The sequence below is a fragment of the Oceanimonas marisflavi genome (assembly GCF_003049725.1).
Lineage (GTDB): Bacteria > Pseudomonadota > Gammaproteobacteria > Enterobacterales > Aeromonadaceae > Oceanimonas > Oceanimonas marisflavi.
In genome coordinates, this window is the sequence record NZ_QAGM01000021.1 from 1 (window position 1) to 57671 (window position 57671).

The 57671-nt window shown below is 60.2% G+C and carries 53 protein-coding genes and 1 pseudogene (1 of these 54 running past the window's edge); 44 read left to right on the forward strand and 10 right to left on the reverse strand.

Features of this window, described 5'->3' with window-relative positions; genetic code table 11:
- The first annotated feature begins 198 nt into the window (after positions 1-198).
- The 7 genes from ybaK (at position 199) to DA373_RS12710 (ending at position 6764) form a co-directional block, all read left to right on the forward strand.
- Positions 199-660: a Cys-tRNA(Pro) deacylase gene (gene ybaK / locus DA373_RS12680; protein ID WP_107852677.1), complete on the forward strand. Its 462-nt coding sequence runs from the start codon at positions 199-201 to the stop codon at positions 658-660.
- A gap of 137 nt (positions 661-797) precedes the next feature.
- Positions 798-2057: an imelysin family protein gene (locus DA373_RS12685; protein WP_107852678.1), complete on the forward strand. Its 1260-nt coding sequence runs from the start codon at positions 798-800 to the stop codon at positions 2055-2057.
- Between the two features lie 325 nt (positions 2058-2382).
- The gene (locus DA373_RS12690) at positions 2383-3768 is read left to right on the forward strand and encodes a di-heme oxidoreductase family protein (protein WP_107852679.1); all 1386 of its coding nucleotides are present in this window, start codon (positions 2383-2385) and stop codon (positions 3766-3768) included.
- Complete coding sequence (locus DA373_RS12695) at positions 3768-4766, forward strand: imelysin family protein (protein ID WP_107852680.1); 999 nt, start codon at positions 3768-3770, stop codon at positions 4764-4766. The genes DA373_RS12690 and DA373_RS12695 overlap by 1 nt, the downstream gene beginning before the upstream one ends.
- Positions 4766-5842: a DUF1513 domain-containing protein gene (locus DA373_RS12700; RefSeq protein ID WP_107852681.1), complete on the forward strand. Its 1077-nt coding sequence runs from the start codon at positions 4766-4768 to the stop codon at positions 5840-5842. The genes DA373_RS12695 and DA373_RS12700 overlap by 1 nt, the downstream gene beginning before the upstream one ends.
- A gap of 191 nt (positions 5843-6033) precedes the next feature.
- Positions 6034-6285: a GlsB/YeaQ/YmgE family stress response membrane protein gene (locus tag DA373_RS12705; RefSeq protein ID WP_107852682.1), complete on the forward strand. Its 252-nt coding sequence runs from the start codon at positions 6034-6036 to the stop codon at positions 6283-6285.
- 77 nt (positions 6286-6362) lie between these two features.
- A complete protein-coding gene (locus DA373_RS12710) occupies positions 6363-6764 on the forward strand; it encodes an NUDIX hydrolase (protein ID WP_107852683.1) in 402 nt (133 codons plus the stop codon).
- A gap of 48 nt (positions 6765-6812) precedes the next feature.
- On the opposite strand, the gene metL is transcribed toward DA373_RS12710, so the two are convergent.
- Entirely contained in the window at positions 6813-9245 is a 2433-nt protein-coding gene (gene metL / locus DA373_RS12715; RefSeq protein WP_107852684.1) for a bifunctional aspartate kinase/homoserine dehydrogenase II, read from the reverse strand.
- A complete protein-coding gene (gene metB / locus DA373_RS12720) occupies positions 9246-10406 on the reverse strand; it encodes a cystathionine gamma-synthase (RefSeq protein ID WP_107852685.1) in 1161 nt (386 codons plus the stop codon).
- Positions 10407-10582: 176 nt separating this feature from the next.
- On the opposite strand from metB, the gene metJ reads away from it, so the two are divergent.
- The gene (metJ, locus tag DA373_RS12725; protein WP_014290702.1) at positions 10583-10909 is read left to right on the forward strand and encodes a met regulon transcriptional regulator MetJ; all 327 of its coding nucleotides are present in this window, start codon (positions 10583-10585) and stop codon (positions 10907-10909) included.
- 224 nt (positions 10910-11133) lie between these two features.
- Here the strand turns inward: metJ and cysQ are convergent, their stop codons facing one another.
- Together cysQ and nudE are read right to left on the reverse strand one after the other, a co-directional pair.
- Positions 11134-11952 carry a 3'(2'),5'-bisphosphate nucleotidase CysQ gene (cysQ, locus tag DA373_RS12730; RefSeq protein ID WP_107852686.1) on the reverse strand — a complete coding sequence of 273 codons (819 nt, stop codon included), beginning with the start codon at positions 11950-11952 and terminating at the stop codon, positions 11134-11136.
- Between the two features lie 2 nt (positions 11953-11954).
- Positions 11955-12512, reverse strand: coding sequence for an ADP compounds hydrolase NudE (gene nudE / locus DA373_RS12735; RefSeq protein WP_107852687.1), 558 nt, complete (start codon positions 12510-12512; stop codon positions 11955-11957).
- Positions 12513-12672: 160 nt separating this feature from the next.
- On the opposite strand from nudE, the gene hslR reads away from it, so the two are divergent.
- The 3 genes from hslR (at position 12673) to pckA (ending at position 15845) form a co-directional block, all read left to right on the forward strand.
- The gene (hslR, locus tag DA373_RS12740; RefSeq protein WP_107852688.1) at positions 12673-13065 is read left to right on the forward strand and encodes a ribosome-associated heat shock protein Hsp15; all 393 of its coding nucleotides are present in this window, start codon (positions 12673-12675) and stop codon (positions 13063-13065) included.
- A gap of 18 nt (positions 13066-13083) precedes the next feature.
- The gene (hslO, locus tag DA373_RS12745) at positions 13084-13947 is read left to right on the forward strand and encodes an Hsp33 family molecular chaperone HslO (RefSeq protein WP_107852689.1); all 864 of its coding nucleotides are present in this window, start codon (positions 13084-13086) and stop codon (positions 13945-13947) included.
- 284 nt (positions 13948-14231) lie between these two features.
- Positions 14232-15845 (forward strand): phosphoenolpyruvate carboxykinase (ATP), encoded by a 1614-nt coding sequence (pckA, locus tag DA373_RS12750; RefSeq protein ID WP_107852690.1) that lies wholly within the window; start codon positions 14232-14234, stop codon positions 15843-15845.
- A 58-nt stretch (positions 15846-15903) separates the two neighbouring features.
- Here pckA and DA373_RS12755 read toward each other — a convergent pair whose 3' ends face one another.
- Both DA373_RS12755 and DA373_RS12760 read right to left on the reverse strand, forming a co-directional pair.
- Entirely contained in the window at positions 15904-18405 is a 2502-nt protein-coding gene (locus tag DA373_RS12755; RefSeq protein WP_107852691.1) for a putative bifunctional diguanylate cyclase/phosphodiesterase, read from the reverse strand.
- Between the two features lie 146 nt (positions 18406-18551).
- Positions 18552-19439, reverse strand: coding sequence for a LysR family transcriptional regulator (locus DA373_RS12760; protein WP_107852692.1), 888 nt, complete (start codon positions 19437-19439; stop codon positions 18552-18554).
- A 141-nt stretch (positions 19440-19580) separates the two neighbouring features.
- Here DA373_RS12760 and fdhD point away from each other — a divergent pair, with 141 nt between their 5' ends.
- From fdhD to DA373_RS12790, 6 genes are all read left to right on the forward strand, one after another.
- Entirely contained in the window at positions 19581-20396 is an 816-nt protein-coding gene (gene fdhD / locus DA373_RS12765) for a formate dehydrogenase accessory sulfurtransferase FdhD (RefSeq protein ID WP_107852693.1), read from the forward strand.
- On the forward strand, positions 20371-22662 hold the full coding sequence (locus DA373_RS12770) for an FdhF/YdeP family oxidoreductase (RefSeq protein ID WP_107852694.1): 2292 nt from the start codon (positions 20371-20373) through the stop codon (positions 22660-22662). The genes fdhD and DA373_RS12770 overlap by 26 nt, the downstream gene beginning before the upstream one ends.
- Before the next feature lie 315 nt (positions 22663-22977).
- On the forward strand, positions 22978-23454 hold the full coding sequence (locus tag DA373_RS12775) for an Lrp/AsnC family transcriptional regulator (RefSeq protein ID WP_107852731.1): 477 nt from the start codon (positions 22978-22980) through the stop codon (positions 23452-23454).
- A 91-nt stretch (positions 23455-23545) separates the two neighbouring features.
- Positions 23546-23791: a Rho-binding antiterminator gene (locus DA373_RS12780; RefSeq protein WP_107852695.1), complete on the forward strand. Its 246-nt coding sequence runs from the start codon at positions 23546-23548 to the stop codon at positions 23789-23791.
- A 38-nt stretch (positions 23792-23829) separates the two neighbouring features.
- Positions 23830-24096: a hypothetical protein gene (locus tag DA373_RS12785; RefSeq protein WP_107852696.1), complete on the forward strand. Its 267-nt coding sequence runs from the start codon at positions 23830-23832 to the stop codon at positions 24094-24096.
- A 159-nt stretch (positions 24097-24255) separates the two neighbouring features.
- Complete coding sequence (locus DA373_RS12790; protein WP_107852697.1) at positions 24256-24768, forward strand: DUF2199 domain-containing protein; 513 nt, start codon at positions 24256-24258, stop codon at positions 24766-24768.
- Between the two features lie 6 nt (positions 24769-24774).
- Here DA373_RS12790 and DA373_RS12795 read toward each other — a convergent pair whose 3' ends face one another.
- From DA373_RS12795 to DA373_RS12805, 3 genes are all read right to left on the reverse strand, one after another.
- On the reverse strand, positions 24775-25572 hold the full coding sequence (locus DA373_RS12795; protein WP_107852698.1) for a hypothetical protein: 798 nt from the start codon (positions 25570-25572) through the stop codon (positions 24775-24777).
- A gap of 186 nt (positions 25573-25758) precedes the next feature.
- A complete protein-coding gene (locus DA373_RS12800; protein ID WP_107852699.1) occupies positions 25759-27567 on the reverse strand; it encodes an Lnb N-terminal periplasmic domain-containing protein in 1809 nt (602 codons plus the stop codon).
- On the reverse strand, positions 27567-27932 hold the full coding sequence (locus tag DA373_RS12805; protein WP_107852700.1) for an adenosine deaminase: 366 nt from the start codon (positions 27930-27932) through the stop codon (positions 27567-27569). Before DA373_RS12805 ends, DA373_RS12800 begins: the two co-directional genes overlap by 1 nt.
- Before the next feature lie 475 nt (positions 27933-28407).
- Between DA373_RS12805 and DA373_RS12810 the strand changes: the two genes are divergently transcribed.
- Complete coding sequence (locus DA373_RS12810; protein ID WP_107852701.1) at positions 28408-29415, forward strand: catalase family peroxidase; 1008 nt, start codon at positions 28408-28410, stop codon at positions 29413-29415.
- Positions 29416-29523: 108 nt separating this feature from the next.
- Here DA373_RS12810 and DA373_RS12815 read toward each other — a convergent pair whose 3' ends face one another.
- A complete protein-coding gene (locus DA373_RS12815) occupies positions 29524-30141 on the reverse strand; it encodes a DUF1826 domain-containing protein (protein WP_107852702.1) in 618 nt (205 codons plus the stop codon).
- A 98-nt stretch (positions 30142-30239) separates the two neighbouring features.
- Between DA373_RS12815 and zigA the strand changes: the two genes are divergently transcribed.
- The 26 genes and pseudogenes from zigA to DA373_RS12940 form a co-directional block, all read left to right on the forward strand.
- The gene (gene zigA, locus DA373_RS12820) at positions 30240-31439 is read left to right on the forward strand and encodes a zinc metallochaperone GTPase ZigA (RefSeq protein ID WP_107852703.1); all 1200 of its coding nucleotides are present in this window, start codon (positions 30240-30242) and stop codon (positions 31437-31439) included.
- A gap of 59 nt (positions 31440-31498) precedes the next feature.
- On the forward strand, positions 31499-31981 hold the full coding sequence (gene greB, locus DA373_RS12825; RefSeq protein ID WP_107852704.1) for a transcription elongation factor GreB: 483 nt from the start codon (positions 31499-31501) through the stop codon (positions 31979-31981).
- Positions 31982-31984: 3 nt separating this feature from the next.
- Positions 31985-34309, forward strand: coding sequence for a Tex family protein (locus DA373_RS12830; RefSeq protein WP_107852705.1), 2325 nt, complete (start codon positions 31985-31987; stop codon positions 34307-34309).
- A gap of 369 nt (positions 34310-34678) precedes the next feature.
- Positions 34679-36544: a sensor histidine kinase gene (locus tag DA373_RS12835; RefSeq protein WP_107852706.1), complete on the forward strand. Its 1866-nt coding sequence runs from the start codon at positions 34679-34681 to the stop codon at positions 36542-36544.
- Positions 36541-36924 (forward strand): response regulator, encoded by a 384-nt coding sequence (locus DA373_RS12840; RefSeq protein ID WP_107852707.1) that lies wholly within the window; start codon positions 36541-36543, stop codon positions 36922-36924. The genes DA373_RS12835 and DA373_RS12840 overlap by 4 nt, the downstream gene beginning before the upstream one ends.
- Before the next feature lie 3 nt (positions 36925-36927).
- Positions 36928-39054, forward strand: a complete 2127-nt coding sequence (locus tag DA373_RS12845) for a putative bifunctional diguanylate cyclase/phosphodiesterase (RefSeq protein WP_107852708.1) — start codon at positions 36928-36930, stop codon at positions 39052-39054.
- 105 nt (positions 39055-39159) lie between these two features.
- Positions 39160-41193 carry an ATPase, T2SS/T4P/T4SS family gene (locus DA373_RS12850; RefSeq protein ID WP_198650313.1) on the forward strand — a complete coding sequence of 678 codons (2034 nt, stop codon included), beginning with the start codon at positions 39160-39162 and terminating at the stop codon, positions 41191-41193.
- A 12-nt stretch (positions 41194-41205) separates the two neighbouring features.
- The gene (locus DA373_RS12855; protein ID WP_107852710.1) at positions 41206-42318 is read left to right on the forward strand and encodes a type II secretion system F family protein; all 1113 of its coding nucleotides are present in this window, start codon (positions 41206-41208) and stop codon (positions 42316-42318) included.
- Positions 42319-42463: 145 nt separating this feature from the next.
- Positions 42464-43009 carry a type IV pilin protein gene (locus DA373_RS12860; protein ID WP_107852711.1) on the forward strand — a complete coding sequence of 182 codons (546 nt, stop codon included), beginning with the start codon at positions 42464-42466 and terminating at the stop codon, positions 43007-43009.
- Between the two features lie 12 nt (positions 43010-43021).
- On the forward strand, positions 43022-43576 hold the full coding sequence (locus DA373_RS12865) for a GspH/FimT family pseudopilin (RefSeq protein WP_157953722.1): 555 nt from the start codon (positions 43022-43024) through the stop codon (positions 43574-43576).
- A gap of 27 nt (positions 43577-43603) precedes the next feature.
- On the forward strand, positions 43604-44041 hold the full coding sequence (locus DA373_RS12870) for a type IV pilus modification PilV family protein (RefSeq protein ID WP_157953723.1): 438 nt from the start codon (positions 43604-43606) through the stop codon (positions 44039-44041).
- The gene (locus DA373_RS12875; protein WP_107852714.1) at positions 44038-45078 is read left to right on the forward strand and encodes a hypothetical protein; all 1041 of its coding nucleotides are present in this window, start codon (positions 44038-44040) and stop codon (positions 45076-45078) included. Before DA373_RS12870 ends, DA373_RS12875 begins: the two co-directional genes overlap by 4 nt.
- Positions 45078-47933, forward strand: coding sequence for a DNRLRE domain-containing protein (locus DA373_RS12880; protein ID WP_107852715.1), 2856 nt, complete (start codon positions 45078-45080; stop codon positions 47931-47933). Before DA373_RS12875 ends, DA373_RS12880 begins: the two co-directional genes overlap by 1 nt.
- 59 nt (positions 47934-47992) lie before the next feature.
- The gene (pilM, locus tag DA373_RS12885) at positions 47993-49114 is read left to right on the forward strand and encodes a pilus assembly protein PilM (protein WP_157953724.1); all 1122 of its coding nucleotides are present in this window, start codon (positions 47993-47995) and stop codon (positions 49112-49114) included.
- Positions 49107-49763 carry a PilN domain-containing protein gene (locus DA373_RS12890; RefSeq protein ID WP_107852717.1) on the forward strand — a complete coding sequence of 219 codons (657 nt, stop codon included), beginning with the start codon at positions 49107-49109 and terminating at the stop codon, positions 49761-49763. Before pilM ends, DA373_RS12890 begins: the two co-directional genes overlap by 8 nt.
- A complete protein-coding gene (gene pilO, locus DA373_RS12895) occupies positions 49760-50323 on the forward strand; it encodes a type 4a pilus biogenesis protein PilO (RefSeq protein ID WP_107852718.1) in 564 nt (187 codons plus the stop codon). Before DA373_RS12890 ends, pilO begins: the two co-directional genes overlap by 4 nt.
- Positions 50320-50658: a hypothetical protein gene (locus tag DA373_RS12900; RefSeq protein WP_107852719.1), complete on the forward strand. Its 339-nt coding sequence runs from the start codon at positions 50320-50322 to the stop codon at positions 50656-50658. Before pilO ends, DA373_RS12900 begins: the two co-directional genes overlap by 4 nt.
- Positions 50659-50821: 163 nt before the next feature.
- Positions 50822-51931, forward strand: a complete 1110-nt coding sequence (locus DA373_RS12905) for a type II secretion system protein GspD (RefSeq protein ID WP_157953725.1) — start codon at positions 50822-50824, stop codon at positions 51929-51931.
- 191 nt (positions 51932-52122) lie between these two features.
- A pseudogene (locus DA373_RS16640) lies at positions 52123-52263 on the forward strand (ADP-ribosylglycohydrolase family protein); the annotation flags it as partial.
- A 136-nt stretch (positions 52264-52399) separates the two neighbouring features.
- A complete protein-coding gene (locus DA373_RS12910) occupies positions 52400-53044 on the forward strand; it encodes an ADP-ribosylglycohydrolase family protein (RefSeq protein WP_232821275.1) in 645 nt (214 codons plus the stop codon).
- Positions 53045-53093: 49 nt separating this feature from the next.
- A complete protein-coding gene (locus DA373_RS12915) occupies positions 53094-53777 on the forward strand; it encodes a pseudouridine synthase (RefSeq protein WP_107852732.1) in 684 nt (227 codons plus the stop codon).
- A 95-nt stretch (positions 53778-53872) separates the two neighbouring features.
- Positions 53873-54289 carry a GNAT family N-acetyltransferase gene (locus DA373_RS12920; RefSeq protein WP_107852721.1) on the forward strand — a complete coding sequence of 139 codons (417 nt, stop codon included), beginning with the start codon at positions 53873-53875 and terminating at the stop codon, positions 54287-54289.
- Positions 54290-54474: 185 nt separating this feature from the next.
- Positions 54475-56037: a BCCT family transporter gene (locus DA373_RS12925; RefSeq protein WP_107852722.1), complete on the forward strand. Its 1563-nt coding sequence runs from the start codon at positions 54475-54477 to the stop codon at positions 56035-56037.
- Positions 56038-56207: 170 nt separating this feature from the next.
- On the forward strand, positions 56208-56609 hold the full coding sequence (locus DA373_RS12930; protein WP_107852723.1) for a DUF2170 family protein: 402 nt from the start codon (positions 56208-56210) through the stop codon (positions 56607-56609).
- The gene (locus DA373_RS12935) at positions 56606-57292 is read left to right on the forward strand and encodes a PspA/IM30 family protein (protein WP_107852724.1); all 687 of its coding nucleotides are present in this window, start codon (positions 56606-56608) and stop codon (positions 57290-57292) included. The genes DA373_RS12930 and DA373_RS12935 overlap by 4 nt, the downstream gene beginning before the upstream one ends.
- Position 57293: 1 nt before the next feature.
- A protein-coding gene (locus tag DA373_RS12940; protein WP_107852725.1) for a YjfK family protein crosses the window boundary here: on the forward strand, positions 57294-57671 show its 5' portion. It continues 264 nt past the right edge of the window; 378 of the gene's 642 nt are visible here — the first part of the coding sequence; its start codon is at positions 57294-57296; its stop codon lies beyond the right edge, outside the window.

Consider the following 57671-nt stretch of genomic DNA (forward strand, 5'->3'; position numbering starts at 1 on the left):
GCTGGCATAACACCGCCAGGAATGGCCGGGTAGGAACGAAAGCACTGTGGAGTGGCTGGTTCACCCTGATGAATTACGTCGAGTCCTATGAGTTGTTCCATGGACTCGACTTGTGACTAAGAGACAGGCTGACGGCTTATAGCTTACAGCTGTTTTTATCTGCATAATTTTCCCTTCATTTGTTTACCGGACTTCGTCATGACTCCCGCCATTCTGTTTCTGGAAAAGCAAAACGCCGCCTTTTCCCTGTATCAGTACGACTGCACCGCTCAGGACGACTTTGGCGCGCACGCCGCCGGCCAGCTGGGTGTGCCGCTAGAGCGCGTGTTCAAGACCCTGCTCACCGAGGGCGAGCAGGGTGCCGTGGTGGCGCTGGTGCCGTCTTCGGGCAAGGTGAACCTCAAGCGGCTGGCAAAGGCCGCCGGGGTGAAAAAACTGGAGATGATGCCGCCGCAAAAGGCGGAGCGGCTGACCGGCTTCAAGGTGGGCGGCATCAGCCCCTTTGCCCAGAAAAAGCGGCTGATCACGGTGCTCGATGCTTCTGCCAAAGAGCATGACACCATACTGGTCTCCGGCGGAAAACGGGGCCTGTCGGTGGGGCTGAGCGCCGGCGAGATTGAGCGCCTGCTGAAGGCGGTGCTGGCCCCCATCGCCGAATAATCCCGCTCCGGACATATCGCTGTTTCACCCTGCACACAGCAGGGTTTTATTCGTCCTTCCCTTGCACCCCTTTCCGCATTGGCGCTAGAATCCTTTTTGCTAATAGAAACGATTATCAAATGCATAAGGATATATAAATGCACTTCCGCAAACTTGCGCTGGCCGCCGCCATCGGTGGTCTGCTCAGCGCCTGCGCTCAGACCAGCAGCCCCTCCGTTACCCAGGATCAGGTCGTAGAGCACTACGCCGATATCGCCCAGGCCGTCTACAGCGACGCCCTCACCAGTGCACAGCAGCTGGATAAAGCCATTGCCGCCCTGCTGGCCAGCCCGAGTGAGCAGACTCTGGCCGATGCCCGAACCGCCTGGCTGGCCGCCCGGGTCCCCTATCAGCAGTCGGAAGTGTTTCGTTTCGGCAACCCTGTGGTCGACGACTGGGAAGGCCAGCTCAACGCCTGGCCCCTGGATGAAGGCCTGATCGACTATGTGGCCAAGGGTTACCAGCATGAGCTGGGCAACGCCGGCGCCACCGCCAATATCATCGCCAACACCCACCTGCAGATCGGTGGCGAAAAGCTGGACGTGACAAACATTACCCCCGAGCTGCTGGCCGGGCTGAACGAGCTGGCCGGCTCCGAGGCCAACGTGGCCTCCGGTTACCACGCCATTGAATTTCTGCTGTGGGGGCAGGATCTGAACGGCACTCAGTCCGGTGCCGGCGAACGTCCCTGGACCGACTACGCCCTGGGCGCGGACTGCACCAACGGCCACTGTGATCGTCGCCGCGACTACCTTCAGGCCGCAAGCCGGCTGCTGGTGCAGGATCTGCAATACATGGCGGGTCAGTGGCAGCCGGGCCAGGACAACTACCGCGCCGAACTCACCGCCCTGCCGGCGGAAGAAGGCCTGCGCCGCATGCTGTTTGGCATGGGCTCCCTGTCTCTGGGCGAGCTGGCCGGCGAGCGCATGAAGGTGGCGCTGGTGGCCAACTCGGTGGAAGACGAGCACGACTGCTTCTCCGACAACACCCACCACTCTCACTACTACAACGAGAAAGGCATCAGCAACCTGATGTTTGGTGAATACCAGCGCATCGATGGCAGCACCCTGCAGGGCCCGTCCCTGCTGCAGCTGGTGGCTCAGCGCAATGGCAAGGCCGCCGAACAAATCGGCGAACAGTTCCGCGAAAGCGAGCAGGCGGTATACCGGCTGGTGCAGTCCGCCGAGGTCAATAATGTGCACTTCGATCAGCTGATCGCCGCCGACAACCCGCAAGGCAACCAGCTGGTAACAGACGCCATCGGCGCCCTGGTGGAGCAGACCCGCGCCATTGAGCTGGCCGCCAACACCCTTGGCATCAATAACCTGAACCCGGACACCGCCGATCACGAGTTCTGAGCGCAGTAAAAACAATAACAACAGGGCCGACTCAAATCATTCATCGGGAAGGGGCAGGTCGTTGCCTTAGCCAACCGTCGAGGCAGGGGGCGCGAAGCACCAGGCACCACCGCCAGCATCGCGAAGCGATGTTACGGTGGTTTCCACGACCTCGCCATCGTCGAGCATAGATGGGCGAGCTTGCTCGCGAGTACCGAGCTTTTTGCCTGACCGGGCTTCCAGTGAAAGCCCGCAGCAGGCAAAAAGTGAAGGTGTCACCATGTGCTGCGTGTTGGCGTGGCAATGACCCGCCCCAACCGTACGGCCCTTTTACTCTGGAGTCTCCATGTCGTTTCGACTCACCGGCCTGCTGCTTGGCGCTGCCTTTGCCCTCGGCGCCCAGGCCAATCCCGCCAAACCCGGTGGCGACACCACCACCACCAAAACCGGTGCCAACGCCTATTCCATGCCCGCCGCCAATCTGAGCTTTGACAAGCGCCTCGATTTCTCGGTGGGCAACAGCTTTTTCCGCAATCCCTGGGTTGCCGCGCCGGCCACCACCGACGCCCGCGACGGCCTGGGCCCGCTGTTCAACACCAATGCCTGCCAGAGCTGCCACATCAAGGACGGCCGCGGCCATCCGCCCGCCTTTGACGGCGACAATGCGGTCAGCATGCTGGTGCGGCTGTCGGTGCCCGCCGATGAAAGCCAGCAGCACCGGGACTATCTGCGCACCCTTGGGGTGGTGCCTCATCCGGTATACGGCGGCCAGCTGCAGGATATGGCCATTCCCGGCGCCGTGCCCGAAGGCAAGGTGGTGATTCACTACAGCCCCCAAACCGTACGCTTTCACGACGGCAGCACAGTGGAGCTGCGCCGGCCCCATGTCAGCATTGATCAGCCCGGCTACGGCGAGCCCGGTTCGCAGCTGCTGACCTCGTCCCGCATCGCCCCACCCATGATCGGCCTGGGCCTGCTGGAAGCCATTCCCGAGTCGGCGCTGCTGGCCGGGGAAGACCCGCATGATGAAAATAATGACGGCATTCGCGGCCATGCCAACCGGGTATGGGACGCCGCCCGCGAACAGGCGGTGATCGGCCGCTTTGGCTGGAAAGCCGGCCAGCCCAGCCTGCGCCAGCAAAATGCCGGCGCCTTTGCCGGCGACATGGGGCTCACCTCCTCCCTGATGCTCACGAACGACTGCACCGCCGCTCAAGCCTGTGAGCAATACCCGGACGGCGGCCAGTCCGAGGTCAGCGACGAGGTGCTCGATGCAGTCACCTTCTACAGCCAGCACCTGGCGGTGCCCGCCCGTCGCCACCTGGATAATCCAGATGTGCAGGCCGGTGAGCAGCTGTTTCTGGCCCTGGGTTGCGCCGGCTGCCATACCCCGTCTTACACCACAGGCACACACGCCAGTCCGGCGCTCAGCCACCAGAAAATCTATCCCTATACCGATCTGCTGCTGCACGACATGGGCGACGATCTGGCCGACAACCGTCCCGAGTTTGAAGCCGGCGGCCGCGAGTGGCGCACCCCGCCCCTGTGGGGCCTGGGCTACGCCGGGGAAGTGGCGGGCCAGCCCGCCCGCTATCTGCATGACGGCCGCGCCCGCACACCGCTGGAAGCCGTGCTCTGGCACGGGGGCGAGGCCGAAGCCGCCCGCAACCGGGTGCTGGCCGCCAGCGCTCGAGAACGTGAACAACTGATCGCTTTTCTGGAGTCGCTTTGATGAACTTTCGTCCGTTTTCACTCGCCGCGCTGGGCCTGCTTGCCGCCTGTCAGAGCCAGCCACCACTGGACCCGTCCCTTGACCGGCTGACCCAGGCACACCTGGGCCTGATGCGCCAGCAGGCGGATGAGCTGGCCCAGGCGCTGACCCGGCTGGATAACATCGGCCGCGCCTATTGCGCCGGCGAGCAGCCTCTGACCAGCGTGCAGCAGCAGTGGCGCAGCGCCTTTACCGCCTGGACCGCCCATCAGGGACAGAGCGGTGGCCCCCTCGACGCCGCCGGCCTGAGCTACGCCTTTCAGCTGTGGCCCGACAAAAAGGACACCACTGCGCGCCAGCTGACCCGTCAGCTTGAGCAGCCCGGCCCGCTCAAGGGGGCCAGCATCACTCTGGGGGCAGTGGAATACCTGTTGTATGAGGATCTTTCTCAAGCGCAGCGCTGCACCCTGCTGCCCAGAATCAACGAGCGGCTGGTGCAAAACAGCGAAAAGCTGCAACTGGTCTGGTACAACCCGTCCGACTATGAACAACAGCTGGAGCAAATGGCGGTGCAGGGCGGCGAGCGTGTGCTGCTGGTGCAGATCCTCGGCCAGCTGGCCCACCGTTACGATCGCATCGAAAAGAAGCTGGATTTGCCGCTGAACACGGTCGAACACCCCCGTCCTCTGTTTGCCGAAGCCTGGCGCAGTGAACAGTCGCTGCACTTTGTGCGCACCAGCCTGCAAAACCTGGAGCGGGAATATCAACAAGGCGGCATTCGCGCCTGGCTGCAGCAACAAGGCAAAACCGGTCTGATCACCGAACTGGATAAGGCCTTTGCCGACACCCTTGAGCACCTGCCCGAAGGCGACAGCCTGGCTCACTGGCTGCAGGGGGATAACTACGCCGCCCTGCTGCGCTTTAAACTCTCCTTTGACCGCCTGGGCAGCAAGCTGAAGCTGCGCCTGCCCGACGCCCTGGGCATCAGTCTGGGCTTTAACGCCACGGACGGTGACTGATGCAGCGCCGGCAATTTCTGAAAGGGCTGTCCGCCGCCGGCGTATTGTGCAGCCTGGGGCTGGCGGGCTGTGCCCTGCCGGCACGCAGACGCGGCTATCTGGTGGGTGGCGGTCGCCGCGATGGCGGCCGCTATGTGGTGCAGGCACTGAATCTGGATGGCAGTCTGCGCTATGAGCTGCCACTGCCGGCCCGGGGTCACGGCATGGCGGCCCACCCCACCCGGCCGCTGGCGGTGTGTCATGCCCGCCGCCCCGGAAGCTATCTGGCGCTGTTCAACCATGAGCAGGGCCGGCTACTGCAGGTGCGCGAGGTCGACCCTGAACGCCACTATTACGGCCACGGCGTATTCAGCGCCGATGGCCGCCGGCTCTATACCACCGAGGGGGTGCGTGCCACCAGTGAAGGCATTATCGGTGTATATGCGCTTGAAGGGGAACGGCTCACCAAGGTAAACGAGTTCACCGGCTTTGGCCTGGGACCTCATGAAATCCGCCGCCTGCCCGACGGCAACCTGGTGGTGGGCGTGGGCGGGGTGCACACGCAGGGGCGCGAGCCGCTGAACCTTAACACCATGCAACCCAGCCTCACTTACCTCGATGCCCGGAACGGCAGGATACTGGAGCAGCGGGGCCTGGCCGACCGGCACCTGTCCATTCGTCATCTGGCGGTGACCGCCGACGGCGAAGTGTTTACCGGCCAGCAGTATCGCGGCAACCCGGACGACTATCCGCCACTGATTGTGCGCCACCGCCGGGGCCGGAAGCTTATCCCCCTTGGCGGCGAGCCTCTGGACTGGGCCCGCTTTAACCATTACATCGCCAGCATCGCAGTCACCGACGATTATATTGCCGCCACCTCGCCCCCGGGCAACTGCTACGGCCTGTGGCATCGCCACAGCGGCGAGCTGATCCGCATTGCGCCCCTGCCCGATGCTTCCGGCGCCTCGGCAGATCAGGACCAAATCTGGCTGGGCAGTGGTCAGGGTGGCATCAGCCAACTCAATGCCAATGGCGAGGAAACCCGTTTCTATTCCCCCTGGCAATGGGACAACCACTGGTCGCTGATCGGCGCCTGAAGACTCCGGCCTCAATCGTAGGCGCTTTAGCCTGATGGTAGCAGGCGACTGTAGAATGTTGGGACTCGTGCCTCGTCCCAACCTACAATTTCGCATGGCGTTCACTCTCAATGACCCGCTCACCGCTGACAGCTGTGTGTTCCGCTGGTCTATGCTTGGAGCAGGTCAAAAAACGAGCAACGGAGTGCATCATGGGATATCTCAGCTGGATTATTTTCGGGCTTATCGCCGGCTTTCTGGCGCGCTGGATCATGCCCGGGCGGGATGGTGGCGGCCTGATCATGACCACCCTGCTGGGCATTGCCGGCGCCTTTGTGGGCGGCTGGGTGGGAGTACGGCTGGGCTTTGGCACCGTCACCGGCTTTAATCTGGGCAGCATGATCACCGCGGTGATCGGCGCCCTGTTTCTGCTGTTTGTGTACCGCGTTATCAGCCGGTCGTAATCGTTCACCATAAAATTCGCCGAAGCCCTTCGAGCTTTGGCACAATACCCACCTGTTCATTCAGCCAGGGAATACTCATGAAGGCACCCAAGGTCGGCGTTATCGCCGTGGTCTGGCACCGGCAGCGAGTGCTGCTGGTGAAACGCAAGCACGCCCCCCACGCCGGACACTGGGGCTTTCCCGGTGGCAAACTGGAATGGGGCGAAACCATGAGCGCGGGGGCGGCCCGGGAACTGCAGGAAGAAACCGGCGTCACCGCTCACATGGACGCCCCCTTTGCCTGCTACGACGTACTGGCCGAAGAAGCCGGCGAACTGGCCCACCACTATGTGATGGTGGCGGTGCGCGGCCACTACCACAGCGGTACTCCGGTGGCCGACGACGACGCCGAAGCGGTGGCCTGGTTCAGCCCCGAGGATCTGCCCTCCCCCCTGTGTCCGAATCTGAAAGACATTATCGAACGCTCGCAGCGGGGCTGATCACCGCCCTCCATGTATCAAAAAGGCTCCCGCAGGAGCCTTGTTTCGTTACAGCGCCGCCAGCAGCTGCCACAAATCCGCCTGCACGGCGGCGGCGGTCACTTCCCGGCCAGCCCCCGGTCCCTGAATGACCATGGGATTCTGGCGGTAGTGGCGGGTTTCAATGGCAAACACATTGTCGCCGGGGCGCAGGGGTACAAAGGGATGGTTGGCGGGCACCACTTCCAGCCCCACACAGGCCTCACCGGTTTCGGCATTGAAGCGGGCCACATGACGCAGCACGCCGCCCTGCTGTTGCGCCTCGGTCAGCCGTTCTGCCAGGGCCTCATCCAGCCGGTGCAGGCGGTCAAGGGCATCTTCCTTGCTCAGCGCCGCCAGCTCGCCGGGCACCAGGCTGGCCACCTTTACCTGCTCGGGGTCGAGCTCAAAACCGGCTTCACGGGCCAGGATCACCAGCTTGCGTTTTACGTCCTGGCCGTTGAGATCGTCCCTCGGATCGGGCTCGGTGAGGCCCTGCTGCCAGGCCTGCAGCAGCAGTTCGGAAAACGGCTGGCTGCCCTCAAAATTCTGAAACAGCCAGCTCAGGGTGCCGGAGAACACCCCACTGATGGAACGGATCTGCTCCCCCGACTGACGCAACTGATGCAGGCTGCTCTGCACCGGCAGCCCGGCGCCCACGGTGGCATTGCTGAGAAACTTCACCCTGTGTTCGGTCAGCGCCTGCTTCAGCCCCGAATAAAAGCCCGAGTCGGCGGCACCGGCCTGTTTGTTGGCGGCGATCAGGTGAATATGCTGCTGCACCATGGCCGGATAATACTGCACCAGGCTCTCGGAGGCGGTGCAGTCCAGCGCCACCATGGTGTCGAAACCATGCTCTTCCAGGTCTTCCAGCCAGTCGGGCCAGACCACACTGTGGGGTTCAAACTCGTTCAGTACCTTGTCCACTTCCAGCCCCTGGCTGGCGAGCATGGCGCCCTGAGTATCAAACACGCCATACAGGGTCAGGCGCAGATTGAGCTCCTGCTCCAGCCGGGCCTTTTGTTCCTTGTACAGGCGCAGCCAGGCCTGGCCGATGTTGCCCCGGCCAAACAGCAGCACCCCTACCCGTTTGGGACGGCTGAACAGGCTCTGGTGCAGCCTGAGCAACAGCGGATCCAGAGCGGTTTTACGTACCACGCCTACCAGGCTGAGACCATTTTTCGCCGGCTGAATAAACTCCAGTGGCTGCTCGTTCAGGGCATGATAGAACTGCAGACACTGCTCGGCCTGACTGGTCACGTTCTTGCCTACCAGCGCCACCAGCGAGAACCCTTCCTGCTGCTGCAGGCCTTCAAAGCCGCCGGCAGGCTGGTGATCCCGCAGCAACAGAAAGGCCTGCTCGGCCTGCTCCCGGGTGTAGGCAATCTGCCACAGCTTGCGATCGGGCCGGCGCTTGCACGCCAGCGGCGTCAGCCCCCGTTTGCCAAGCCACTCGGTAAGCGCATTCACCCGCTCCTGATAGCGATCGGAAATGGTCATTTCCACCAGCACGGTATCGTCCACCGCAGTGACGATGCGCGCCCCCTGCTCCCGGCGGGGCTTGCGCTCAATGCGGGTATGGCCATCGTCCGGATGGTAGCTGCAGCGCAGCATCAGCTGCTGGCGGCTGGCGGCCACCGGCCCCAGGGTGCGGCTGTGCAGCACCGGCGAGCCCAGCCGGGCCAGCTCGGCGGCCTCGGGCAAGGCCAGACGCTTGAGCAGGTGCGCCTCGGGAATACGTCGCGGATCGGCGCTGAACACACCGGGCACGTCGCTCCAGATAGTGGTATGGGAGCTGTCGGCCAGGGCGCCGAGCAGGGTGGCGCTGAAGTCGGATCCGTTGCGCCCCAGCAGCCGGGTATTACCGTCGTCATCGGCGGCGATAAAGCCGGTCACCACCAGCATTTGCTGCGGATGATCGGCCAGAATGCCGGCCAATAAGCGGCGGGATGTCTCTTCCTGAACCTGCACCGGCGTGCCGGACACCCGCAGAAAGCGGCGCGCATCCAGGCTGGTGGCAGAAAGCCCCTGATTACACAGCACCCGCGCCAGCAGCCGGGACGACCAGACCTCACCAAAAGACTGAATAAAACCGCGCTGAACATCGTCGAGGCGGCTTTGCTCCAGCACTTGAGCAATGGTGACAATGTCATCGCTCAAGGCCGCCAGCAGGGACGCGGCGGCCTCGGCGGGCAAGGAGGTTTCAATCAGGTTGCGCTGAAAGGCATGCAGCCCGGCCAGCGCCTCGGGAGCGGCGGTGTCGCCACTGGCAAACAGATTAAGCAGCTCAATCAGCCGGTTGGTGGTCTTGCCCGGTGCCGATACCACGATCAGGGCGTCGGGCTGTTGCAGCTTGTGAATTATGCCGGCTACCCGGTGAAAACAGGCGGCATCGGCCAGGCTGCTGCCGCCAAACTTGTGCACCGGTCGCCAGGCGCCGGCCTCGGGCTCGAGAGTGGTCATTTACTTGCTGAGTACCTTGAATGCGTTTTCCAGATCGTGGATCAGATCGCCACTGTCCTCAATACCTACCGATACCCGCAACAGCTGCTGGCTGATGCCGGCTTCGGCCAGGGCTTCAGGACTCATGACGGCGTGGGTCATGGTGGCCGGGTGGGCGATCAGGCTTTCCACCCCGCCCAGGGATTCGGCCAGAGAGAACAGCTGCAGCTGCTGCAAAAAGGCCTTGAGTCCGGCTTCGTCGGCATCCAGCTCAAAGCTGAGCATGGCGCCAAACCCGGCCTGCTGGCGGGCGGCAATATCGTGGCCCGGGTTGCCCGGCAGGCTGGGATGATACACGGCTTTGACCTTTGGCTGGGTCTGCAGAAAGGCCACCAGCGCCTCGGCGTTTTCACAGTGCTGACGCATGCGTACCCCCAGGGTGCGCAGGCCGCGCAGGGTCAGGTAGTTGTCAAAGGCGGAGCCGGTCAGCCCCAGGCAGTTGGCCCACCAGCGCAGCTGCTCGGCCAGATCCGGATCCGCCGCCACCACGGCGCCGCCCAGGGCGTCGGAGTGGCCGTTAATGTATTTGGTGGTGGAGTGCAGCACCAGATCGGCGCCCAGGGCCAGCGGCTGCTGCAGCGCCGGCGACAGAAAGGTGTTATCCACCACGCTGAGGGCACCCACGTCTCTGGCGGCGGCACACAGAGCCTGAATGTCCACTACCCGCAGCAACGGGTTGGACGGGGTTTCAATCCACAGCATGCGTGGCTTGCGCGCCATCACCTCGGCCAGGGCGGCGGCGTCGGTCTGATCCACATAGGCCAGCTCAAACAGGCCCTTGTCGGCCAGAGAGTTGAACAGCCGCTGGCTGCCACCGTAGCAGTCGTGGGGCACCACCAGCAGATCACCGGGCTGCAACTGTGAGGTGACCACCAGGTTGATGGCGCCCAGGCCGCTGGCCGTTACCGCCGCGCCGGCACCGCCTTCCAGGTGGGTCAGGGCATCCAGCAGGGTCTGGCGGGTGGGGTTGCCGGAACGGGCATAGTCAAACTGCCGCTTCTGGTTAAAGTCGGCAAAAGAATAGGTGCTGCTCAGATAAATGGGCGGCACCACGGCGCCATGCTGAGTATCGCTCTCAAGGCCGGTACGAACGGCGTGAGTCTGAGTCTTGTAATTCGGCATGTCCTTCTCCTTTGCGCACGGCAGCCTGAAACGGGAATTTGCAAGAGACGCACAGTAACCCAGCACAAAAAAGCCGTCAAGCCATCCAGACATCCGAAAGGCTTTGCCGTTGGATTGCCAACACAAAGTGCAGGGGTTACAATTCGCCGGAATTTATTCCCGAATGCAGGTGGACGATGAAAACTGAATGGAACGGCGACTATATCAGCCCTTACGCCGAGCACGGCAAGAAAAGCGAGCAGGTCAAGAAAATCACCGTATCCATCCCGCTCAAGGTGCTCAAGGTGCTCACCGACGAGCGCACCCGTCGTCAGGTCAACAACCTGCGCCACGCCACCAACAGCGAGCTGCTGTGCGAGGCTTTCCTGCACGCCTATACCGGCCAGCCTTTGCCCCAGGACGAAGATCTGCGCAAGGACGTGCCCGACCAGATCCCCGCTCACGCCCGGGAGATCATGACCGCCCTCGGCATTGAAATCGAGGATTTCGGGCAGGACGACTAAAAACACAGCCATCAGCGGTAAGCTGTCAGCTTTAAGCCGTCCAGAGCCGCTTGTGGTTTCCGAATGGTGTCTGCCTCGCTCTGTTAAACACGTCACTCCCGCGAAGGCGGGAGTCCATTCTGCCGACACCAGAGCATTCTAAACCCCTGCGCCACAGCCGGAGTCCAGCATTGCCTGCCTGTGGATGCCCGCCTTCGCGGGCATGACGGTATGGCTGACAGCTTTCAGTTCGCTTCCGGCTTTAATATCTCCTGCCAGGGCAGGTTTGCGTCTCCCAGGGTAATAAAGTTGGGGTTGATCAGGCTGTCGCGCTCGTTATAGCTCAGTTGCTGCAGTTCCAGATCCAGCAGGCGGCCGCCCGCTTCTTCCACAATGCACTGGGTGGCCCCGGTGTCCCACTCGCCTGTGGGGCCGATGCGCATATACATATCCGCCTCCCCTTCCGCCACCAGGCACGACTTGAGCGAGCTGGATCCCAGCGGCACCAGCCGGTAGTCCAGCGCGTCGGTCAGCCGGGAGCGCACCCATTCCACCTTCTGGCGCCGGCTGATGGCAATGCACAGGCTGGTCACCGGCTGATGCGGATCATAATGGCGGGCATGGATTTGCCGGGTTTCACCACCGGCTTCCTTAAAGGCTCCCTGACCGCGCACTGCGTAATACATAAGATCGTGCACCGGACCGTAGACCACCCCCAGCACCGGCCTGCCATGCTCAATCAGCGCTATCATGGTGGAGAAATCACCACTGCCGGCAATAAACTCCTGAGTGCCGTCGAGAGGGTCCACCAGCCAGTAGCGGGGCCAGGTGCTGCGCTCGGCAAGAGGAATGTTACCGCCTTCTTCCGACAATACCGGCACATCGGCCAGTTCACGCAGCGCCTTATCAAGGTAGGCATGGGCCGCCAGATCGGCGCTGGTCACCGGGCTGTCGTCGTCCTTGCATTCGGCCTGATACTGACCGCTGTTGTACATCGACAGGATCAGCCTGCCAGATTCACGGGCTGCCGCCTTCACCCCCGGCAGCAGGGCACTGGTATCCATGGTTATTCCTCTTTATTGAGCCAGTCCTGCAATAAAAACAGGCCGCAGATACTGCGCGCCTCGGAAAAGTCGGGCCGGGCCATCAGCTCATCCAGCCGGTTCAGTGGCCAGGGCACCACTTCCAGCGGCTCCGGCTCATCTCCTTCCCGCTGCTCCGGATACAGCTCCCGCGCCAGCAGAATGTCCATGCGGCTGCCAAAATAACCGGGCGCCAGGCTCACCTGCTTGAGCGGGGTCAGCGACCGGGCGCCGTAACCCACCTCTTCCATCAGCTCCCGGTTACCGGCCTCGATGGCGGTTTCCCCAGGGTCGATCAGCCCCTTGGGAAAGCCGAGTTCGTAACTGTGGGTGCCGGCGGAATACTCCCGAATCAACAATATGGTGTCGTCGTCGAGCATGGGCACCAGCATGACGGCGCCACGGCTGCCGCCGCGCATTCTTTCATAGACTCGCTCCACCCCGTTACTGAAACGCAGGTGCACCGATTCCACCCGGAACAGGCGGCTTTCCGCCACCAGCTCGGTGTGCAGTATTTTCGGCTTTTGTTTGTCGTCGGTCATGGCCCGTTCCGTTCTTTAACTCGCCCTTACATGAGGTTATCGCAACTGGCGGCCAACGTCTGCCGCAGAATGAACACAATGCGTGATTTGCTCACGGCTTCTATGCCGCAGCGGGCCATCTGGTATAATTGGAGGCCCGGTTTTGACGAGAGCGACTACCATGAACGGAAAAACGGACTCCGTGCGGCTGGACAAGTGGCTGTGGGCCGCCCGCTTCTACAAAACCCGCAGTCTGGCCCGGGACATGATCGACGGTGGCAAGGTGCACTACAACGGCCAGCGCACCAAGCCCGGCAAACCGGTGGAAACCGGCGCCCTGGTGCGGCTGCGCCAGGGCCACGATGAACGGGAAGTGGTCGTGGTGGCCCTGTCCGACAAGCGAGGCAAGGCCGAAGCAGCACAGCAGCTCTATCAGGAAACGCCGCAAAGCATTGAACAGCGGGAGCGCAACGCCCAGGCGCGCAAGCTCAACAGCCAGTTTGCCCCCAGCCCCGAGCGCCGGCCCGACAAGAAAGAAAGACGTACCCTGCTCAAGATCAAGCAGGGCAACTGAGCCGAAACAGGATTCATTATGAACAAACCCGATCAACTTCACCGTTATCTGTTCGACCACTTTCAGGTACGTGGCGAACTGGTACAGCTGCAGCAAAGCTTTCAGCACATTCTGGAAGCCCAGGCCTACCCGGTGCCGGTGCAACGGCTGCTGGGCGAGTTGCTCACCGCCACCAGCCTGCTGACCGCCACCCTCAAGTTTGAAGGTCATATCACGGTGCAGCTGCAGGGCGACGGTCCGGTCAGCCTGGCGGTGATCAACGGTGATCACAAGCAGCAACTGCGCGGCGTGGCACGCTGGCAGGGCGATGTGCCCGACAGCGACCGGCTGACCGATCTGGTGGGCAAGGGCTATATCGCCATTACCATCACCCCCGACGAGGGTGAACGCTATCAGGGCATTGTGGAGCTGAATGAAGCTTCGCTGGCCGCCAGCCTGGAAAACTACTTTGCCCAGTCGGAGCAGCTGACTACCCGCATCTGGCTGTTTACCGGACTGACGGGAGAACACCAGGCCGCGGCCGGCATGTTGCTGCAGGCCCTGCCCAGCGACGAAGCCGGCCAGCAGGATGACTTCGAGCACCTGGAAGCGCTTACCGCCACCGTCAAGGCCGAAGAGCTGCTGCAGCTGGACGCTCAGGAAGTTCTGTACCGGCTCTACAACCAGGAGGCGGTGCGGGTGTTCGATCCACAACCGGTCAGCTTTAAATGCACCTGTTCAAAGGAAAAGTGCGAGCAGGCCCTGTTGCAGGTAGGACAGCAGGAAGCCATGGAGCTCATCAGGGAGCAGGGCAAAATCGAAATGCACTGTGACTATTGTGGCCACCATTACCGCTTTGACGGCAGCGATGTACAGAACCTGTTCGGCCAGACCCTGCACTGAGTCAAGGTGATAGCCGTTACAGGCGGGGCCGGCATACCGTCCCCGCTTTATTTACAGCCGCCGCGTCTTTCCCCTGCCTGGTGCATTTTACGCAAAATAAAAGCACAGTAAGTTAACAATAAAACAGCATAAATCACGCCAATTTTACTCTTTATCCCTTAATTCGTTTCGCAAAATTATAAAGTTTGAAGCAGATCCCCTAATTGACATCTTGTTGTTGCTAAGCTTGGGTTTCCAAAAAACGAATAACCAACAACCCCTCTGTACCAATCCAGGAGTGAATAATGACGCCCAAGGCGCAACAACTCGGCTTGTCCCGCTACGGAATTACCGACGTCACCGACGTACTTTACAACCCTTCCTACGAGCAGCTGTTTGAAGAAGAAACCCGTGCCGATCTGGAAGGCTATGAAAAAGGCGTGGTAACCAGCCTGGGCGCCGTGGCCGTGGATACCGGCATCTTTACCGGTCGCTCCCCCAAGGATAAATACATCGTCCGTGACGACGTGACCCGCGACACCGTGTGGTGGGCCGATCAGGGCAAGAACGACAACAAGCCCATGAGCCAGGACACCTGGAACCAGCTCAAGGGCCTGGTCACCAGCCAGCTGTCCGGCAAGCGCCTGTTTGTGGTGGACACCTTCTGCGGCGCCAATGCCGATACCCGCCTGGCGGTGCGCTTCATTACCGAAGTGGCCTGGCAGGCGCACTTCGTGAAGAACATGTTTATTCGCCCCAGCGAAGCCGAGCTGGAAAGCTTTGAGCCCGACTTTGTGGTGATGAACGGCGCCAAGTGCACCAACCCCAACTGGCAGGAGCAGGGTCTGAACAGCGAGAACTTCGTGGCCTTCAACCTGACCGAGCGGGTGCAGCTGATCGGCGGCACCTGGTACGGCGGCGAAATGAAGAAAGGCATGTTCTCCATGATGAACTACCTGCTGCCGCTGAAGGGCATTGCCTCCATGCACTGCTCCGCCAACGTGGGCAAGGACGGCGATGTGGCCATCTTCTTTGGTCTGTCCGGCACCGGCAAGACCACCCTGTCCACCGATCCCAACCGTCAGCTGATCGGCGATGACGAGCACGGCTGGGACGATGATGGCGTGTTCAACTTTGAAGGTGGCTGCTACGCCAAAACCATCAAGCTGAGCCAGGAAAACGAGCCGGAAATCTACGCCGCCATTCGCCGTGACGCCCTGCTGGAAAACGTTACCGTACGGGAAGACGGCACCATCGACTTTGACGATGGCTCCAAGACCGAAAACACCCGGGTGTCCTACCCCATCCACCATATCGACAACATCGTCAAGCCGGTGTCCAAGGCCGGTCACGCCAAAAAGGTGATCTTCCTGACCGCCGACGCCTTTGGCGTGCTGCCGCCGGTGGCCAAGCTGACCCGGGATCAGGCCCAGTATCACTTCCTGTCCGGCTTCACCGCCAAGCTGGCCGGCACCGAGCGCGGTATTACCGAGCCGACCCCGACCTTCTCCAGCTGCTTTGGCGCCGCTTTCCTGAGCCTCCACCCCACCCAGTATGCCGACGTGCTGGCCAAGCGTATGGATGCCGCCGGCGCCGAGGCCTATCTGGTGAATACCGGCTGGAACGGCACCGGCAAGCGCATCTCCATCAAGGCGACCCGTGCCATCATCAACGCCATTCTCGACGGCTCCATTGAAAACAGCGAGTTCGCCGAGCTGCCTTACTTCAATCTGGCCATTCCCACCGGCCTCGCCGGCGTGGAAGACGAGTCCATTCTGGATCCGCGCAACACCTATGCCGACGCCGCCGAATGGGAAGCCAAGGCGAAGGACCTGGCCCAGCGCTTCGTGAACAACTTCGAGAAGTTCACCGACACCGACGAGGGCAAGGCCCTGGTGGCCGCCGGCCCGCAGCTGTAAGTTCAGCCGCCAGCGCAAATACAAACCCCGGCTTCGGCCGGGGTTTTGTTTTGGCGCATTACTGCAACGGCAACTGCCGGTTCCATTCCATCAGCCAGCCGGCAATGGCCTCGGCCGGCATGGGGTGGGAGATCCCGAAGCCCTGCACATAATGACAGCCCAGTTGCTGCAGCCGATCACCCAGCTCCGGCACCTCCATGCCTCCCGCCACCACCACCATGCTCAGCGCCGCCGCCAGCTGCACCACCCCTTCCACCATGCTGGCATCGGTGGGGCTGGTGAGCAGATCGGTAATAAAGCGCCGGTCGATCTTGATGATATCCACGGGCAGGCTCTTGAGGTGCACCAGTGACGCATAACCCGCACCGAAGTTGTCGAGGGAAATGCTCAGTCCCAGTCCGCGACAGCGCTCCAGCACACCGGCCACCAGCTGAACATCGCTGCCGACGGCACTTTCCTGAAATTCCAGCTCCAGCCGCTTTGACTCCACCGCCGGATAAAGCTCCAGCAGATATTGCAGATTGCTGCAAAAATCATCGTGCAACAGCTGGCCGGCGCTGACATTAAAGCTGGCATGGTAATCCTGGCCGGCTTCCAGCCAGGTGCTCATCTGCTGCAGCAGCTGCCGTATCACCCACTGACCCAGTTCAAACTCCATATCACTGTCGAGCACTGCAGGTAAAAAATCCGCCGGGGTCAGCATGCCCTTTTGCGGATGCTGCCAGCGCAACAGCGCCTCTACCCCCATCATGTTCCGGCTGAACAGATCAATCTTGGGCTGAAAGTGCAACAGAAACTCGCCATTGACCAGGGCCCGGCGCAACTCGTCATACAACTGGTGGCGCTCCTGATCCTGCAAATGCAGGGCGGACTCAAAAAACACATAACGGCGCTTGCCCTGCTTCTTGGCCTCGTACATGGCCTTGTCGGCATAACGCACCAGGGTCTGGCCATCACCGGCGTCTTCCGGGTATACCGCCACGCCAATGCTCGCCGATACCCGCGCCTGATGCCCCTCCAGTCTCACGGGCGTATCTATGGCGGCCAGTACCCGGTCGAGGATTTCGGTACATTCCAGCGGCTGATGCAGCCCGGTGATCATCAGCGCAAACTCGTCTCCCCCAAGCCGGGCCACCACGTCACAGCTGCGGATCACCAGGGCCATGCGCCGGCCCATTTCCACCAGCAAGCGATCACCGGCAGCATGCCCCAGGGTGTCATTCACCTGCTTGAAGCCATCCAGATCCAGATAACACACCGCCAGCATGGTATTGCCACGATTGGCCGCCGCCATGGCCCGCCCCAGCAACTCGCTGAACAGCTGACGATTGGGTATACGGGTAAGAGGGTCATACAGGGCGCGCTGGCGCAGCTCGGCTTCGTGGCGCTTGATATGGCTGATATCGGTCAGAATAATGGCATGGTGCTGCACCTGACCCCGCTCATCACGGATCACAGAGACCGACAGCAACAGAGCGCAGCGGCTGCCATTGCGACGCCGGACCGTACACTCTCCCTGCCAGTGTGCAGGGCTGTCCGGGCCCGCCGGCAACGGCAGGGCATCGCCACTCTCGCTGTCCTGCTCAAACAGAGTGGCGGCGCCTGCGGTCATGTCCTCGAGTGAATAACCGGTAATGCGGGTAAACGACGGGTTGATATGCATCACCTGGTTGCTGGCATCGGTCAGCATGATGCCGTCGTAGCTGGCCTCAAATACGCTGGCGGCGAGCCGTTGCTGGGCTTCCAGCTCCCGCTGTTCGGTGATGTCATGCCCTACGCAAATCATGTCGCCGTTGGGCAGCATAATGTTGGCCCACAGGGTGGCAAGCCGGTGCCCGTTCCGGGCAACCGGATGCCATTCCCGGAATTGCGAGCCATTCAGCTCCCTGAAGGTCTGAATCACCTGGCGCAGCTCTTTCGGCTCGGGATAAAACAGTTCAAGGGGCGCCGGATGCTCCCTCAGCTCGTCAAAACGCCAGCCAAATACCCGCTCACACTCGTCATTCCACAAAATGCAGCGCCCCTGAGTATCAAACCCGTTGATCAGAATGGGGACGTGTAAAAACAGTGCTTTAAGCCGGTTCAGCAACCGTCCTGATGAAATATCCAGCTGCCGCTGGCGGGCACTCAGCTCGATTTCCCGCCACAACAGGGCGCCATGACTTGCCAGCAGATCCAGCTGCTCACGCTGGCTGGCCGACGGCGTCGCTGGCTCGGCCGCATACTCCATCAACAACAGCCCGTGCAACTCACCCCGCGAGATGGGGATCGCCAGGTAAAAGGTATCGCTGTCGAGTTGCAGTTCCCGGCCAGTCAGCGGGCAATAAAAGCCCCGATGGCGCCATACCGCCAGATAATGCGATTCCTGCCAGGCGCGAAAGCGCCTTCCCAGAACACGAACCGGGCTTTTGGCATCGTGCGAGAAAAACGCAAAACAAGCCCGGTCGGCGCCACTTTCACCGGCAGCACGGGCACATAACTGATGCCATTCCATGGCATGGCTTTCGAGCACCTCGGCAACCTTGCCTGATCTATCATCCTGATTTTTCGGTGCTCGCATCGTTGTGCTTGTCCCGTTGATGGCCTGCCCTGCACAAGCGTAAACATCCGCTTCCGTACCCGCCCATGACCCGTGCCGGCGCTTCACTCCGAACCGGTTATGGCTAAAAACGAAGCATAGATCATCATGCCGCAGCCTGCGCCGTCTTACTCACCGTGCCAAAGCTCCCGGGCCACCTCAAAAAAACCCTTGGCCAGCAAACTGGCCTGGCCGTCGTTGCGCATCACCAGGGCGCCGATACGGGCCATGGACGGCAGGGTCAGCGGCCGGCATGCCACTCCCGGCAACTCGTTAAACAGCACACTGCCCGCCGGGATCAGGGCGCAGCCCAGGCCAGCATGCACCCAGCGCATCAGCCGGTATACCGAGTCGGAAGTCAGCACCGGCTGCAGGATCAGCCCCTGCCGTGCAAACTGGGTATCCAGATAATGACGAAAATACATGCCCGGTTTGGGCAGACACAGCGGCAGCCCGGCCAGATCGGCCGGCCCCGGCCGGGGCGGCAGCCGGTCGCCCCAGCCTGGCCCAAAGGCCACCACCACCCCCTGCTCGGGCAGGGCCAGACTGTCGAAACGGGCCAGTACCTCGGGCTCAAAAAAGCCGCCGCCAATATCGAGGGCATTCTGGTTGAGAGCATCAAGAATGGCATCGGCGGCCATGTCGTTGATCTCAAAGCCCACTCCCTCATGGCGGCAACGCAGCTCGGCCAGCACCGAACTCAGATCCATGCAGCTCAGCGGCACCAGCCCCAGTCGCACCGTGCCGGTAAGCTGCCCCTTCATGGCGTCCACTTCCAGCCGCAGGTTGTCATACTGGCTCAGCAGGGCCCGGGCCCGGGCCAGCACCCGCTCCCCTTCCGGAGTAAAGCCCTCAAACTGCCGGCCCCGGCGCACCAGGGCCACCCCCAGTTCCTGCTCCAGCTGACGAAGCCGCATCGACAGAGTGGGCTGGGTCACGCAGCAGGCCCGGGCGGCGCGGCCAAAATGCCGCTGCTCGGCCAGGGTGCATAAATAGTGCAGTTGCTTGATGTCCATCAAGGTGTGCCTTTCATCACATTTTAAAATCGATAAGTTTAACTTTAATAAATTATATCTATCACAATATCGAATCTTTCAATTAGAAAGACCAGGGCCGGCTCTTTACACTGAAATCAAACCGTCAGCCGGACCACCGCCATGCTTGATCCCGACACCCTGCCCGATTACCAGTTTGTGACCACCCGCTGTGGAGATCGCCATGCCCTGGCCAGCGAGGTTCCTCTGGCGGTGGTGCTCAACGGCGTCAGCCATGCGGTGATGATGGTCAGCCCCAACCAGCTGGAAGCCTTCGTCACCGGCTTTCTGCTGAGCGAAGGCATTATCGGCCACCACCGGGAAATTCACGATCTGGACTTTGAGTGTGCAGGAGACGCCCTGGAAGCCCGGGTCACCCTGGCCAACAGCAGCCATTACCGCTGGCGCGAGCACAGACGCAGTCTGGCCGGGCGCACCGGCTGCGGCCTGTGTGGCATCGAGTCTCTGGAGCAGGCCCTGCCCGATCTGCCCGCCCTGCCCGGCCAGGCGCTGCCAAGGCTTGCCACTGTTGAGGCCCTGCGCCGTCAGCTGAGTTACTGGCAACCCCTGGGTCAGGAGTGCGGCGCCCTGCATGCGGCCTTTTATGCCGATGCCGAGGGCCGCATTCATCATTCCTGCGAAGACGTGGGCCGGCATAACGCCCTCGACAAGCTGCTGGGCTGGCATCACCGCCACGGCCCCGCCACGCCGGGTATGGTGCTGATCACCAGCCGCTGCAGCGTGGAGCTGGTGCAGAAAATGGCCCGCGCCGGCCAGTCCACCCTGATCACCCTGGCCGCGCCCACGACCCTGGCGGTTCGCCAGGCCCAGGCGCTGGGCCTGAACCTGCTGCATCTGCCGCGCCGGCAAGGCCCGCGCGTCTATTCCGTCTCCCTTCCCGTCACTGAGTGTCATGAACAAGAAAATAAAGAACTATAAGGCCGCTGCCGGCGGCTGGGGCGCGCTGGCGTCCACCACCCGTTTCGTACTGGGCAGTAAAAAACCCGCCGCCAACCTGCGCAACCTGCTGCGCGCCAATAAAGTAAAAGGCTTTGACTGCCCCGGCTGCGCCTGGGGCGACGAACAGGGCAAGCATTTTTCCTTTTGCGAAAACGGCGCCAAGGCCATCAGCTGGGAAGCCACCGCCAAACGGGTAACCCCGGATTTTTTCAGGCAGCACCCGGTGAGCCGGCTGCGCCAGCAGAGCGACTATTTCCTGGAATATCAGGGCCGTATTGAGCAGCCCATGTACCTGAACCGGGAAACCGACCACTATGAGCCCATCTCCTGGGACGACGCCTTTGCCCTGATCGCCCGTCACCTCAACGGGCTGGAACACCCGGATCAGCTGGAGCTCTATACCTCGGGCCGGGCCAGCAACGAGGCCACCTACCTGTATCAGCTGTTTGGCCGGACAGTTGGCACCAACAACTTTCCCGACTGCTCCAATCTCTGTCACGAAGCCAGCGGCGTGGCCCTGAACCGGGCCATTGGCGTGGGCAAGGGCACGGTGACCCTGCAGGACTTTGACCGGGCCGACGCCATCTTCGCCTTTGGCCAGAACCCGGGCACCAACCACCCGCGCATGCTGCACAGCCTGCGCAATGCGTCACGCCGGGGGGCCGCCATCGTTACCTTTAACAATCTGAAGGAACGAGGGCTGGAGCGCTTTGCCGATCCGCAAAGCCCGGTGGAAATGCTGACCCCCAAGGACTCATCCATTTCCAGCCTGTATCTGTGCCCGCGTCTGGGTGGCGATATGGCGGCGGTGCGGGGCATGGCCAAGCTGGTGCTGGAGTGGGATACCGAGGCGCTGAAGCGCGGCGAGCCGGGGCTGCTGGACCGGGACTTTATTGCCGAACACACGCAAGGGCTGGACGGCTACATGGCCGCCGTGGCGGCCACTTCCTGGCAGCAGATAGAAAAGCAGTCCGGCCTGAGCCGGGAGCAGATTCGGCAGGCGGCGGAAGTTTATGCCAGTGCCGAACGGGTGATCTGCACCTGGGCCATGGGCATTACCCAGCACAAGCATTCGGTGGCCACCATTCGGGAAATTGTGAACCTGCAGCTGTTGCGCGGCCAGATTGGCAAGCCCGGCGCCGGCCTGTGCCCGGTACGGGGCCACAGCAATGTGCAGGGCAACCGCACCGTGGGCATTAACGAAAAGCCGGACGAGGCCTTTCTCAACCGGCTTGAGACCCATTTTGGTCTGCCCATGCCCCGCCGGTCCGGCCACAACGCCGTGGCTGCCATTCAGGCCATGCTGGAAGGGCGTTCAAAGGTATTTATCGCCCTGGGCGGCAATATTGCCGCCGCCGCCCCGGACACGCCGGTGACCGCCGAGGCCCTGGCCAGGTGTGAACTGACGGTGCAGATCAGCACCAAGCTCAACCGCAGCCATTTAATGGCCGGCCGTGAAGCACTGATCCTGCCCTGCCTGGGCCGCACCGAGGCCGATGTGCGAGCATCCGGCCCCCAGTTCATTACCGTGGAAGACTCCTTCAGCATGGTGCATGCCTCTCAGGGGGCCGGCAAACCCAACAGCCCGCACCAGCGTTCGGAAACCGCCATTATTGCCGGCATGGCCCAGGCCACTCTGGGCAGCAAGCCGGTTGACTGGCTGGCCCTGGCCGACAATTACGATGCCATTCGCGATCATATGGCCGCCACCCTGCCGGGCTTTGAGCGCTTCAATGAACGGCTGCAACAGCCGGGCGGTTTTTATCTGGGCAACACCGCCGCCGACCATGACTGGCAAACCACCACCGGAAAGGCCAACTTTGCCGCCGAGCCCCTGCCGGCCCAGCTGCTGCCGGCAGAGCAGAATGGTGAGCCGGTATCCACCCTGCAGACCCTGCGCTCTCACGATCAGTACAACACCACCATCTATGGCATGGACGACCGCTACCGGGGCGTGTATGGCCAGCGCATGGTGCTGTTTATGCACCCGGACGAGATTGACCGCCGGGGACTGAATGAAGGGGACGAGGTAGAGCTGATTTCAATCTGGCAGGATGATGTAGAACGCAAGGTCAGCGGTTTCAGAGTTGTGGCCTACGACATTCCCGCCGGCAACGTGGCTGCCTATTACCCGGAGACCAACCCCCTAGTGCCGCTGCACAGCACCGGCGACGACAGCCACACCCCCACCTCCAAATCGGTGGCAGTGCTGATCCGCCGGCAGCAGACCAGCCGTATTCTCTGACCGCTGAAAACACCAAAGCCAGCCCTGATTGGCTGGCTTTTTGTGCCCTTTGCGAACTTGTGGTTCGCTTCTTCTGCGCTGTTGCCCTTCTGTTTAAAGTGCCGCGCTTGTGGTGCGCCCCGAAAGGATATTCCGGCTTGCGGCAGGGTCCGGTGATGCCGGTCTGCTGTTCCCGTTAAGGTGTAAACATAGTAACCCCGGACCGTGAGCGAGTGGTTGCGAAGTCACCCATTAAAATCACTCTTTCCGCAATCATTCACCCCATATAAACTAATAAATGATGAGTTATTGTTTTGGAGGGTGAGCGTGAGCAAACTGATACAACTGGATCGCACCGACAGGCGCATTCTTGACCTGATGCAGCGCCACGGCCGCATCAGCAATCTGGAGCTGGCCGAGCGGGTGGGCCTGTCGCCTTCGCCCTGCTCGCGCCGGGTCAAGGCGCTGGAAGACGCCGGCCTGATTGCCGATCACGTCACCCTGCTCAATGCCGCCAAGCTGGGGCTGACATTGCAGGCCTATATTCATATTTCCCTCGACCGGCACACGCCGGAGCGGTTTGAAGCCTTTGATGCCGCCGTGCTGAGCTTTCCCGAGGTGCTGGAATGCGATCTGATCACCGGCACCGAGGCGGATTATCAGCTCAAGGTGATCGTGCGCGACATGGAGCACTATCAGCAGTTTTTGCTGGGCAAGCTGACCCGGCTGGGCGGCGTGACCGGCGTGCGCTCCAGCTTTGTGCTGCGGCGCATCAAGCACGATACCGCGCTGCCGCTGGATCATCTGGCTTAACGGCCGGGACTGGGGACTGGGGACTGGGGAGCGTAGGTTGGAATGAGGAACGAATTCCAACAGCAGACGACTCGAAACAGGAGAACCATAAATGATGAGTTGCGAGCAACACGACTATATCGAGATTGCCTGTCTGTACCGTTACACGGTTACCCTGACCCTGGTGTCCGGCGAGCAGGTAAGCGGCGTGGCCCTCGACACCGCCCGCAACGAACACCGGGCGGAATGCCTGAAAATACGCATTGGCGACGAAGTGCGGCTGCTGCCCCTGGCGAGCCTGACCCGCATGACGGCGGCGGCCGGCAATCCGCATTTTCAGACCGTGGCGTTTGACTGAGTGATCGCGCGGTTGCTCACCCGCCGAAGTCTGCCACCATGCTGATCGCCCTGCTGCTGTTCGCCCCCGTGCTGATCTTTCTGCTCAGCCTGCCGGCTTCCGGCAGGCTGCGCCCCTGCCTGCGTCTGATATACCGACTGGTTGGCGGCATTCTGGTTGTTGGCGGCAACGGTGCTTCCATCTATTTTGCGGCCTACAGCGGCGATCAGGGCGGCATTACTGCCTTTTATCTGCAAATTACCGTGATCATCAGCTATGCGCTGCTGTCTGTGCTGTTGCTTGTCGTCCATCGATTATGGCAATAGGCATCTGGCTCCAGACAACCACAGGGTGCATATTGACTTCTACCTTCTATGATTAATGCCACCGGTGAAGGATAACAGCGCCCTTTCCGGCAAGCGCGGGGAGCAAAAAGAAAAGCAGGCCAGGGAAGAGTCTGCCGCGAGCAAATCAGGGAGAGCAAAATGGCAGGGATTTTCAGATTTACATGCAGCTGTTGTGGCCGACAGCATCAGGGATCGCCCAGCTTTGCCTTCAGGGCGCCGGCACCCTGGCTGGAGCAGCCGGCAGACATTCGAAGCCGGGGCAGCCTGGACAGCAATCGCTGTCATTACCGGGACAGGGATGGCGAGCATTATTTTATCCGGACCGTGCTGGATATTCCCATTCATGACGTGGCCGATCCCTTTATCTGGGGTGTCTGGGTATCCCTGAGCCGGCAAAGTTATCACCACTATCAAGCCCATCATGGACAGAGCGACAACCATACTCCCTACTTTGGCTGGCTCTGCAATGATCTGCCCTGGTATTCCAGCACCTATGCCCTGGCCACCAGTGTGCATCCCCTCGACAGCACCCACCGGCCCTGCCTTACCCTGCACGAAGCAAACCATGAGCTGATCCGGGACTTCAAATACGGCATCAGCATGGCCAAGGCACAGCAGATTGCCGAGCTGTGCCTGCATCAAGATGGCTGAGTCTCTTTACATCAGGTTTCTGGCGCTGCCCTGGCTGCAGAAGCCGCTGCTGTCGTAATACAGCAGACCGTGATGGCGCGCCAGCGGCGCCAGCCGGCGGGCGATTTGCCGGCCCATGCGCTGGCCGTTGCGGCTGGTGTAGTCTGCATCAAACTGCATGGCCGGCGGCGCCGGCAGCTCCTCGGGCAAGGCCTCGGCCAGTGGCGGTGACAGCACTCGACACACCAGCTCGCTCACCACCCGGTTCACCGCCGAGCCCACGCCATAGCCCTGCCACTCCGGCAGCAAATAGAGGCTGTTCAGGGTCATTTCCAGCGCCGGGGCCGGCCGCGTTTCGGGAATGTCCACGGCAAAACTCAGCACCCAGTTGCCCACCATGCGGGGGTGGTCCTGGCCGTGATCCAGCAGCGCCACATTGCAGCGATAGCCCATGCCGTAGTCATGAATGCGCGGTGCCGCATCGGCCCATTGCTCCTGTGGCCGGGTCTCGCCCCAGAACAGCGGCCGGGGGGCGTACACATCGTCGTGCTCGTTCAGGGCGCGATGGCGAAAGCGCTCAAACAGGGGTCTGTGGTCGGGGTGGTGCCAGTCCATCAGCTCGAGGGACAGCCGGTCGAGCCATTCGGGCAGCAACCAGGGGTAATCGGAGAATTCGTCACGCAGCCGGGTGTAGTCCAGCAGGTGATTGAGGGTCCAGTGGCCGCGCTTGAGGTGACTGGCCTCACGGACAAAGGCGCGCTTGAGGTGTTTAAACAGAGGGTAGGTTTCGGCGGCCACCCGCCGGCGTTCGCAGTGGGCAGACATCAGGTAAACCACCCCTTCTCGCTGTATTCACCGGTGGCCACACACAACAGCGGCCGCGCCGCCAGGCTGATGCCGCCCGGCCATGCACAATAAGAAAACTGCATAGGCTTTGTCTCCATTTTCGACACAAAGCGAGGCATTGTAAGGCGAGGGACAAAGAAGTAAAGGGGGGCCCAGCGGACCCAACTAGTAAAACCTCCTGATATTGAACAGAGCCTGTGGCTCAGAGAAATGTTCACTCCCCGCATATGAAAAGCCCATATCCAATGCGTACTCTGCAATACGATAAGTATTGACTGCCTCTACATTATGAATAAAGTCACTACGATCCAACTCATTAAAAATGAGGCGATATTTCAGGTTCAACTTGGAGTCGTTGGCAAGGTACAGAAACGAGCCCACCTCGAGCTGCGGGCTCAGCCATACACCATCACCACTGGCAGAAAGACCCGATCCCAGTGTCACATAGCTCAATACAGCCGGCCTGCTGTTACCCGCAATGCCCAGAGCGCCATCCACATGAAACCGTCGGTTGGTACTGTAGCTTTCGTAACCACCTCGTTCCCAAAGCAATCTAAAACGACCTGACAAACCGCCAATCACCTCATCGTAGGGAATATAACTCTCTATGCCATACAACACTACTTCATCCAAGTAAAGATGATCCTTGTCTATGCCAATGGTACTTTTAAGTACCTGTAGCGTTGATTCACTAAATGCATTTCTATTGTCATCACGCTGCAGGTGTGAGGCCGGTAACCAGGACAACAAAACATTGCCTTCAGACTCGCGGAGCCTACCTCCCATAATTAATTGTGAGTCGGCGACACGATGCACTGGGTTCTTGTAATCGGAAAGGTCTACTACAAAATCCTCAAAGTCTGCTCCGCTTTCCATAATGCTGGAGCGGTTACTTTCATACTGCTCTTGGTTTATTTTTTCTTCAAAATACACCCACTCATTAAGAGCCTTTCGGTATTCACGTTCCAAAATGGCACTAGCATTATCGTCAGAGTTGACTGACGGCAGTGCCTTACCGGATTTATCTGTAAGACTCTGAAAAATAATCATCTTTTCCGTAAGACTGAGGTTGTCACCAAATGCCCTAACTCTCCAACCCAAAGACGGTGATATACTTACAGGGCCAGCCAGCTCACTCCCATTAACATACTTGACTACATCCAGCGGACTTAGCCATTCCTCACTATGTTTCAGCAATGAAGGCTCGGAGATGGTGAGAATGTTCAGTGTCAGAGTCGCGCAGTTGTTGGTATGGAAGTAGTAATCAATCTTTTTATCTTTAAGTTCCCACAAATGCAACCGAATGAGTTCACGATCAAAATCGCTCATTTCAAGGCTGTATTCGTAAACATTCCTTCCTTCAATATCCTTGTAGTAGCGCTTGGCTTCTTTGTAAGGAGAAACGATAAAGTAACCATCCTTTCCGGTCACCAGTGCCTCAAACATGATGGCTGGCAGGTTAAACCCTTCCACTTCCGTGAAGTAGGAAACCGCATGGGTTTGATTATCAGCCTTATCTTTCAGCTTTATAAATGAATGCCCCATAAAGCTGCTGGGGCTGAGAATGTTTTCTGATGCATATACTAAACTAATCTCGTCAGCTGGAACCCGTTTAAGGTACTCATACAGATCTCCACAATGATCAAAGCTCAGTGCATATTCTTCCCCAAGATATTTTGATAGCCACAAGGATCTAGCCGGAAACCGGCACAGATATGCCTGCCGCTGTTCTCCATCCATATAAGCACTCAGATTGCTCTCAAACTCGCTTTCCAAGTCACTTTTCTCACCGGATAAGAAAAACGCAGGATCCGTTATCTTTGGCTCGCCATTCTGAAAATGAAACAGGGAAGCTAGCTGAGTTCTCGCATCAGCTGAAAGATCTGGAAACGTGATCTGACTGGCAACTGCATCGTGGAAAATTAAAAAAAAAGAAGCCCAAAGGCTTCTTTTTATCTTGGCTATAGAAAACATTACTGGGGACACTTAACCTCAACTGAGTCCTGATAACGCCACATCTTTTCAGATGCATAGTCAGTGGTAGAACCAAAGGCCCCGCCAGAGAGAAGGTTGACGAAGAAGGTCGGCTCAACCTCCTTGTTAAGTGCAATCTGCTGCTCACAGCCTTTAGTCACAACAGACAGAGTTTTGTCCTTGTTCTCTTTTTGAACAGTAATTATACCGGGTGCAGCCTGAGTACGACCATCGATCTGTACCTGCAACTTTTGGGAAGAAGAAGATACAACATTAATACGCTGAGTCTTGTCGGTCAGGATACTGGCACAGCCAGACAGAGAGATAACAACACCAGCAGCAATGGCAAGCTTCATCTTGTTCATGAGTATTTTCCGTGCTCGTTAGTTTCCATTTGAGGATGCAAATTATGAAGATGCGACAGTTTTTGTCAATACCTCAACTTGATCATTACAAGTGAATCAGGCACTCGAGTGTCGAACTAGCGCAAGGTGAAAAGACATAATTAGAGAAACCGTCATTCCCCAAAATCCAGTAACAGAAACACCCGGTGATAGCAGCTAGACACCAGGAGATCGGTGCCAACTCTTCCCTTCTTCATTTTTTGCCAACTGCTGCCCTTGAGCGGGCCAGCTCACCAGCCTGCTGGCTGTGCCAGTGCAGGGCTCCGCCGCTCTCCTGCCAGTGTTGACAGGACCGGCACTGGTGATCACCAGCCTGTGGGGCCGACGAGCATGTCGAACACTCTCTAGAAAAACAAAAAATTAACAAAAAAAGGAAATTTAATTTACAGCCCTCGGGTCCCTTCGGCTCCATTCAATAAGTGAACAAAGGAAGATCATGAAGAAACCCGTATTGTGCCTGGCTGTCGCGGCCCTGAGTGCCGGCTTTACCCTTAATGCCAATGCCCAGGCCACACCCGGCCAAATCGTGTCGGCGCTGGAAAACAAGTTTGGCGTTTACCCCGGCGAACGCCGCAATCACACCAAGGGCATCTGCTTCACCGGTGAGTTCCAGGCTACACCGGAGGCCGCCGTTTTAAGCCGCAGCCCGCTGTTCCAGGGCGCCGTTATTCCCGTAACGGGCCGCTTCTCCCAGGCCGGTGGCAATCTGCATATTGCCGATCACACCCCCAATGGCCACGGCATGGCCCTGCGCTTTACTCTGCCCGACGGCCAACTGCACCAGATGGCGATGCTCGACCTTCCCTTCTTTGATGTGGCCACCCCCGAAGGTTTTCTGCAAAAACAGCTGGCCACCACGCCGGATCCGGCCACCGGCAAGCCGGATCCCGCTAAAATACAGGCCTTCAAACAAGCCTTTCCCGAAACCCAACGGCTGGCACAGGCACTGGCGGGGCAGTCCCGTATTCCCGCCGGTTATCACCGCCTTACCTACAACAGCATTAACACCTTTATTCTGGAAAACGCCGATGGCCAGGCCACCCCGGTGCGCTGGTCCTTTATTCCCGGCCAGGATAAGCCGGCCTATCTGGATCCGGAGCAAGCCAAATCACTCGACGCCAACTATCTGCTGCAGGCATTGCAGACGCAACTCAAGGCCGGCGATATTCACTGGAATATGCATATCACCCTGGCCAATGAAGGCGATCAGCTCACCGATCCCAGCCAGCCCTGGAGTGGAGCTCACAAGGTGATCAAGGCCGGCACCCTGCAATTGCAGACAGTGGATACCAGCGCTGATGCCGCCTGCCGCTCAGTCAACTTCGATCCGCTGCGCCTGTCGGACGGCGTCAAGGCATCGGACGATCCCGTGCTGCAGGCTCGCTCCCCCGCCTACGCCATTTCCTTTGGCAAGCGCAGTCAGGAAGCCAGCCAACAGCAATAAACAGCCCCGGCACTGCTTCATTTAATGACGCCCCGGCCTGGTCCGGGGCATTCCTTTCCCGCTGGCGACAATAACCGCCATTGCCGCATAAATAATGTATCCGGCGGCTTATTCCCCAAAATCCATCGACAGAAACAGACGGCGATAACCGGTAGGCACAGGTGGTGAGCGATGCCACAGCCCCCGGCCCTCTTCCCCTTCCCAGCCGTCACCTTTCATCAGCGCCACCTCGCCCACCGTCAGTTGCTGCCATTGCGCCAGCTCCTCGCCGCCATGTTCCAGCAGCTGCTCCCGCTGCCGAGCATTGAACCAGTGGGTGCCCGGGCCGGAATAGGTGCTCACCAGCCGGCAGGGCAGCTTGTCCACATGAAAACGCGGGCACATGGCGGTTTGCAGGCTGGCCAGACGCAGCCCCACCCGTTTCAGCTCAAACAGGCAGGCAAACATCTCTGCCACTTGCTGCACGTCACCGGCCAGGGCCGCACGGCCCGGAAAGTCCGGCAGCTGTTTGATCAGCGTCTCGGCCACCGCCTCGGGCGACAGCAGTTCGCGCACACTGACCCGGCTGCCCGCCTGCAACAACTGCTGTACATAGCCTTCAACCTCGGCCGGCAGGGAGCGCTGCCATACCGCCAGATTGCAGCCCGGCTGGTAGATGCGAGTAAAAATGGCGGGCTCACTGCCCTGCATATATGTAGGAGACAACAGCTGTTCGGTAGTGCTCATAACCGGGGTTCCTTGCTGATACACGGGATAAAAAAACAATGTTATGTTATAACAACCAAAATCATCATAAACCATGGCAAGCAAGCGGAGCAAACACCATGTCGAGCCGTTCCCCCCTTCCCGTTACCGTGCTGTCCGGCTTTCTCGGCGCCGGCAAAACCACGGTGCTGAACCATATTCTCAACAATCGCCAGGGCCTGCGGGTGGCGGTGATCGTCAACGACATGAGCGAAGTAAACATAGATGCCGCCACCGTGCAGCAGCAGGTGAGCCTGCAACGGGGCGAGGAACGGCTGGTGGAAATGAGCAACGGCTGCATCTGCTGCACCCTGCGCGAGGATCTACTGCTGGAGGTGCGCCGGCTGGCCGGTGAGGGCCGTTTCGACTGCCTGGTGATCGAGTCCACCGGCATCTCGGAGCCCATGCCGGTGGCGGAAACCTTTACCTTTGAGGGCGAGGATGGCCAGCGCCTGAATGACGTTGCCCGGCTCGACACCCTGGTCACCGTGGTGGACGCGGTCAACTTTCTGGCCGATTTTCAGGCCGCCGACGCCTTGGCCGAGCGGGGCGAAAGCCTGGGTGAAGAGGACGAGCGCAGCGTGACCGATCTGCTGATCGAGCAGGTGGAATTTTGCGATCTGCTGCTGGTGAGCAAAACCGATCTGGTGACCGACGCGCAACTGGCGGAGCTGACCGCCATCCTCACCCGGCTCAACCCGCAAGCGGAAATACTGCCCATTCGCCAGGGCCGAGTACCGCTGAACAAGGTGCTGGGCACCGGTCGTTTTGACTTTGAGCGTGCCGCCAGCGCCCCCGGCTGGCTGCAGGAGCTGCGCGGCGAGCACCAGCCGGAAACCGAGGAATACGGCATTGGCAGCTTCGTCTATCGCGCCCGCCGCCCTTTTCATCCCCAGCGCTTCTTTGATTTTCTGCACCGGCCTCAGGAGCAGGGCCGGCTACTGCGTTCCAAGGGCTTTTTCTGGCTGGCCAGCCGGCCGGATATTGCCGGTCAGTGGAACCAGGCCGGCGGCATCGCCTATCACGGCGGTGCCGGTCTGTTCTGGCAGGCGGTACCCGAGGAGGAATGGCCCGTGGATAAGGAAAGCCGGGAGCACATTATGGCCAGCTGGGCCGAACCCCACGGCGACCGCCGGCAGGAGCTGGTGTTTATCGGCCAGAGGCTGGATCAGGCCGGCCTGTGTCGCGAGCTGGATGCCTGCCTGCTGACCGACGAAGAGATGCACCAGGGCCCCGGCCTCTGGCAACAACTGCCCGATCCCTTTCCGGCCTGGGAGTAGACGGCACGGACTCCGCTGGCGCACAATAACCGCCATTGTCGAGCCAGTGAGTTTGTTCCATGAAAACCAATCTGATCACCCGCGCCGGCTGGCACAAGCTGGACGACGAGCTCAAGCACCTGTGGAAGGTGGAGCGCCCCGCGGTCACACAGTCGGTGTCGGAAGCCGCCGCCCTCGGCGACCGCAGTGAAAACGCCGAATATATCTACGGCAAGAAGCGGCTGCGGGAAATCGACCGCCGGGTTCGCTACCTGATGAAGCGGCTGGAAGCGGTGAAAATCATCGATTACGACCCGCGCCAGGACGGCAAGGTGTTTTTTGGCGCCTGGGTCGAGCTGGAAAACGAAGCGGGCGAGATCGCCCGCTACCGCATTGTCGGCCCCGACGAAATCGACACCAAAAACAATCACATCACCATCGACTCGCCCATGGCCCGGGCGCTGATCGGCAAGCAGGTGGACGACGAAGTGCAGGTCCGCACGCCTTCAGGCGTAAAGGAATGGTACGTCAACCACATTCGCTACACCCCTTTTGAAGACTGAATCATGACCAATATCAATCATATTCTGGCGCAGGAACTGGGCGTGGCCCAGGCGCAGGTTAACGCCGCCGTGAGCCTGCTCGACGAGGGCGCCACGGTTCCCTTTATTGCCCGTTACCGCAAGGAAGTGACCGGCGGCCTGGACGATACCCAGCTGCGCAATCTCGACAGCCGCCTCGGCTATCTGCGCGAGCTGGAAGACAGACGCGCGGTGATCCTCAAGTCGGTGGACGAGCAGGGCAAGCTGAGCCAAGAACTGAAGGCCGAGCTGCTGGCCGCCGACACCAAGACCCGGCTGGAAGATCTCTACCTGCCCTTTAAACCCAAGCGCCGCACCAAGGGGCAGATCGCCATTGAGGCCGGCCTGGCCCCCCTGGCCGATACCCTGTTTAACGACCCGAACCAGGATCCCCAGGCCCTGGCCGAGCAGTTTATCAACGCCGAGGCCGGCGTGGCCGATACCAAGGCGGCACTGGACGGGGCCAAATACATACTGATGGAGCGCCTGGCCGAACAGGCGGATCTGCTGGAAGCGGTGCGTACGCATCTGCAACAGCAGGGCCAGCTGCAAGCCAAGGTAGTGGAAGGTCAGGAGCAGGCCGGCGCCAAGTTCAAGGACTATTTCGAACACAATGAGCCCATCGGCAAGGCGCCGTCGCACCGGGTGCTGGCCATGCTGCGCGGCCGCAACGAGGGCGTGCTGTCCCTGGGGCTGGCGGTCGACAGCGAAGCCGAACGTCATCCCTGCGAGGCCATTATCGCCCGCCATGCCGGCTGGCAGGACAAGGGCCGCCCCGCCGACAAATGGCTGGCCGGGGTGTTCAGCTGGACCTGGCGGGTCAAGCTGTCCTTGCAGATGGAAACCGAGCTGCTGGGCCAGGCCCGGGAGCGGGCCGAGGAAGAGGCCATTCGCGTGTTTGCCCTCAACCTGAAAGACTTGCTGATGGCCGCCCCCGCCGGGGCCCGCGTGACCATGGGACTGGATCCGGGCATACGCACCGGGGTCAAGGTGGTGGTGGTGGACCACACCGGCAAGCTGTTGGAACACGCCACCGTCTATCCGTTCCAGCCCCACAACAAGGTGGAGCAAAGCCTGCGCACTCTTGAGGCGCTGTGCCGCAAGCATGCGGTCAGCCTGGTGAGCATCGGCAACGGCACCGCTTCACGGGAAACCGAACGGCTGGTAGAGCAACTGATGAAGCAAAGCCCGGCGCTCAAGCTGCAAAAGGTGGTGGTCAGCGAGGCCGGCGCCTCCGTCTATTCCGCTTCCGAGCTGGCCGCCCAGGAGTTTCCCGATCTGGATGTGTCCCTGCGCGGTGCCGTGTCCATTGCCCGCCGGCTGCAGGATCCGCTGGCGGAGCTGGTGAAGATAGATCCCAAGAGCATCGGCGTGGGCCAGTATCAGCACGATGTATCCCAGACCCGGCTGGCCCGCAAGCTGGAAGCAGTGGTGGAAGACTGCGTCAACGCCGTGGGCGTGGACGTGAACATGGCCTCGGCACCGCTGCTGGCCCGGGTCTCGGGCCTGACCCACACCCTGGCCCAGAACATCGTCAGCTACCGGGACGAACAGGGTGTGTTTGCGGATCGCAGGCAGCTGCTCAAGGTGCCCCGCCTCGGCCCCAAGGCCTTTGAACAGTGTGCCGGCTTTTTGCGTATTCAGGGCGGCAAAAATCCGCTGGACGCCTCGGCGGTACACCCGGAGGCCTACCCCGTGGTCAAACGCATGCTGGAGCGGCTCAAGCAGCCAGTAAAAGACGTGCTGGGCAACGCCGGTCTGCTCAAGACCCTGGATCCGAAAGACTACACCGACGAGCACTTCGGTCTGCCCACGGTGCAGGACATTCTCAGGGAGCTGGACAAGCCGGGCCGGGATCCCCGCCCCGAGTTCAAGACCGCCCGCTTTATGGACGGGGTGGAAAAGCCCGCCGATCTCATTCCCGACATGGTGCTGGAAGGGGTGGTGACCAATGTCACCAACTTTGGCGCCTTTGTGGACATCGGCGTGCATCAGGACGGTCTGGTGCATATCTCGGCGCTCACCGACCGCTTTGTGCAGGACCCGCGCGAGGTAGTGAAGGCCGGCGATATCGTCAGAGTGAAAGTGCTGGAGGTGGATCTGCAACGCAACCGCATCGCCCTGACCATGCGCCTGGATCAGAGCGCCGCCGAGCACGCCGAGGGCAAGGCCGCGCCGCGCCGGGACGATCGCAGCCGGGGCGGCAAACCTGCGAGCCAGCACCAACCCCGTCCGGCCCGCCGGGAGCAACCGGCGCCGCAAGGGGCCATGGGCGCGGCCCTGGCGGCGGCGCTGCAGAAGAAAAAGTAAGACCCATTGGTCCGGGGAAGCCCGGGCCAATCAGCCCGACTCTGCGCGGTCCTTGCCCACCCAGCCAGTGGCAATAACAAACCTGACGCCCTGTTTTCTTGCTGTAGAAAATTATTTTCAAATGAGTACAGCAAGAGCAGATTTCTGGGCTATTCTTTTGGTACCCAAATGAACTTCGCACGCACACTCACGGATGGAGTGTGCCTTATGGTACCCCTGCAGGAGTTTCTCGATGCAGACAAGGATTGTCTCGCCTAATACCACTGGGAAAGATCCGGGAGTAATACCCTCACCATTCCTTGCACCAACATACATACCGCCGCGTTTTCATGAGAGAGCGTACCCGCGTTTCGCCGAAGGGTCGGTGCAATGCCGGCCGCATTAAATTCGCGCTTCATCGAGTGGCGGGCCGATCATAAAGGCCTTGCGGTCATCGCCATCTCGCTGCTGATGATCGGCTGCGTCACGGCCGTCATCTACCACCACCTGAGCCAGCAAAAAGAGGCGTGGCTACACAGCCAGGGACAAAGCCTGACCAGGATCATCAGCGCCATGCCGGTCGAGCAACTTGTATCCAACATGGGCAACAATGCACTGATGAACACCATTCACTATGCACTGGTGGAAAAACATTTTGCCTATATTTCTCTAGTCAGCCCGGACGGCGCTCTTCTGGTCGAACAAGCTGCCGATGGCGTTCGGGTGCCCACCCGGCATATTCCCCGCGAGCCGGCATTCTGGTTTGGCGAGCGGACCATAGAGCCGGATGCTGGCTCCCCCAGAATACTGGAGTTCCATGCCCCCCTGTTACAGGACAAACAGTTGCAGGCGTTTGTCCGGCTGGGGTTCTTTGCCCCCGGCTGGAGTGGGCTGACGGCTCAATTGCCCTTTATCGCCACCCTGGCGTTTCTCGTTTTCAACCTGGGCTGTGTGGTCTATTTCATGACCCGACTGGAACATGGTCAGCTGAACAAGCTGAATGACCAGCTGGAGCAGCTGATCAACACCAACCGTATGGCCCCCATCCAGCTTGAGGCCAACGGTGAGCTGCTCGAGTTTATCAAGCGTTTTAACAGTGTCATGGATCGGGTGACCGAGCAGCAGCAACACCTGGAAGTAAGCAATCATGAACTGTTGCTGAACAGCAAGCTGGAATCCTTCAGAAATTCCCGCCTGAACTCCATTCTGCAAACCTTGCCCGATGCCGTTTTTGTTCTCGATGACACAGGCCGGTTGTGTTTTTCCAACAGCAAGCTGCGCTACTATCTGAACATCCAGACGCCCCTGAAGGAAGGCGCAACCATGGCCGAATGGTGTCCCTACCGCGAACTCCACGGCTTTAGCAATCAGGGCAACAGCACACCACTTTCGGCCAAGAAAGCCAACGAAATCATTCTGACCACTGAAGGTCACACCAGACGCTCAATCCGCTTCCAGCGTTACCCTCTGTTCTCGCCCAGTCGCCCGGACAAGACCTTTGGCACACTTGTTGTCGGCCGGGATATCACCGAGCATCAGCTGGCAGTAGCGCATCGCGGCGAGTTTATCGCTCAGGTCGCGCACGAACTGAAAACCCCCCTCAATACCCTTTCCATATACAGTGAAGCGCTGTTGGGGGAAGACGGACACTCAACCGAATTCCGCATCGAAGCCTGCAACATCATTCACGACGAAACAGAGCGCCTTTCCAACCTGATCAACAACCTGCTGAATCTGAGCAAGCTGGAAAGTGGCACGCTCAAGCCGGATCGTCACCATGTCCGGCTGCATGACTTGCTGAAAGACGCTCTGGACTCAATCTCCGCCGGTACTCAGCACAAGGATATTCACTTCAAGTTTGCCGTGCCCAACGACCTGCCCCCCCTTTATCTGGACAAGGATCTGCTCCGCATCGCCGTCATCAACCTGCTGACCAATGCCATCAAATACAACCGTGCGAATGGCACTGTGTCGCTCCGGGCTCAGGAGACCGACAGCAGCATCATCATCATGGTCGAGGACACCGGCATCGGTATTTCAGACGCTGACCGCCCTCATGTATTTGAAAAGCATTTCCGTGCTGCCAGCGAGCAAGTGCAACAACGTCCGGGCCATGGGCTCGGCTTGTCGCTGACCCGTGAAATCGTCAGCCTGCTGCATGGCAGCATCAGCGTGCAAAGCGAGCTGGAGCGGGGTTCCTGCTTCCATATCCAGTTTGATAAAACCGTCGCTCTGTTAAAAAAGGTACCTGCATGAAGCCAACCATACTGCTGGTAGACGATGAACCCCATATTCTCAGGATCATGAGCCTGCAGCTGCAGCGCCAGGGTTACCAAATCAGCACCTGCGGCAATGGGGAAGAGGCCTTTGCCCGACTGCAGGAAAATCCGCCCGATGTGCTGATCACCGATATTCAGATGCCCAGAATGACCGGTGAGCAATTATGCAGAAAGATTCAGGCCGAGATACCCGACAGACATTTTCTTATTGTGCTGCTGACCTCACGTACCGAGCTTGAGCATCGCACCTGGTCAAAAGGCTTCGACAACCTCTGGTTTTACGAGAAACCCCTCAGCCTGCGTCAGCTGACATTTGAACTTGGCGGGTATTTCGAAGCGCACCGTTCGGAGATCTGAACCATGCATTTACTCGAACTGCCAGCGATCGACTTCAAGCGTTACATGCACTATGCAAACAAGCAGCTGCCCCGGTTGCAGGCCTGGCTGGTGCAGGATCACCATGGTCTTGTACTGGATACATCCGGCTCACCGGAAGATCCCGAGCCAGCCTGGATTGCGCGCCTGACCCCAGATTCGAACCAGACTGAAGAATGGGTGCAGCAGCAAAATGACAGCACTGTCATCATGCACACCATCAAGGGCGACAATGGAATAGTCTGGGCCAGGCTCTCTCTGCTGGTACAGGACGATATCGATGACGCACTGGAGGTCAGCCGTTTTATCCGGGACAGTCTCAAGCACGAGATAGCCCTGCTGTACGAGCTGAACTGCATGGCTACCGAACTGTCCGAACGTTACGAAGAGCTCCATCTGATCTATGACACCGATACCCAGCCGCTCAGTTACGAGAAAAGCCAGTCTGCCATCAGACAAATGGTAAAAAACTGTATCGATTACCTGGCCGTGGATTTCGCCTACCTGTGGCTGCCCAGGCAAAAAATAGAGATCACCCAGGGTGCTGAACAGCCCAAACGCGACGAGTTTCAGTACGCCATGAACGACTGCCGGCAACGCTTTCTCGATCACCTCTCCGCCTCGGGCGAAGCACTTGTCATCAACAGCTTCAGTGAACTGGCATCCCATAACAGTGACTACAAGCTGCCTTACAAAATCACGCTTTGCCCCATCAAAAACCAGGCGGAAAACCTGCTCGGTTTCTTGATGCTGGCGAAGCTGATGAACAAAAGTGATTTTACCAACAGCGATCGCAACCTGTTGATGGCCATGGCGGGCAAGGTCACCAAGGCCATTCTCAGCATCTACGACGACAAGACCGGCCTGGTAAAACACGAGGGCTTTGAGCATCAGCTCAGACACATTTTGGAGACCAAACAGAACCAGAGCTTTCATCACTCGCTGCTTCTGGTCAACATCGACAAATTCGCAGTGATCAATGATGTGATGGGATTCAGCGAAGGCGACAGGCTGTTGCTGCGGGTCACGCATATTCTGAATACCTGTATCCGCAGCAGCGATACCCTGGCCCGACTCACTGGCAATACCTTTGCCCTGCTGCTGCCCAACTGCTCGATGCAACATGCACGGGCAATCGGGCACCAGATTATCAAGGAGATAGGCGAGCTCAGCGTCACCAACGGCGAACAATGCCAGAACGTCAGCTGCAGCGTTGCCCTGTCGGGACTCAGAGACGAGAGCCAGTCCGTTGACCGGCTGCTGTCAAACCTCAACATTGCACTGACCCTTGCCAAGGAACAGGGCGGCAACCGCCTGCAGATCTGCAGCCAGTACAACACCGAGCAAGCATCCCGCTCCGTGGCCATGCGCTGGGTTGGCCGTATCCAGGAAGCGCTGCGCAATAACCGCTTTGTACCCTATTTTCAGCCTATCGTCCCTCTGTACCCCGGTGATACCAATGAGCCCCACGGGGAGATACTGCTGCGCTACATCGACGACACCGGCTGCATTATTTCGCCCGGTGAATTCATGTCCGCCGCCGAGCACTATCACCTGATGCCGGCCATCGATCTGCGGGTCATCGAGCTGGTACTGGAGCAACTGCCCCGTGATCAGACCGCACTCTGGTCCATCAACCTGTCGGGGCAATCCATTTCGGATCCGGATTTTGTCAGGAAGATCATCGAAATGATTAATTTCCACGGCATCAATCCCAGACACCTCTGCTTTGAAGTCACCGAAACCGCTGCTATCCGCAGCCTGGTGGATGCCAAGCGTTTTATCACCGAGTTGCGCGAGACCGGCTGTCGAATTTCACTCGATGACTTCGGCACTGGCTTGAGCTCCTTCAGCTACCTGCGTGAGCTCGACATTGACTACCTGAAGATCGATGGCTCTTTTGTTCGCGCCATGAGTCAGGATTCGACGGCCCGTATCATGGTGCAGGCCATCCACAAGGTAGGGAAGTCCATGGGGCTGAAAACCATAGCAGAGTTCGTCGAAACCGAGGATATCCGGCAGCAGCTGATCGATATCGGCATTGATTACGGACAAGGGTATTTGTTCGGCAAACCCCAGCCGCTGGCCAAGTTTCTGAGACCAGGATACTGACTGCAGATGACATTCCAGACCAATCACAGCGCCGTTCAGCCACGTCCGGAGCACGAGCCGGAAGCCACTGCTTCTGGTACAGAGACGCATGATCAGCAGCCGGTCATGCACACCAAAATTGGCCTCATCAGTTACATCACCCCGACCCTGAAGCTGACCGAGACCGGGGTACTCGGTGCACTGGCGGCCTGTGCCAGCGGCTGCATTGAACGGGGGGAATGGCAGCAAATTATCGACCTGAGCCATATCGAACGCGTCAACAGTGCCGCTCTGGAATGTCTGCTGGATATCGGGGAGCAGCTGGCATCATTGGGAGGCTGGCTCAAAACCACCCATGCCCAGCCCGTGGTCAGTGAAGTGCTCAATTTCACCGGCATCGGCAACCAGATTGATCTGGAAGAGCTGTCTCAGGAAATACTGTCGGCCACCGCCGGCAGATCGGAAGAGCCGGCCCGCCTGGGAGATATCCTGCTCTCCCGGGGGGTCATCAACGAGCAGCAGCTGACTGAGGTCATCGGTCTGCAGGACAGGCTCAACAAGCGCATGGGGGATATTCTGCTGGAAAAAGGCTGGATTCGGGAAACCCAGCTACTGGAAGCCCTGGGAGGGCAGCTGAAACTGCCCTTTATCACATTGCGGCCGGGTCTTTACGATCCGGAGATCACCCGGCAAATACCGGCCCAGACTTGCAAGCGGCTGGGCATAGTGCCCTTGTTCCGGCTGCGCCACGAGCTGCTGGTCGCCACTGCCGACCCCCAGCAAATGCCGGCATTCACCGAGCTGGAGGAGCTGCTCAGGGTCCATGTCAGGCCGGTACTGGCCTGTCGCGAGAACATTCAGGAGACCCTGCACACTGTCTACGCCGATGGCGACGACCAGCTATCGAATGAATCTCTGGAACTGATTGAGTCTCAGGATCAGGATCTGGAGCTGGTGGAAAAAGCCCGTATCGATGACCATGCCCGTATCGACGAACTGGCCGAAGGCAGTCCGGTTATCCGGCTGGTCAATTCCATTTTGCAGCGGGCCGTCAACGACAATGTCAGCGATATCCATATTGAGCCGGATCGCAGCACGGCGCGGGTGCGCTTCCGCATCGACGGCCTGCTCTATCAGGTCATGACTCTGCGCCTGGAGCTGCTGCCGGCGCTGGTGTCGAGGTTAAAGGTAATGGCCAGCCTGGATATCTCGGAGCGGCGCCTGCCCCAGGACGGGCGTATCCAGGTGCAGACCCGAAACCGCCTGGTCGATCTGCGTTTCAGCTCGTTGCCAGGCCTGTACGGTGAGAAAGTGGTACTGCGGCTGCTGGACAAGCAGCACTCCTTGCTGGATCTCAACAAACTTGGCATGAACGCACACAGCCTGGCGCAATACCGTCAACTGCTGCAACGTCCCTATGGCCTGATCCTGGTGACCGGGCCGACCGGCAGCGGCAAGACCACGAGCCTCTATGCCGCCATCAACCATCTTAACAGTGTCGAAAAGAATATCGTCACCATCGAAGATCCGGTTGAATACCAGCTCGATATCGTCAACCAGAACGAGGTCAAGGAGGCGATCGGCCTGTCCTTTGCCAAGATACTGCGCCATGTACTGCGTCAGGATCCGGACATCGTGCTGGTCGGCGAAATCCGTGACCGGGAAACCGCCGCCATCGCGGTACAGGCCGCCCTGACCGGCCACCTGGTGTTATCGACGCTGCATACCAACAACAGTGCCGGCGCCATCGTGCGCATGGTCGACATGGGCATCGAGCCCTACCTGCTGGCCTCGGCGCTGGCCGGGGTCGTGGCCCAGCGCTTGATCCGGGCCATCTGCAGCCACTGCAAAACCCAGTACCTGGCGCCGGTGGAAATCTGCCAGCAACACGGCTGGCCCACCGATGGCAGTGTAATGCTGTCCCGCGGCCGGGGCTGCAGCGAATGCTACGACTCCGGCTTCAAGTCCCGTCTCGCCATTCATGAACTGATGCCGAACACACCGGCGCTGCAACAGCTCATTCTGCAAAACCCCAGCCTGGATACGCTGGAGGACTATCGTATCAGGCAGCAGATCCCTTCCTTGTTTGCGGATGGGCTGGAACGTGTGCGTCGTGGCCTGACCACGGCCGAAGAGATCACCCGGGTGATCAATGTCTGAGGAAGCAGCCTGATGCCACTGACCGTAAAAAAAAGCAAACCCGCCGCCACCACCATGCGCTCCTCCCCCTTCAGCGGGCTGCTCCAGCCCCGGCTCAAGGCGGCCGACCGGCTGTTTTTCAGCGAGCAGCTGTCGCTGCTGCTGGAAACCGGCACCAGTATACTGGCGGCGCTGCAGACCATCAGACAGCAAACCCGGCATCCGGCGATGCACAGCCTGCTGACCGATCTTGAGCAGCGCATTGCCGACGGCCAGCCTTTGTCCCAGGCCCTGTCCCATCACCCCCGGCTGTTCAATACCACCTATGTCAACCTGGTGGCCGCCGCCGAAGGGGGTGGCTTCCTGAACAAGGTGCTACGGCACCTGGCCGAACTGGACGAGCGTCGTGAACAGCTCCGCCAGCAGCTGAAAGGGGCCGCTTCCTACCCGGTATTTCTGGCGCTGTTTTCGGTGGCGGTCATGCTGTTCGTGCTGGTGGTGGTATTTCCCAAGTTCGACACCATGTTCGAGTCTATCCGCGATCAGCTGCCCTGGACCACCAATGTGCTGATGAGCGCCAGTGACATCATGCGCCGGCACTGGCCCTGGCTCGGCCTCGCCACCGCATTGCTGGCCCTGGGCGGATATGCCTGGGCCGGCAGCGAAGCCGGACGACAACGGCTGGATCGCTGGCGACTGACACTCCCCGGTCTCCGCAGCATGTATATCCGCCTCTATCTGACCGAGTCGTTGCGGGTGCTGGGGCTGTCACTCAGTCACGGCGTGCCTCTGGTTGCCGCCCTGGATGCCACGCGTGATGTGGTCGGCAACCGGCAGTTTCAGCAGTTTATCGGTCAGCTGCAGCAGAATGTCACCGAAGGCAAGGGCCTGTCCTACGGCTTTGAAAAGGCCGGCTGGATCCCTTCTCTGGTGCGCCAGATGCTGCGCACCGGTGAAGAAACAGGCAACCTGCCCAGGGTCATGTTGCGGCTGACCGAACATTATGAAAGGGAGCTGCGTAAAAGCCTGAACACCCTGACCAGGCTCGCCGAGCCACTGATGCTGCTGGTGATGGGCCTGGTGGTCGGCGTGCTGGTCAGCTCCCTGATCCTGCCCATTTTCAAGCTGTCCCGGGTCGCCCATTGAAACACCACAGAGAGCCTTTCGGGGCCGGTAACAGGAGTATGAAGCAGTCCGGTTATTGATCTTTACAACGGCTTTACTAGATTAAATTTAGACCCATGTGAGCATTTTCAGGTGTTCGCGCTAGCTGATAGGAAGAGGCTATACCATGAAAATAAAAAACAAGGTAGTACAAGGATTTACCCTGGTCGAACTGTTGATTGTGGTGATCATACTGTCGATTCTGGCCGCCATTGTCATTCCGCAGTTCAGTGCCTCCACCGACGATGCCAAAACCGCATCCGCCCAGAGTACCCTGGCCAACCTGCGCTCGATGATCGACCTTTATTACCAGCAGCATGGGGCATATCCCGGCAACGGCACCGCCATCTCCGCCAATGCCTGTACGGGAACCAAAGGCACAGGGGATGGCACTCTCGCCAACGCCGGTCAAACCTTTATCGATCAACTGACGCTTTACAGCAATGATGCCGGTGGCGCCTGCTCTGTCAGTGATACAAGCAACCACCGTTTCGGCCCCTATTACAAGAAAGCCACACTGCCCGGCGACCCTTTTATGAATGTAGCGACTCTCTCCGTGATCGAAGACGGCGACCTGAAAATGAATGCCAGCGGCACCACCACCGGCGGCTGGAAATACGATCGCAAGACCGGGAAGATCATCATCAACCACGAAGACTATGACGATCTGTAAGGAAGGATGGCCATGCCGGCTGTCCCGGAGCGTTGCCATGGCAGAAGCCTCACCGAGCTGCTGCTGGTGGTCACCCTGCTCGGCACTCTGGCGCTGGTGGCCGTGCCCTCGCTGACCGCACAGGGCCCGGAGCGGGTTGAGCTCGCCACCACCGAGGTGGCCGGCGCCATCCGTTTTGCCCGGAATGAAGCACGGCGCAGCGGAGCCGAACACGGAGTCCTGCTCGACACCGCCGCCCAGCGGCTGCAGGTATATCGCATCGACGATTCAGGGCCTTCGCCGGTGGTGACCTTCGATGTCTACCATCCCCTCGACAAACAGCGCTACGAGCTCAGCTTCGCCACCGACGCACGCTACCACCCGGTCCGGCTCGACGACGCCACCTTTGTCTATCAGGGGCTGGCCACCGGCCAGCAGGACATCCGCTTTCTGAGCAGCGGCGAACCCTACTATCTGGACAGCAGCACGCGGCGTATGCTGGTCAGCGGCGCCGTCATACTGAGCGATGGCCGGCACCGGCGGCAGCTAACCGTCATCCCCGGAACCGGCCGAATCACCTGGCAATAATCACAACAACAATAAACGAGTGCGCGCATGGACAGCAGAAGCCAAACCAGAGACGCAATGGCGTTCTCCCAGCAGGGGTTTTCCTATCTTGAAGCCCTGATCGCGACCTTTATTATCGGCCTGACTCTGGTGCCGGCCATCGAGGCCCTGCAATCCGGCAGCCAGGCCGCCAGTGCTCATCATCAACACCGCATCGACCAGCCCTTGCTGGCCGGCAAGATGGAACAAGTGCTGGCCAGCGAATATGGCCTGCTCGCCACCGCCGTGGCCGGCCCCACCACGCTCAGCAGTTTGTCCGATACCGTCATCAGCAGCGATGGCCGCAGCCTGCAGCGGCAGGTGTATCTGGCTTTTTATGATGGCGAAACCGGCGATCCCTTTGCCGCCGCCGACACCGGCCTGCTCTGGCTCAGGGTGGAGCTGGCCGGTACCCCTCAGGCCCTGGAAACCCTGGTGAGCCAATGAGCCGGCATCCTGCCACCTCCGTGCTGCGGCAGCGGGGACTGTCGCTGCATGAACTGCTGGGGGCGCTGGCCGTGGCGTCATTACTGATGGCCGGGCTGGGTGGCCTGGTCGGCTCCGCCCTCGGACTGCAGGACGAGGGCCAGACCAGCAACAGCCTGGCCCATGACGCCAGTTTTGCCCTGACGCGGATGACAGAATCGGTGCAGAACAGCCAGCGTTTACTGCTGCCGCTGGCAGACAATCCCGGCACCGGCTGGCAGGAGCATGTGCGGGTGCAAACCGTGCCGGCCTCGCCTCCTGAAAGCGGCAGCACCCTGGCCACGGCGGTGCTGGCGGTAACCCTAAGCCCGCGTCAGGATCTCGATGGCGATGGCTGGGCCGACGCCAACAACGACCGCGACTTCCTCGACCGCAACCAGAACGGTGTGCGCGATCCGGGCGAAGCCGAGCGGATCGACGAGGATGTGTTTTCCGACAACACCCGGGATGGTGCCCCCGGCATTATCGGTATCGACGACGATGGCGACGGCAGTGTCGACGAGTCCTCCGCCGCCGATCCTGCCAGAGACAACGACGAGCAGGGCAACAGCGGTGATGATCCCCTGGGCGGCGGCGATCAGGATGGCGATGGCAGCGACGACGAGGATTTGCCAAGTGATGTAAACCTCGACCAAAAGCCGGGCCTGGCGGGTATCGACGACGATTTTGACGGCAACATCGACGAAGGCTCTCCGCCCGACGACGATGAGGACGGTACTGCAGACGAAGACGGCTTCGAGCCGGTGGTTTATTACCTTGACGGCGACCAGTTGATCGAGCGCTGGCCGGCCTTCAGCGACCAGAATGGCGATGGCCTGGTGGATGGCCGTGACTACACCGAAAGCGTGCTGGCCGAGGGCGTAACCCTGCTGCGGATTGAGCGGGTGCCGCTGGCCGGCGGTCGCAGCCAGCTGGTGGATATCACCCTGACCCTGGCCCGGGATGGCGAACACAGCATCAGCCTCAACCAGCGTGTGCGCCTGGGAGGCGGGCTGTGATGCGTCCGCACCGGCGTCACCAAAGCGGTTACCTGCTGTTGCCGGTGGTGATCACCCTGACGCTGCTGGCCAGTCTCGCCTACCTGCTCAGCCACAGCAGCGCCCTGCACCTGGCCAGCAGCCGCAGCGAGGCGAATACACACAAGGCCCGCTATGTGGCCGAAGCGGGTCTCCATCATGCGCTCTGGCAGACCCTGCAGGCCAACTGCAGCGGCTATCCCAGCCTCGGCAATCAGCCGTTCGGCAACCACAGCTACAGCACGGTGATCAGCCCCACCGGCGGCTCCCCGGTCAGCATTACCGCCAGCGCCCTGCTGGCCAACGGCAGCCGCTACAGCATCCGCCGCGATGCAGTCGACACCTACGAAACTCCGGTTAGCCAGACCCTGGTGCTGGGCACAGATCCCGGCAGCGATGTGCTGGTCGATCAGTTTTACGCAAACCAGAATTACGGCAATTACGAGCTGCAGGTGAGCGGGCTGCCGAGCTGGACCCGGCGCAGCCTGCTGCAGTTTGATCTGTCCGCCCTGCCCGGCGGCGTTCGCCTGCTCGGCGCCGAGCTGCAGCTCTATCAGCTCAATAGCCTCAGCCTGGGCGGCAACCTGAGCGCACACAGGGTCACCCGCGGCTGGGTGGAAGGCAGCGGTCAGGGCACCGGCAGCCCGGACGGCGCCACCTGGAACACACACAATGGCAACAATGGCTGGAGCAGCCCAGGAGGCGATCATCAGGCCGCCCCCGTTGCCAGCGCCTCGGCTCGCCTGACTCCCGGCTGGGTCAGCTGGAATATCGGTACCCAGGTCGAACGCTGGCTCGACGGCACCGACCCCAACCATGGATTGCTGCTGCAAACCGGTCTGACCTCGGCCCCGCGCTTCGCCTCGAAAGAACACGCCGATACCACCCTGCGTCCACGACTGGTGCTGACCTATGCCTGCCCCTGCGATGCCGGCACTGCCAGCACCAGCCTGGTGCTGCAGCCGGACGCGGCCGACGGTGCAGATACCTATCTGGATGACGGCAACCCGGGGACCAACTGGGGCAGTGACACCCAGTTGCGCATCAGCAACAAGAGCAATGTCCAGAAGCGTGGTCTGCTGCGCTTCGACCTTTCCGCCATCCCGCCAGCCTCCCTGATTACCTCGGCCACCCTGGAGATGAACCTCGAAGGCATCGGCTCCGGCGACACCGCCGCCATCGATCTACACCGGGTCACCCGTGACTGGCATCAAAGCCAGGCCAGCTGGAGTCAAGCGCTGAATACGACCAACTGGACCAGCCCGGGGGGAGATATCGACCCGACGGCCATCACCAGCGCCGTCATTGAACCCGCCGGTGGGCCGGTGCAGTGGGATATCACCGCGCTGGCCGGCGACTGGGTCGCGGGCAATCTGGACAACCATGGTGTGATGCTGCTGGGCAGCCCCGGGGTCAACCATGCCGATTTCAGCAGCAGCAACCATGCCACCGCCGCCCTGCGGCCGAAACTGACCATCCAGTATCACTGCCCCTGCGGCGCCCAGTGCACCCTACCCGAAACACCTTCCTGCAGCGCCGTGTTCATTCCCGACACCATTGCCGGCGAGTTCAGCACGGCGGGGCAGAGCTACCACTACAATACCGGCATCACCCCGGTACCGGGAGGCATGACCTTCAACGGCAACACAGTGCCGGCCGACGGCGGCTGGGTAGCGGTGGGCGACTCCGGCCGGCTGGTGTTGCTCGACCGGATGGGCCAGCTGCTCGACGACACCTTTAATTCCGGCCTGTCAGGGCTGGAAGGTATTGCGTACATCCCCGAAGGGGAACTGGCCGGCAAGCTGCTGGCCGTCAGGGGCAACCACATCTACCAGATTGACCCTGCGCAGCCACCATCCACCCATCCTGTCGGGATCCTGGTCGACTTTGCATCCGACCTGCGCGGCGCCAGCTATATCAAAGGCGGCAGTTACGACGGCTATATCGCCCTGCTCGATAAAACCACGGGCCGGTTTTACATCATCGATCAGGCTTTCTCCCTGGTACTGGGTAACGAGTTCAGCATGCAACTGGCCGGGCCCTCGGGGCTGGGCAGCGACTTTGAAGGCATCGCCCACCTGCCCGACACCGATCAGTTTTTGGTCACCGATCTCTACCTCGGTTATGCGCATTTTTACTCGGCTACGGGCATCTGGCTGGATGGCTACCCGATCAGCGGATTCGGTATTTCCAAGCCTACGGCGGCCGCCATCGATCCCCGGACCTGCGCCCATGTGTTTGGCAGTGTTCCCGACGCCCACTACTGGCTGCTGACCAGCACCAGTAAAAACAGCGACCTGAGGCAGAGCATACTGCTGCCCACCCGCGATACCTTTATCAATGAAGGCGCCAGCAGCACGCCCATGGGCACCGACACCCGCCTGCAGGCTGGCACGGACAACAGCAACAACCGGCGGGCCACCCTGCTGAACTTCAGCCTCGCAGACCTGCCCGCCGATGCCAGCCTCAGCAGCGCCCGGCTGCGCCTGTATGCCGGCAGTCGCACCGGCAACAACAACAACTGGAGCCTGCGGATACACAGTATCAAGGAAAGCTGGACCGAAAGCGGCGCCACCTGGGTCAGCCGTGATGGCAGCCACCCCTGGGGAAACGGGCCCGGCGGCAGCTACGAGCCCATTGTGGTGGCGTCGCAACCCGTTGCCGATACCGGCTGGTATGAATTCGATATCACCCCCCTGGTGCAGGAGTGGCTGGACGGCGTCTCGCCCAATCACGGCGTGCAACTGGTCACCGATGCTCCAAAACGAAACGGCCTTGAGTTTCACGCTCGGGAGGGTGACAACCCTCCACAGCTGGTGGTGATCTATGGCAAATGAAACGTACCGCCTTTGCCAGCGTCAGCCCATGTTTGACAGGAGAAACCCTGACGATGTCCATGGCATTTAAGTTACCCTTTAAGTTACCGGCGGCCACCTGGTTCAGGGGAGCCGGTACTCATTCCATCGGTCTGGAGCTGTCACAGAACAGTCTCAACCTGGCCCAGTTCAAGACACAGACCGCCGGTTCAACACCGCTCCTGCAGGCGGCCTGCTCGGTTGCCTACCCGGTTGACAGGGATACCCTGCTGGCCTCGCCACAGGGCCTGAAAAGCCTGCTGGCCGGGGTATTCAAGCAGCATCCCTTTCGCGGCCGGCGGGTTACTACCCTGTTGCCGGCGGACAAGGTCCGGACGCTGTCGCTGAGCTACCCGCTCAAGGCCGGCCAGGATGAGGCCAACGCCATACTGACTACCCTGTCCCAGCGGCTAAACGAACCCCTTGATGAGCTGGTGATCGATTATGTGCCTATCCGCACCACAGATGACAGGCCGGAACGACTGGCACTGATCGCCATGGCCCGGCACACCGATGTTGTCGATTATCTGGAGCTGCTGCGCCGGGCCGGGCTGGAGGTGACCTCGGTTGAAATTGGCCAGATCGCCATCAGCCGTCTGATCACCTGGCTCAATGGCCATGCCCCGGACCGCAACAGCCTGGTTATTAACTTTGGTAACGATATCAGTTACCTGACCATGATCTCTGGCCGCCGTCTGGTGATCGACCACGGCATTGGTTTCGGCGAAACTGCCCTGCTCGAGCGGCTGGCCACGGAGCTGGACATCTCCGGCCAGCAGGCACGGGCACTGATGCGTTCGGGAAATACCGATGGCCAGTCGGCACACTGGGCGGCGTCCCTGCCCAGCAACAACAAGGCACGGACGCTGGCCCTGGACATACTGCAGTCGGACCTGATACAGCTCAAGGACGAAATCCGCCGAACCCTGATCTATGCCGCGTCGGAGCTGCATGGCCAGCCGGTGCACAATCTGTATCTGTTCGGCAGTCTGGCCCGGTGGAACGGGCTGTCTGCCCGGCTGCAGGCATTGATCGAGATCCCCACTCAGCATCCCGATCCTCTGGGCGCCTTCCAGGGGGAGCGACAGCACACAACGGGCAGCCAGCAGGATCTCTATATTGCCACCGGGCTGGCGCTGAAGGAGCTGACGGCACATGCATGAACTGGATCTGATTCCGCCGGACTACCGTGCCGGGCTACGGCTGAAACGCCGGCTTGTTTACGGTCTTGCTGCCGCGGTGATCTCCGTCCTGCTGCTGCTGCTGGCAGCGTTGCTGCTGTCGCGCCATAACGACCACCTGGAACACCGGATATTCACCCTGCAACAGCAGCATAACGATCTTCGCTACCGTCAGAACCAGCTGCAGGAACTCAACAAGACCCGGGCGGCATTACACCGGGAACTGCGTTTTCTCGAGGGCCTGCGCAGCGGAGTGGCGGTTGCCGAATTACTCGACGCCGTCGACAAGGCACTGGGAGACCATCCCGTCTGGTTTCAGGACTGGAACTTCCGGCGGGCCAGCAGCCTGGTTGACAAGCCACCGGGTACCTCGACCCAGGGATATTTCATTCTTGTCAGACCGGAAGACAGCCCCGCCACCCGACAGGAAGCACTGAAGCTGGACATTCACATGACGGTGCATGGCCAGGCCGCCGATCATGTAGCCCTGTCTCACTTCCTGCGCCAGCTGTCCGGACAGCCCCAAATCGCCGACGTTCGGTTGAGCCGCACCAGTTTGCGCCGCTACACCAGTGGCGAAGTACTGGATTTTGAATTAACCGCACGTCTCAACCCGGATGAAGCACCATGAAACCGGACATAAAGCTCAATCCGCATCATGCAAGGACCCTCTTACTGGCAATGGCCGGTGGTGGCCTGCTGCTGCTGGTGACACTGTTCACCTACCTGCTGCTGCCGGAACTGAAACGCTATGGCATGGCACAGGATACCCTGATGCTGCCAAACAGTACGCCGGCAGAAACCCGCCAGCTTGACAACCAGCTCGCTCAACTCCGCACCGAGGTGGAAACGCTACGGCATACCATTCACGGTGACATGGCCCAACGCCCCACCAGACAGCTGGGCAGCTATATTATTGAATCTCTGCAAAACCTGTCCTGGCACAACCGGATGCAACTGACCAGCCTGGTGCCACGCTCGGGCAGCCGTATCGACGTATTTCAGGAGCTGATATTCGATATCGAGCTCACCGGCAGCTACATGGACTTTTACCGCTGGATCCATGAACTGAACGACCAGCTCGGTTTTGTTGTGATCTCCTCCTTCGATATGCGACCAGTCCGTACCCAGGAAGATGACACCCGCATCGATATCAAGCTCACCCTGGTGGCCTACAAGGCGGAATCATGAAGATACGACGACTCTTTCCCATCGGCCTCTGGCTGCTTTCAGCCTTCTCCCTGGCGGATACCGGCATGCCATCACGGGATCCTTTCGTCAGGCCGCAAGCCGGGCTGCAAAGCCGCACCGCGCCGAAGCCGGTTGCTCCCGGACCCACCTTCACGCTGCGCGCGTTACTGATGGCCGGTGATGCTTCGCTGGCCAATGTCGATGGCATCATACTGGCCATCGGCGACGTTCATGAGGGGTATCGATTAATTTCGGTTTCCCAGGAAGAAACCCTGTTCGAAAAAGGCTCAAACAGATATCGTGTCTTTCTCAAGGAAAGAACGTCCCAAAAATGATAATAAGAATGCAGGAGCTTTAATTACTATGTGCGCGCATACTCTCAGCACGGCCTTCAAGCGCTTGCTGCCCTTGCTTGTTTCCCTCCTTGTGTACATCAGTCCAGCGGCACTGGGGGCAAAAGTATCGCTTAATGTCAATAATACCGACATTGCCGAGGTCATGGACATGCTTTCGCGTCAGCAAAAGCTGAATATCATGCTGGCAACAGGGGTATCGGGGCCGGTATCGGTCAACCTTTATGAGGTGGAAACATCCAGAGCCATTCAGATGATTGCCGAATCGGCCAACTTTGTGGTGGAACGGCGTCATGGCAGTTACTTTATCCGCAAGCGTGAGGATGTCGGCAAATACAGCTACAACAACCTGACCGAGCTGAAAACCTTCAAGGTCCAGTATTCCGATCCCGTTGCCATTCAGGATATCCTGAGCAAGTATATTTCGAGCTATGGCAATATCACCGCCCTGCCGGAGCGCGGTCTGCTGGTGGTGGAAGACAAGCCGGAATTTCTCACCCGCATCGGCGAGCTGCTCGAGGAAATCGACCGTCAGCCGCGACAGATCCTGATCGAGGCCAAAATCTTCGACGTCACTCTGCAGGACAGCGATGTTTTCGGCATCGACTGGGCCACCATCTTTAAAGGGGGCCAGGGCATCGCCGGCACCTCCGGGCTGGTACCGGGAAATGATGGCATCTTTATCGATCTGGCCACGCCGGATCTGGAACTGTTCTTTAACGCCCTGCAAACCAAAAACCGGCTGCATACCGTATCAACCCCCAAAATACTGGCGCTGGAAGACCAGGAAGCCAGCACGGTGATCGGTGACCGTCAGGGCTTCAAGGTCACCACCACCATCAACCAGATCACCACCGAAAGCGTCGATTTTCTCGAATCCGGTGTGATCCTCAAGGTCAAGCCGGCGGTCGACGAAGCCAACCGGATCCTGCTGCAAATTCACCCGGAGGTCAGTACGGGCACGGTCAACCAGCAGGGCATTCCCTCGCAAAGCACCACAGAGGTCACCACGCAGATGCTGGTCAACAGCGGCCAGACGGTATTTATCGGCGGATTAATCCGGCAAACAACAGAAGAAGGCGTCAAAGGCGTGCCAGTGCTGATGCACATTCCCTTGCTAGGACGCCTGTTCAGGCAAACGACCCATACAGATGTGCAAACCGAAACCGTGGTGCTGATCACCCCCTATTTGGTCAAGGATGGCATGCTGCCATCGGCTCCTGAACCAAGGCTGTCGATGACGGTTTCTCCCTGATTCCTGCCTGGTTAAGCCCCGTTTTTCTCTGTCGTCATGTCCTCGAAGAAAGGCATCCAGAATATGGTGTACTGTCGTTGATAACACCATGGGTCTGCAGAGGCAGGTTGGCTGGCATATAGTAAGGACAGTCTGTTTGCCATTCGGAGACGGCCATGACACCACTGCAGGACAGGGCCGCCGGTGCCCTGATGGGCGCCTTTATCGGCGAGGCGCTGGGCGTGGGCCCGCACTGGTATTACGATCTCGGCGCCCTGCGGCGGGATCACGGCCACTGGATCAGTGACTACACTCGTCCCCAGCCCGGCCGCTATCATGAAGGCCTGCAGGCCGGCGACGGCTCCCAGCCCGCCTTTATTCTCAGGCTGTTGCTGCAGTCGCTGACAGACGGCAACGGCTACGATCACACCGACTTCTGCCACCGGCTGGATACACAACTGCTGCCGCTGCTGGACGGTACTCCCATAAATGGCGCTGGCGGTGCGCTACGCCACCCAACCCGCCCGGCTGGCGCACACCGTGGCGGCCAATGCCGTTATCACCCAAAGCGACGACAGCATACTGGCGATGACGGTGGCCTATGGCGCCGTACTTGGCCAGCTGGTGCAGGGGCATGCACTCGATGGCGCACTCTCGGGCCGGCTGATGACTCTGGTAAAGGATGGCGAGCTGCCCTTTCATGCGGTCACCACCCAGGGGCTGAACCCGCCGCGCCCCGGGGCCGAGCCGTCCCGGGCCGGCCGGTTTGCTTCACCCGATGCCCTGCTCACCCCATCCCATATTGCCCAGGCGGTGGCGGATCCCGGGGTGCGCATTGAGCCGGCCTGGAAGGTATCCCTGGTATACGGCATGCCCTGCGCCATTTATCATGTGCTGCCCGCCGTCTATTACCTGGCGGCGCGCTTTGCCGGCGATTTCGAATCGGCGGTGCTGCACGCCATTAACGGCGGCGGCCAGAATCAGGCCCGCGCCATGCTCACCGGCGCCCTGGCGGGTGCCCAGTGCGGTCTGTCGGGCATTCCCGAGCGTTTTATTACCGGCCTGAACGACGCTCCCGAACTGCTGTCATTATGCCGGGAGCTGGCCCTGCAGATAACACCACCAACAGACTGACAATGCGCCCTGTGCGATAATGGCGCTCTTTGCCAGCCCCCATGAACCCATGCGACTCGATAAATTCATCTGCAAAAGCACGGATCTGAGCCGGGCCGAGGCCAGGCGGGCCATTGCCGCCGGCGAGGCCCGGGTCAACGGTGAAGTGATCACCCATGAGGCAGCCCAGGTGCACGAAAACAACCACATCACCCTGGCCGGCCAGCGACTGGTGCCCCGCCCGTTTCGTTACCTGATGATGCACAAGCCCGCCGGCACCCTGTGCTCCAATGTGGACGGCGTCTATCCGTCGCTGTTTCGCTGGCTGCACATCGACAAGCCCGACGAGCTGCACATTGTCGGCCGCCTCGACGCCGACACCACCGGCCTGGTGCTGCTGACCGATGACGGGCGCTGGTCGTTCAATATCACGCGGCCCGAGCAACACTGTGCCAAGGTGTATCGGGTAACCCTGCGGGATCCGCTGGCGGAACATGTTGCTCCCCGGTTTGCCCAAGGGCTGCTGTTACAGGGCGAAACCAGACCGACCCTGCCGGCCAGGGTGGAGCCGGCCGGCCCCCGCGAGGCGCTGCTGACCATTACCGAAGGGCGCTTTCATCAGGTCAAGCGCATGTTTGCAGCGGTGGGCAACCGGGTAGAATCGCTGCACCGGGAACAAGTCGGCAACGTCCGGCTGGATCTGCCCCCGGGCCAGTGGCGCTCCCTGACTTCGGATGAGGTGGCCGGGGTCTGATATGGCCAAAGGGTGCGCACAAAGCCTGCATACTCGCACAAACCCGGATAACATGATGGTGTCTTTCCCTTATTAACAAGCACCTGGAGTCCGCCATGCATATTCAACTCGTACCCTTTGATCACGAACATCAGCCGGCCATTCGTGCCGTGCGCAATGCCGTATTTATTCAGGAGCAGCACATCAGCCCGGAGCTGGAGTTCGACGGTCTGGACGACAGCGCCATTCATGTGTTGCTGAGCATCGACGGCCAGTGGGCGGCCACCGGCCGCATGCTGGACGATGGTCATATCGGCCGCATTGCCGTGGTCAAGACGTTTCGCGGGCTGGGGCTGGGTTCAAAAGTGGTACAGGCACTGGTGGACGAGGCCGCCCGCCGGGGCTTGCCACGGGCCTGGCTGGGTGCACAGAAATACGCCACCGGCTTTTACCGAAAGCTGGGCTTTACTCCTTACGGAGACGAATTTCTTGATGCAGGCATCGTCCATGTGCATATGGAAAAGCCGCTGTAACACGGCCACAGATAAACGACAAAAACCACAAAAAAACAGCACTTTATAGAGGCTTCACCTTCTGTTTCCGCCGTTATATTCCAAACATGGCATACCGGCGGTTTATTTTGCATTCTAATCAAATTTCACTTTTTAGCGCCTTTTCTGTACAATTGGCGCGTTCATGCATTGAACAAAGTGAATTGATGAAAGTTTCCAAACTCAGCCTTAACGAACAAAGGCTGGTGGCCGGCCTCAGCGGCGGCTTCCTGCTCCTCTTTGTAATCCTCGCCTTTTTTGACCTGCAACAGATGACCCAATGGATCAACCAGGGCTTTGCCTGGACCGTTGATGTATTTGGTCCTCTGTGGCAGGTGTGGATGGTGGCCAATCTGGTCATCGCCCTGGTGCTGGGCCTGACCCGCTACGGTGATATCCGTCTGGGCGGTGCCGTGGCCCCCGACAGCTCCACCTTCCGCTGGCTGGCAGTGATCATGTGTACCCTGCTGGCCGGTGGTGGTGTGTTCTGGTCCGCCGCCGAGCCCATGTATCACTATGTGACCACGCCGCCGCTGTTTGCCGATGCCGAATCCGGTGTATCCCAGGTGTCTGCCGCCCTGGCCCAGAGCTTTATGCACTGGGGCTTTCTGGCCTGGGCCGCACTCGGCACCCTGTCTGCCATCGTGGTGGTGTACGCCCACTATCACAAGGGGCTGGCCATGCGCCCGCGCACTCTGCTCTATCCGCTGCTGGGCAAAAAGGTGGAAACCCACTGGCTGGGCACCCTGGCCGACGTGGTCTCCATTATCGCCGTGGCCGCCGGCACCATAGGCCCCATCGGCTTTCTCGCCACTCAGCTGGGCTTCAGCTTTGAGGCGCTGCTGGGCTGGGAAAACAACTACACCCTGCAGCTGGCCATTCTGGGTGGCCTGGTGGCCATTTATACCCTGTCGGCCTCCACCGGCATTGAAAAGGGCATTCAGTGGCTTTCAAGCGCCAACGTGGTGCTGGCGGTGGTGCTGCTGGCCATTATTCTGCTGGCCGGTCCGGGCAACTTCATCATTGACGCCTTCCTTAACGGCATGGGTACCTATCTGCAGGACTTTATGCCCATGGCGCTGAACCGTCAGGATGACGCCTGGCTGGGCTGGTGGACCGTGTTCTTCTGGGGCTGGTTTATCGGTTACGGCCCCATGATGGCGCTGTTTATCGCCCGTATCTCCCGCGGCCGCTCCCTGCGCGAGCTGGTAATGGCCGTGGCGGTGATGGCCCCGCTGGTTACCAACTTCTGGTTCTCCAGCATCGGTGGTGCCGGCATCTTCTACGAGCAGGCCGCCGCCGGCGTGGTGTCCGCGCCCCTGCAGGAAAGCGGTCTGCCCGCCGCCCTGCTGGCGGTCACCCAGCAACTGCCCCTGGCCGAGCTGATGGTACCCGCCTTCCTGGTGCTCACCGTCATCTTCGTGGCCACCACAGGTGACTCCATGGCCTATTCCATCGCCATGGCGATCAGCGGCGACCACACCCCGCGCACCAGCCAGCGCATTTTCTGGGCCCTGACCATGGGTCTGGTGGCGGCGGTACTGCTGCGCATGGGTGAAGGCGGCATTAATGCGCTGCAGTCCTTTATCGTGATCACCGCAGCCCCGGTGTCGCTGCTGCTGCTGCCGGTGCTCTGGACCGGACCCAAGATGGCCCATGCCATGGCCTATGAGCAGGGCATTGTGACCCAGGCGCCCCGCAGCAAGGTCGCGGCCGAAAGCGCTTCCTGACCACCCTGTTGCAATAAACAAGCGCCCTTAACGGGCGCTCTGCTGGCTGGCAGCCTGCGCTCCGGCCGGCCGAATACAGTTTCAGGTTCATTCGGGCATAAGGGGTGGTCTTTGGAACCAACTTTGTTCTATCTTGTCTGGGTTATGGCCCACACAACACGGAGCAAACCATGGCCTGGAACCTGGAACAACTGCACGACCTGCTGGCCAAACGCCACGGCTGGCGCTGTTCACTTGAGAACGACTCTCTGCTGATCACCAACCAAGAAGGGCTGGAAGCCTATCTGGCGGTGTCCGGTGAGCAGATCATCGCCGAAACCCTGCTGTTTCCCGCCCAGGCGGTGACCGACGCCGCCGCCCTTAACGACACCATTCTTCGCACTCACCAGCTGTTCCCGCTGACCACAGTCGGCATCAGCCATATCAGCGGTGACGACTACTACATCGCCTTTGGCGCCCTGTCGTCGGGCTCAAAGGAAGAAAGCGTGCTGATCGAGGTGGAAACCCTGTTCCGCAATACCGAAGCCTTTCTCGAGCTCTATCAGGACCATCTGCAAGGAGTAACCTCATGAGCGTATGGAAAAAACTGGTCACCGCCATCAAGGGCGGCGCCAACGACGCCGCCGAGGCCGTGGCCGACAGCCAGGCCCTGCGCATTCTGGAGCAGGAAATCCGTGAGGCCCGACAGGAACTGCGCCGCTCCGACGAGGCCCTCACCGGCATTATGGCCAAGCGCAAGCTGGCCCGGCAGAAGGTGGACGCCATCGGCGCCAGCATTGCCGACTATGAAGGCCATGCCCGGGCCGCCATGGCCAAGGAAAACCGCGAGCTGGCGCTGGAATGCGCCCAGCGGGTAAGCGAACTGAAAAACGAGCAGGACGCGGAAAAAGCCTACCTGGATCAGTTCACCGCCTCCGAGCAGACCCTGAAGGACAATATCGGCACCGCCAAAAACCGCCTGCGCCAGCTGGAGCAGCAACTGGATGTGGTCAAGGCCACCGACAGCGTGCAAAAGGCACAGGCGGCGGTATCGTCCCGCCATACCGGCGCCAACTCGCGCATGAAAACCGCGGTGGAATCGCTGGATCGCATCAAGCAGAAGCAGACCCAGCGTCAGGCCGAGCTGGACGTGGCCGCCGAACGCGCCGCCACCGAAAGCGGGGATGCCCTGGAGCAAAAACTGAAATCGGCGGGCATTGCCGGCAGCCAGTCGGCGGGCGCCGAAGACGAGCTAGCCCGTATTCTGGGCAAATAACATGTTCGACTGGCTGAAAAAGAAAATGCAGCCCCCGGCGCCTCGGGGCGAGCCGGCCCCGGAAGTGCTGGGGCTGCGACTGGGCGGCGGCATTGAGCTCGATGCCCTGCGGTTGTCGCTGCTGGAAGGTCAGGTCACCTTTGAAGGGGCCGCCAGCACCCAGCTTATTCAGGCGGTGGGCCGGGTGATACTGGATGACAGCCACCAGCTGCTGCGCTTTTACACCGACGACGACGGCTTTATTCAGGTGCTGCTGAGCGGCGGCACCACAGACGACTGTGTGTCCGAGGTCAAGCTCTGGTACTTTTATCGCACCACGCCGGTGGACGGCGACGCCGCCTGGAACCGGCTGCTGGAACAGGAGCTGGTGCAGCCCGAG

Excerpts from the sequence above, each read along its gene's own strand:
- DA373_RS12930 (WP_107852723.1), top strand. The coding sequence starts at position 56,208 with ATGGCCTGGAACCTGGAACAACTGCACGACCTGCTGGCCAAACGCCAC.
- DA373_RS12875 (WP_107852714.1), top strand. The coding sequence starts at position 44,038 with ATGAGCCGGCATCCTGCCACCTCCGTGCTGCGGCAGCGGGGACTGTCG.
- DA373_RS12755 (WP_107852691.1), bottom strand. The coding sequence starts at position 18,405 with ATGCGAGCACCGAAAAATCAGGATGATAGATCAGGCAAGGTTGCCGAG.
- DA373_RS12685 (WP_107852678.1), top strand. The coding sequence starts at position 798 with ATGCACTTCCGCAAACTTGCGCTGGCCGCCGCCATCGGTGGTCTGCTC.
- pilM (WP_157953724.1), top strand. The coding sequence starts at position 47,993 with ATGGCATTTAAGTTACCCTTTAAGTTACCGGCGGCCACCTGGTTCAGG.
- DA373_RS12710 (WP_107852683.1), top strand. The coding sequence starts at position 6,363 with ATGAAGGCACCCAAGGTCGGCGTTATCGCCGTGGTCTGGCACCGGCAG.
- DA373_RS12830 (WP_107852705.1), top strand. The coding sequence starts at position 31,985 with ATGACCAATATCAATCATATTCTGGCGCAGGAACTGGGCGTGGCCCAG.
- cysQ (WP_107852686.1), bottom strand. The coding sequence starts at position 11,952 with ATGGATACCAGTGCCCTGCTGCCGGGGGTGAAGGCGGCAGCCCGTGAA.
- pilO (WP_107852718.1), top strand. The coding sequence starts at position 49,760 with ATGAAACCGGACATAAAGCTCAATCCGCATCATGCAAGGACCCTCTTA.
- DA373_RS12915 (WP_107852732.1), top strand. The coding sequence starts at position 53,094 with ATGCGACTCGATAAATTCATCTGCAAAAGCACGGATCTGAGCCGGGCC.
- DA373_RS12865 (WP_157953722.1), top strand. The coding sequence starts at position 43,022 with ATGCCGGCTGTCCCGGAGCGTTGCCATGGCAGAAGCCTCACCGAGCTG.
- ybaK (WP_107852677.1), top strand. The coding sequence starts at position 199 with ATGACTCCCGCCATTCTGTTTCTGGAAAAGCAAAACGCCGCCTTTTCC.
- DA373_RS12925 (WP_107852722.1), top strand. The coding sequence starts at position 54,475 with ATGAAAGTTTCCAAACTCAGCCTTAACGAACAAAGGCTGGTGGCCGGC.
- DA373_RS12890 (WP_107852717.1), top strand. The coding sequence starts at position 49,107 with ATGCATGAACTGGATCTGATTCCGCCGGACTACCGTGCCGGGCTACGG.
- DA373_RS12855 (WP_107852710.1), top strand. The coding sequence starts at position 41,206 with ATGCCACTGACCGTAAAAAAAAGCAAACCCGCCGCCACCACCATGCGC.
- DA373_RS12795 (WP_107852698.1), bottom strand. The coding sequence starts at position 25,572 with ATGTCTGCCCACTGCGAACGCCGGCGGGTGGCCGCCGAAACCTACCCT.
- DA373_RS12900 (WP_107852719.1), top strand. The coding sequence starts at position 50,320 with ATGAAGATACGACGACTCTTTCCCATCGGCCTCTGGCTGCTTTCAGCC.
- DA373_RS12705 (WP_107852682.1), top strand. The coding sequence starts at position 6,034 with ATGGGATATCTCAGCTGGATTATTTTCGGGCTTATCGCCGGCTTTCTG.
- nudE (WP_107852687.1), bottom strand. The coding sequence starts at position 12,512 with ATGACCGACGACAAACAAAAGCCGAAAATACTGCACACCGAGCTGGTG.
- DA373_RS12870 (WP_157953723.1), top strand. The coding sequence starts at position 43,604 with ATGGACAGCAGAAGCCAAACCAGAGACGCAATGGCGTTCTCCCAGCAG.
- DA373_RS12695 (WP_107852680.1), top strand. The coding sequence starts at position 3,768 with ATGAACTTTCGTCCGTTTTCACTCGCCGCGCTGGGCCTGCTTGCCGCC.
- DA373_RS12835 (WP_107852706.1), top strand. The coding sequence starts at position 34,679 with ATGCCGGCCGCATTAAATTCGCGCTTCATCGAGTGGCGGGCCGATCAT.
- DA373_RS12700 (WP_107852681.1), top strand. The coding sequence starts at position 4,766 with ATGCAGCGCCGGCAATTTCTGAAAGGGCTGTCCGCCGCCGGCGTATTG.
- DA373_RS12770 (WP_107852694.1), top strand. The coding sequence starts at position 20,371 with ATGAACAAGAAAATAAAGAACTATAAGGCCGCTGCCGGCGGCTGGGGC.
- pckA (WP_107852690.1), top strand. The coding sequence starts at position 14,232 with ATGACGCCCAAGGCGCAACAACTCGGCTTGTCCCGCTACGGAATTACC.
- metJ (WP_014290702.1), top strand. The coding sequence starts at position 10,583 with ATGAAAACTGAATGGAACGGCGACTATATCAGCCCTTACGCCGAGCAC.
- DA373_RS12860 (WP_107852711.1), top strand. The coding sequence starts at position 42,464 with ATGAAAATAAAAAACAAGGTAGTACAAGGATTTACCCTGGTCGAACTG.
- DA373_RS12800 (WP_107852699.1), bottom strand. The coding sequence starts at position 27,567 with ATGTTTTCTATAGCCAAGATAAAAAGAAGCCTTTGGGCTTCTTTTTTT.
- zigA (WP_107852703.1), top strand. The coding sequence starts at position 30,240 with ATGTCGAGCCGTTCCCCCCTTCCCGTTACCGTGCTGTCCGGCTTTCTC.
- DA373_RS12760 (WP_107852692.1), bottom strand. The coding sequence starts at position 19,439 with ATGGACATCAAGCAACTGCACTATTTATGCACCCTGGCCGAGCAGCGG.
- fdhD (WP_107852693.1), top strand. The coding sequence starts at position 19,581 with ATGCTTGATCCCGACACCCTGCCCGATTACCAGTTTGTGACCACCCGC.
- DA373_RS12805 (WP_107852700.1), bottom strand. The coding sequence starts at position 27,932 with ATGAACAAGATGAAGCTTGCCATTGCTGCTGGTGTTGTTATCTCTCTG.
- DA373_RS12910 (WP_232821275.1), top strand. The coding sequence starts at position 52,400 with ATGGCGCTGGCGGTGCGCTACGCCACCCAACCCGCCCGGCTGGCGCAC.
- DA373_RS12810 (WP_107852701.1), top strand. The coding sequence starts at position 28,408 with ATGAAGAAACCCGTATTGTGCCTGGCTGTCGCGGCCCTGAGTGCCGGC.
- hslO (WP_107852689.1), top strand. The coding sequence starts at position 13,084 with ATGAACAAACCCGATCAACTTCACCGTTATCTGTTCGACCACTTTCAG.
- hslR (WP_107852688.1), top strand. The coding sequence starts at position 12,673 with ATGAACGGAAAAACGGACTCCGTGCGGCTGGACAAGTGGCTGTGGGCC.
- DA373_RS12690 (WP_107852679.1), top strand. The coding sequence starts at position 2,383 with ATGTCGTTTCGACTCACCGGCCTGCTGCTTGGCGCTGCCTTTGCCCTC.
- DA373_RS12840 (WP_107852707.1), top strand. The coding sequence starts at position 36,541 with ATGAAGCCAACCATACTGCTGGTAGACGATGAACCCCATATTCTCAGG.
- DA373_RS12935 (WP_107852724.1), top strand. The coding sequence starts at position 56,606 with ATGAGCGTATGGAAAAAACTGGTCACCGCCATCAAGGGCGGCGCCAAC.
- DA373_RS12905 (WP_157953725.1), top strand. The coding sequence starts at position 50,822 with ATGGACATGCTTTCGCGTCAGCAAAAGCTGAATATCATGCTGGCAACA.
- DA373_RS12790 (WP_107852697.1), top strand. The coding sequence starts at position 24,256 with ATGGCAGGGATTTTCAGATTTACATGCAGCTGTTGTGGCCGACAGCAT.
- DA373_RS12785 (WP_107852696.1), top strand. The coding sequence starts at position 23,830 with ATGCTGATCGCCCTGCTGCTGTTCGCCCCCGTGCTGATCTTTCTGCTC.
- DA373_RS12920 (WP_107852721.1), top strand. The coding sequence starts at position 53,873 with ATGCATATTCAACTCGTACCCTTTGATCACGAACATCAGCCGGCCATT.
- metB (WP_107852685.1), bottom strand. The coding sequence starts at position 10,406 with ATGCCGAATTACAAGACTCAGACTCACGCCGTTCGTACCGGCCTTGAG.
- DA373_RS12845 (WP_107852708.1), top strand. The coding sequence starts at position 36,928 with ATGCATTTACTCGAACTGCCAGCGATCGACTTCAAGCGTTACATGCAC.
- DA373_RS12815 (WP_107852702.1), bottom strand. The coding sequence starts at position 30,141 with ATGAGCACTACCGAACAGCTGTTGTCTCCTACATATATGCAGGGCAGT.
- DA373_RS12780 (WP_107852695.1), top strand. The coding sequence starts at position 23,546 with ATGATGAGTTGCGAGCAACACGACTATATCGAGATTGCCTGTCTGTAC.
- metL (WP_107852684.1), bottom strand. The coding sequence starts at position 9,245 with ATGACCACTCTCGAGCCCGAGGCCGGCGCCTGGCGACCGGTGCACAAG.
- greB (WP_107852704.1), top strand. The coding sequence starts at position 31,499 with ATGAAAACCAATCTGATCACCCGCGCCGGCTGGCACAAGCTGGACGAC.
- DA373_RS12880 (WP_107852715.1), top strand. The coding sequence starts at position 45,078 with ATGCGTCCGCACCGGCGTCACCAAAGCGGTTACCTGCTGTTGCCGGTG.
- DA373_RS12850 (WP_198650313.1), top strand. The coding sequence starts at position 39,160 with ATGCACACCAAAATTGGCCTCATCAGTTACATCACCCCGACCCTGAAG.